This is a genomic window from Chloroflexus sp. (genome assembly GCF_056331925.1).
Map to the genome: position 1 here is coordinate 57672 of NZ_JBWGQH010000013.1, position 53056 is coordinate 110727.

General features: G+C 54.3%; 43 protein-coding genes and 1 tRNA gene (1 of these 44 running past the window's edge). 23 read left to right on the plus strand and 21 right to left on the minus strand.

The genetic code is table 11. The features are described 5' to 3' along the window. From AC01ZF_RS08535 to AC01ZF_RS08550, 4 genes are all read left to right on the plus strand, one after another. Positions 1 to 27, plus strand: the 3' portion of a protein-coding gene (locus AC01ZF_RS08535; RefSeq protein WP_428111333.1) for a formate--tetrahydrofolate ligase. Its footprint begins 1692 nt before the window's first position; only the last 27 of its 1719 coding nucleotides appear in the window; its start codon lies beyond the left edge, outside the window; it ends in the stop codon at positions 25 to 27. Between the two features lie 250 nt (positions 28 to 277). After that, a complete protein-coding gene (locus tag AC01ZF_RS08540) occupies positions 278 to 778 on the plus strand; it encodes a hypothetical protein (protein ID WP_424674682.1) in 501 nt (166 codons plus the stop codon). A 96-nt stretch (positions 779 to 874) separates the two neighbouring features. Next, a complete protein-coding gene (locus tag AC01ZF_RS08545; RefSeq protein WP_476575284.1) occupies positions 875 to 3907 on the plus strand; it encodes a S8 family serine peptidase in 3033 nt (1010 codons plus the stop codon). Positions 3908 to 4103: 196 nt separating this feature from the next. Beyond that, on the plus strand, positions 4104 to 4811 hold the full coding sequence (locus AC01ZF_RS08550; protein ID WP_424674680.1) for a hypothetical protein: 708 nt from the start codon (positions 4104 to 4106) through the stop codon (positions 4809 to 4811). A gap of 152 nt (positions 4812 to 4963) precedes the next feature. Here AC01ZF_RS08550 and AC01ZF_RS08555 read toward each other — a convergent pair whose 3' ends face one another. From AC01ZF_RS08555 to dnaN, 3 genes are all read right to left on the minus strand, one after another. Further along, on the minus strand, positions 4964 to 7018 hold the full coding sequence (locus AC01ZF_RS08555) for a TolB-like translocation protein (RefSeq protein WP_424674679.1): 2055 nt from the start codon (positions 7016 to 7018) through the stop codon (positions 4964 to 4966). Positions 7019 to 7077: 59 nt separating this feature from the next. Next, entirely contained in the window at positions 7078 to 7767 is a 690-nt protein-coding gene (locus AC01ZF_RS08560; protein ID WP_424674678.1) for a LuxR C-terminal-related transcriptional regulator, read from the minus strand. An 89-nt stretch (positions 7768 to 7856) separates the two neighbouring features. After that, complete coding sequence (dnaN, locus tag AC01ZF_RS08565) at positions 7857 to 8993, minus strand: DNA polymerase III subunit beta (protein ID WP_424674677.1); 1137 nt, start codon at positions 8991 to 8993, stop codon at positions 7857 to 7859. Between the two features lie 255 nt (positions 8994 to 9248). On the opposite strand from dnaN, the gene AC01ZF_RS08570 reads away from it, so the two are divergent. The 9 genes from AC01ZF_RS08570 to AC01ZF_RS08610 all read left to right on the plus strand — a co-directional run bounded on the left by AC01ZF_RS08570 (position 9249) and on the right by AC01ZF_RS08610 (position 26634). Next, positions 9249 to 10073 (plus strand): 6-carboxytetrahydropterin synthase, encoded by an 825-nt coding sequence (locus AC01ZF_RS08570; protein WP_424674676.1) that lies wholly within the window; start codon positions 9249 to 9251, stop codon positions 10071 to 10073. 67 nt (positions 10074 to 10140) lie between these two features. Continuing rightward, positions 10141 to 10821 (plus strand): GTP cyclohydrolase I FolE, encoded by a 681-nt coding sequence (folE, locus tag AC01ZF_RS08575; RefSeq protein ID WP_476575285.1) that lies wholly within the window; start codon positions 10141 to 10143, stop codon positions 10819 to 10821. A gap of 68 nt (positions 10822 to 10889) precedes the next feature. After that, on the plus strand, positions 10890 to 11585 hold the full coding sequence (locus tag AC01ZF_RS08580) for an SDR family NAD(P)-dependent oxidoreductase (protein ID WP_424674674.1): 696 nt from the start codon (positions 10890 to 10892) through the stop codon (positions 11583 to 11585). A gap of 106 nt (positions 11586 to 11691) precedes the next feature. Further along, a tRNA-Thr gene (locus AC01ZF_RS08585) sits at positions 11692 to 11767 on the plus strand. Positions 11768 to 11917: 150 nt separating this feature from the next. Beyond that, entirely contained in the window at positions 11918 to 14773 is a 2856-nt protein-coding gene (gene uvrA, locus AC01ZF_RS08590) for an excinuclease ABC subunit UvrA (protein WP_424674673.1), read from the plus strand. 113 nt (positions 14774 to 14886) lie between these two features. Continuing rightward, positions 14887 to 16383, plus strand: a complete 1497-nt coding sequence (locus AC01ZF_RS08595) for a multidrug transporter (protein WP_428131181.1) — start codon at positions 14887 to 14889, stop codon at positions 16381 to 16383. A gap of 26 nt (positions 16384 to 16409) precedes the next feature. Next, positions 16410 to 17354 carry a GGDEF domain-containing response regulator gene (locus AC01ZF_RS08600; RefSeq protein WP_428131179.1) on the plus strand — a complete coding sequence of 315 codons (945 nt, stop codon included), beginning with the start codon at positions 16410 to 16412 and terminating at the stop codon, positions 17352 to 17354. Between the two features lie 95 nt (positions 17355 to 17449). Further along, the gene (locus AC01ZF_RS08605) at positions 17450 to 25801 is read left to right on the plus strand and encodes a GAF domain-containing protein (RefSeq protein WP_476575286.1); all 8352 of its coding nucleotides are present in this window, start codon (positions 17450 to 17452) and stop codon (positions 25799 to 25801) included. Then, positions 25798 to 26634: an alpha/beta fold hydrolase gene (locus AC01ZF_RS08610; protein ID WP_428111316.1), complete on the plus strand. Its 837-nt coding sequence runs from the start codon at positions 25798 to 25800 to the stop codon at positions 26632 to 26634. The genes AC01ZF_RS08605 and AC01ZF_RS08610 overlap by 4 nt, the downstream gene beginning before the upstream one ends. A gap of 69 nt (positions 26635 to 26703) precedes the next feature. Here AC01ZF_RS08610 and AC01ZF_RS08615 read toward each other — a convergent pair whose 3' ends face one another. After that, on the minus strand, positions 26704 to 29472 hold the full coding sequence (locus tag AC01ZF_RS08615) for a valine--tRNA ligase (RefSeq protein ID WP_428131173.1): 2769 nt from the start codon (positions 29470 to 29472) through the stop codon (positions 26704 to 26706). A gap of 201 nt (positions 29473 to 29673) precedes the next feature. Between AC01ZF_RS08615 and AC01ZF_RS08620 the strand changes: the two genes are divergently transcribed. The 4 genes from AC01ZF_RS08620 (at position 29674) to AC01ZF_RS08635 (ending at position 31768) form a co-directional block, all read left to right on the plus strand. Then, positions 29674 to 30399, plus strand: a complete 726-nt coding sequence (locus AC01ZF_RS08620) for an ABC transporter ATP-binding protein (protein ID WP_424676863.1) — start codon at positions 29674 to 29676, stop codon at positions 30397 to 30399. A gap of 77 nt (positions 30400 to 30476) precedes the next feature. After that, on the plus strand, positions 30477 to 30794 hold the full coding sequence (locus AC01ZF_RS08625) for a hypothetical protein (RefSeq protein WP_424676862.1): 318 nt from the start codon (positions 30477 to 30479) through the stop codon (positions 30792 to 30794). 300 nt (positions 30795 to 31094) lie between these two features. Then, positions 31095 to 31352 (plus strand): hypothetical protein, encoded by a 258-nt coding sequence (locus tag AC01ZF_RS08630; protein WP_476575287.1) that lies wholly within the window; start codon positions 31095 to 31097, stop codon positions 31350 to 31352. 32 nt (positions 31353 to 31384) lie between these two features. Beyond that, positions 31385 to 31768 (plus strand): TIGR04086 family membrane protein, encoded by a 384-nt coding sequence (locus AC01ZF_RS08635; protein WP_428111311.1) that lies wholly within the window; start codon positions 31385 to 31387, stop codon positions 31766 to 31768. A 4-nt stretch (positions 31769 to 31772) separates the two neighbouring features. On the opposite strand, the gene AC01ZF_RS08640 is transcribed toward AC01ZF_RS08635, so the two are convergent. The 4 genes from AC01ZF_RS08640 to AC01ZF_RS08655 all read right to left on the minus strand — a co-directional run bounded on the left by AC01ZF_RS08640 (position 31773) and on the right by AC01ZF_RS08655 (position 35536). Next, a complete protein-coding gene (locus tag AC01ZF_RS08640) occupies positions 31773 to 32627 on the minus strand; it encodes a hypothetical protein (RefSeq protein ID WP_476575288.1) in 855 nt (284 codons plus the stop codon). Then, complete coding sequence (locus AC01ZF_RS08645) at positions 32578 to 33375, minus strand: hypothetical protein (RefSeq protein ID WP_476575289.1); 798 nt, start codon at positions 33373 to 33375, stop codon at positions 32578 to 32580. Before AC01ZF_RS08645 ends, AC01ZF_RS08640 begins: the two co-directional genes overlap by 50 nt. 93 nt (positions 33376 to 33468) lie before the next feature. After that, the gene (locus AC01ZF_RS08650; RefSeq protein ID WP_428111309.1) at positions 33469 to 34392 is read right to left on the minus strand and encodes an RluA family pseudouridine synthase; all 924 of its coding nucleotides are present in this window, start codon (positions 34390 to 34392) and stop codon (positions 33469 to 33471) included. A gap of 7 nt (positions 34393 to 34399) precedes the next feature. After that, entirely contained in the window at positions 34400 to 35536 is a 1137-nt protein-coding gene (locus AC01ZF_RS08655; RefSeq protein ID WP_424676857.1) for an aminotransferase-like domain-containing protein, read from the minus strand. A gap of 120 nt (positions 35537 to 35656) precedes the next feature. Here AC01ZF_RS08655 and AC01ZF_RS08660 point away from each other — a divergent pair, with 120 nt between their 5' ends. Then, the gene (locus tag AC01ZF_RS08660; RefSeq protein WP_476575290.1) at positions 35657 to 37048 is read left to right on the plus strand and encodes a S41 family peptidase; all 1392 of its coding nucleotides are present in this window, start codon (positions 35657 to 35659) and stop codon (positions 37046 to 37048) included. A 50-nt stretch (positions 37049 to 37098) separates the two neighbouring features. On the opposite strand, the gene dnaA is transcribed toward AC01ZF_RS08660, so the two are convergent. Together dnaA and scpB are read right to left on the minus strand one after the other, a co-directional pair. Next, a complete protein-coding gene (gene dnaA / locus AC01ZF_RS08665) occupies positions 37099 to 38535 on the minus strand; it encodes a chromosomal replication initiator protein DnaA (protein WP_424676855.1) in 1437 nt (478 codons plus the stop codon). Positions 38536 to 38984: 449 nt separating this feature from the next. After that, a complete protein-coding gene (scpB, locus tag AC01ZF_RS08670; RefSeq protein ID WP_424676854.1) occupies positions 38985 to 39554 on the minus strand; it encodes an SMC-Scp complex subunit ScpB in 570 nt (189 codons plus the stop codon). 90 nt (positions 39555 to 39644) lie between these two features. On the opposite strand from scpB, the gene AC01ZF_RS08675 reads away from it, so the two are divergent. After that, entirely contained in the window at positions 39645 to 40922 is a 1278-nt protein-coding gene (locus tag AC01ZF_RS08675; protein WP_428111306.1) for an ABC transporter permease, read from the plus strand. A gap of 219 nt (positions 40923 to 41141) precedes the next feature. On the opposite strand, the gene AC01ZF_RS08680 is transcribed toward AC01ZF_RS08675, so the two are convergent. Further along, a complete protein-coding gene (locus AC01ZF_RS08680; protein WP_015942526.1) occupies positions 41142 to 41396 on the minus strand; it encodes a UPF0158 family protein in 255 nt (84 codons plus the stop codon). Positions 41397 to 41539: 143 nt separating this feature from the next. Here AC01ZF_RS08680 and AC01ZF_RS08685 point away from each other — a divergent pair, with 143 nt between their 5' ends. Genes AC01ZF_RS08685 through AC01ZF_RS08695 form a run of 3 tightly spaced genes read left to right on the plus strand, consistent with a single transcriptional unit; the run spans position 41540 to position 43487 of the window. Further along, positions 41540 to 42097, plus strand: coding sequence for an RNA polymerase sigma factor (locus AC01ZF_RS08685; RefSeq protein ID WP_476575291.1), 558 nt, complete (start codon positions 41540 to 41542; stop codon positions 42095 to 42097). Beyond that, positions 42094 to 42540 (plus strand): hypothetical protein, encoded by a 447-nt coding sequence (locus AC01ZF_RS08690; RefSeq protein ID WP_424676851.1) that lies wholly within the window; start codon positions 42094 to 42096, stop codon positions 42538 to 42540. Before AC01ZF_RS08685 ends, AC01ZF_RS08690 begins: the two co-directional genes overlap by 4 nt. After that, positions 42540 to 43487 carry a bactofilin family protein gene (locus AC01ZF_RS08695; protein WP_424676850.1) on the plus strand — a complete coding sequence of 316 codons (948 nt, stop codon included), beginning with the start codon at positions 42540 to 42542 and terminating at the stop codon, positions 43485 to 43487. Before AC01ZF_RS08690 ends, AC01ZF_RS08695 begins: the two co-directional genes overlap by 1 nt. A gap of 48 nt (positions 43488 to 43535) precedes the next feature. On the opposite strand, the gene AC01ZF_RS08700 is transcribed toward AC01ZF_RS08695, so the two are convergent. The 10 genes from AC01ZF_RS08700 to puhE all read right to left on the minus strand — a co-directional run bounded on the left by AC01ZF_RS08700 (position 43536) and on the right by puhE (position 52635). Next, positions 43536 to 44276, minus strand: coding sequence for a Yip1 family protein (locus tag AC01ZF_RS08700; protein WP_424676849.1), 741 nt, complete (start codon positions 44274 to 44276; stop codon positions 43536 to 43538). Between the two features lies 1 nt (position 44277). After that, positions 44278 to 44979 carry a Yip1 family protein gene (locus AC01ZF_RS08705; protein WP_424676848.1) on the minus strand — a complete coding sequence of 234 codons (702 nt, stop codon included), beginning with the start codon at positions 44977 to 44979 and terminating at the stop codon, positions 44278 to 44280. Between the two features lie 16 nt (positions 44980 to 44995). Beyond that, a complete protein-coding gene (locus AC01ZF_RS08710; RefSeq protein ID WP_428131170.1) occupies positions 44996 to 45646 on the minus strand; it encodes a phosphoribosyltransferase family protein in 651 nt (216 codons plus the stop codon). Next, positions 45643 to 46383, minus strand: a complete 741-nt coding sequence (gene pyrF / locus AC01ZF_RS08715) for an orotidine-5'-phosphate decarboxylase (RefSeq protein WP_476575292.1) — start codon at positions 46381 to 46383, stop codon at positions 45643 to 45645. The genes AC01ZF_RS08710 and pyrF overlap by 4 nt, the downstream gene beginning before the upstream one ends. Before the next feature lie 176 nt (positions 46384 to 46559). Beyond that, positions 46560 to 46997 (minus strand): hypothetical protein, encoded by a 438-nt coding sequence (locus tag AC01ZF_RS08720; protein WP_424676845.1) that lies wholly within the window; start codon positions 46995 to 46997, stop codon positions 46560 to 46562. Then, positions 46994 to 48085: a quinone-dependent dihydroorotate dehydrogenase gene (locus tag AC01ZF_RS08725; protein WP_424676844.1), complete on the minus strand. Its 1092-nt coding sequence runs from the start codon at positions 48083 to 48085 to the stop codon at positions 46994 to 46996. Before AC01ZF_RS08725 ends, AC01ZF_RS08720 begins: the two co-directional genes overlap by 4 nt. Beyond that, positions 48072 to 48422, minus strand: a complete 351-nt coding sequence (locus tag AC01ZF_RS08730; RefSeq protein WP_424676843.1) for a hypothetical protein — start codon at positions 48420 to 48422, stop codon at positions 48072 to 48074. Before AC01ZF_RS08730 ends, AC01ZF_RS08725 begins: the two co-directional genes overlap by 14 nt. A gap of 8 nt (positions 48423 to 48430) precedes the next feature. Continuing rightward, positions 48431 to 49501: a phosphotransacetylase family protein gene (locus AC01ZF_RS08735; protein ID WP_428111296.1), complete on the minus strand. Its 1071-nt coding sequence runs from the start codon at positions 49499 to 49501 to the stop codon at positions 48431 to 48433. Between the two features lie 11 nt (positions 49502 to 49512). Further along, a complete protein-coding gene (gene acs / locus AC01ZF_RS08740; RefSeq protein ID WP_424676842.1) occupies positions 49513 to 51603 on the minus strand; it encodes an acetate--CoA ligase alpha subunit in 2091 nt (696 codons plus the stop codon). Positions 51604 to 51879: 276 nt separating this feature from the next. Beyond that, positions 51880 to 52635 carry a putative photosynthetic complex assembly protein PuhE gene (puhE, locus tag AC01ZF_RS08745; protein WP_424676841.1) on the minus strand — a complete coding sequence of 252 codons (756 nt, stop codon included), beginning with the start codon at positions 52633 to 52635 and terminating at the stop codon, positions 51880 to 51882. A gap of 302 nt (positions 52636 to 52937) precedes the next feature. On the opposite strand from puhE, the gene cmr1 reads away from it, so the two are divergent. Then, a partial coding sequence (cmr1, locus tag AC01ZF_RS08750) for a type III-B CRISPR module RAMP protein Cmr1 (RefSeq protein ID WP_476575293.1) occupies positions 52938 to 53056 on the plus strand: 119 nt, incomplete at its 3' end.

Below are 53056 nucleotides of genomic sequence, written 5' to 3' on the forward strand. Positions count from 1 at the left end.
GATGGTAACATCGTGGGCTTGTTTTGAGAGTGACATCTCTATCTTGCCCTCTTTTACGCTTGGGATATGGGTTAAAGGATCATAAGTGTCATCAAGCCTGGGCTGGGGCTGCCACGACCTCAGTAGGGCTTGCACCCGTATCTTGCTACCCCGCTCTTCCCACGCCAACTACACTTTAACTGTACTCGTGCTTAGTGTGTAATAATCAGGTGCTACCATTGTCATACCATATCAATGTCATACCATATCAATGAGTGGTTCAACAGCGGAGACTCACATGCTCAGCAATCTTCCTCCCACACTATCCGAACAAGAACGTCAAGCACTCGTCAAAGCGGCACTCCGTCGTTGTCACAATGGTATAGGCGCACTCACCGCCAGCCTCATCCTTATGATCGGTGCAATAGTCAGCTTTTGGATAATCGACAAGTTATTTGATCCAATGCCCTTCCATTTCATCATTCCACTGTTTTTTACCATCACTAGCATCAGCCTATTGATTGAAAGCTATCATCGTTTTCGCTTTCACCACCAACTACGCCAAGCAACCACTACTGTTGAAGCACCGATCATCGACATATGGATTGAATTCAATGCCGCGGAGGAACCAACAGTAATCGCCTGGGAACTCATCATTCCTGGCACGATTGGTCAGCGCCGTCTGCGCCAAGCACAAGTAATCGACTGTTCCCTCCGCTCCTACTATCAACAGCTCAAAACCGTCAAAGTACGCTACAATCCGACCGATCCGAGTATATCAGCATTGGTCATCGAATAAGCTGCTGGACATTATGATAAAACTGTAAAACAAAGTTTATGCTGGTTGTGTTAAGATACCGAGAGACGATGTTGCATCATCTTATATTTGACTGTGATGAAACGATCTAGTTCACTTATCCTCTTCATCATTGCTTGCTTGGTCAACATACTGGCATTCGTGCCGGGTACCTCAGTGCAGGCCGATCCGGCTACACTCTCCGCTACCCCAACCAGCCTTGCAGCCACTGTCGAACTTGGCAGTACAACCACCCTCAACCTCACTATCACCAATACCGGCAGTAATCCATTAACACCTCACCTCTATGTTGGCTATCCACCAACAGCCAGTCCGGCTCGCATGACGATTCCATCACTGCCGGTGCCACTCCCCCAACAAGCCGAGCGGATCGATCCTGACCTACAAGCCGAGTTGGTGCACGGACCAACTCGCTTCCTCGTCTTCTTCGCCGACCGACCCGATCTCGGTGCAGCATTCTTGATTCGCGATTGGGCGGCCCGCGGTGAGTACGTTTACCGTACTTTGACCGAACATGCCGAACGCAGCCAACGCGCCGTGCGCACGCTGCTCGATGCCGCCGGTGTGCGTTACACTCCGCTCTGGATCGTCAACGCCTTGCTGGTTGAAGGGGACGCAACCCTGGCCCAAGCCCTTGCTGCTCACACCGACGTTGCAATGCTGAGTGCCGACCACGAGCTGCAAGTAGCTCCGTCGGCTTCTTCGACAACAGCCGGTAGTTGCAATCCATCTGCCAATAACGTCTGCTGGAATATTGATCAAATCGGCGCTGACCGAGTCTGGCGCGAGTTCGGTGTCACCGGTGAGGGGATTACCGTCGCAAATATCGATAGTGGCGTTGCGTATACCCATCCGGCGCTCGTCGGCCAATACCGTGGTAACCTTGGCGGTGGTATGTTTGACCACAACTATAACTGGTTCGACCCAGTAGGTAACACCAACGAACCAACTGCCTCAGGTGATCACGGCACCCACGTGATGGGGACAATAGTTGCCGCCCTACCTACCCAACCGGCGATGGGTGTGGCACCGCGAGCACGCTGGATCGCAGCCCGAGCCTGTGATACGCTCAACTGTACCGATAGCAATATCATTGCCGCAGCCCAATGGATGTTGGCTCCAACCGATCTCAACGGTAACAATCCGCAACCGAGTCGTCGTCCGCATATCCTCAATAATTCATGGGCATTTAGCAGTGGTGGTAACCCGGTCTATACCGGTTATACGGCAGCGTGGCAAGCCGCCGGCATCTTCGTCGTCTTTGCTGCCGGTAACTCTGGCAATGCGACGTGTAGGACGATTACATCACCCGGTGATTATGCCGATGTGGTAGCAGTAGGGGCAACCGATCAAAATGATAAACTGACAAACTTTAGCGCTATCGGTCCAACAATTGATGATCGGATCAAACCTGATCTGGCCGCGCCGGGACTGAGTATCTATTCAACTTCATCTACGGGTGGCTACAAAACCCTCCCAGGTACTTCAATGGCAGCACCTCACGTGGCCGGTACGGTTGCCCTGCTCTGGTCGGCTAACCCACAGTTGATCGGTGATTATACTACCACCTACAACTACCTTACCCAGACCGCAAAACCGATTACTAATGACCCACGGTTTATGAGTGCACTCTATAACGACTGCCGTCCTGACACTGTTCCCAATAATATCTACGGTTATGGACGGCTCGATGCCTTTGCTGCGGTAGCCGCGGCTAAGGTTGATATTCCATGGCTGATTCTTTCCCCAACACCTACGGCAATCCTAATGAGTAGTAGCAGTACGACACTGTCTATTACACTTGACGCTCGTAAAGTGCCTGGACCGGGTATCTACTCGGCACGTCTTTTGATCTACGCCAACAATCTGACCGACCCACCGCTGGCTGTACCAATAACGATGACTGTACCACCGCGACCTACACACGCGACGATTACCGGTACAGTGACCGATAGTGAGACCGGTCGGCCATTACTGGCGACGATAATAACGACTGACGGTGTGCACCTGACGACCAGCATTATCGGAACTTATAGCTTGACAGTGCCCGGCAGTTCTACCCAACACGTGACCGCTGCTGCCGGTGGCTTTGTTGCAAAAACCCAAACAATCACACCAAGCAATGGGAGCACGACAACCCTTAACTTTGCTCTTGACCCGATTCGCCCCCGCTTGACCACATTACAAGATGTGATACCGGTTACCGTTGATTTTCAGCAAACCGTCACGCTCAATTTGTCGTTGCGTAATGATGGCAATGCCCCTCTCTCCTACACCGTCCAGATTGATAACGAGCCTTATGGCGTCTGGCGAAGTGACGAACCGGATGGGCCGGGCGGTGGTTGGATCGATCCACCAACCGGTAGACAGGTGCTCAACTTGTATGATGATGGGAGTAGTGGTGCCCTCGATCTCGGCTTTGATTTTCCATTTGGCAGCACGTCTTACCGCAAAGTCTACATTGGAGCAAATGGGATTATCGCCTTCGCTCCCTTTACTTCCAGTTCGAACTACTTCATTCCATCATGCTTTCCATTATCTGAAACTACCTCGGCGGCGATTAGCCCACTTCACGTCGATTTTAATAGTCTTGATGGCGGTGAAATCAGCTTTGCCCAGGTGAGCAGCGGCGCACTTATCACATGGGATGATGTGCCATTATACGGTACAACTCGCCGGCTCAGTGTGCAAGCCCTCTTACAACCCAATGGTGTCATTCGCTTCCATTACCGGAATGTAGCCAATTTGCAGCCCACCGATCAGGCTACAATTGGTCTCCAGTTTGACGATCAAAGCCAGAACGTGGCTTGTGATGTCGGGGATGAGCTACCACTCGATCTGAGCGATGGATTGGTCATCGAGCTACGACCTCAGATCAATCCATGGGCATGGCTCAGTATTGAGTCCGGTGACAGTGGCACGCTAGCCGCTTCCAATCAGACGAATATCCCGCTCACTGTGCAGTGGGTCGCCCCAATGTATACGACCTCACAGGCACGGATACGGATTTACAGCAATGATCCGCAGAAACCGGTTGCCACTGTACGTGTACAACTGAACGAAGGTACCCCTGCTCCCTATCAAGTGCTCATTTTGCTAATATTCCGGTAATCTGCAACATTGTGTCATCCAATAGCGTCATCATTTTATACGGTAAAGGGACTCGCAGCGGCTGATAGCACTGTTGAACAGCCGCTGCGCCTGATGAGTGTACCGTCTTGACGGGCATGGGTTGTCGTCACCTTTGTTGGGAAACGTGGCAGGGGTGACACTTCCTTCTATACTCCAAGCGGTAGTAACCAAACCAATGACGGAACAACACCATAATGATGTATTTGCACCGATCGACATCGATCATGTCATGGAACGTGTAGCCGGCGGTAACGAGACTGAAGTCTACTGCAGTGATGATCGTCGCTTCGTCGTCAAACTCAAGGGCGAATTAGCTAGCCGCGACGCTGCGGCAATGTTGGCTGACGCCCGCCGAATGCAACAGGCGGCCCAGCGTTTTGCCGCCTGTCTCGGATCACGCCACACAATTCCGACCTATTTTCTTCTTAGCCGCGATAGCGAAGGATTTGTGCATGCGTTGGCGATCCAGCCATATCTCGTCAATGCGCGTGTCTTAGCCGGCATTGACTGGCAATCGGTTGATACAGTTCGGCGCCGACAGATTGGGCGTGATCTGCGACACATGATCGCTCGCGCTGTAGGTTGTCTGTTCCGCACCGGTCATCTCCCCGATCTCTACGGCCGGGTTAGTGCTAACGCCGCCGAGCGCAGTCGTCGTAAGCAGTGGTGCTACCTTCCTGAACGTCTATGGAGCTTCTTGGTCGAGCGTACAATTTTACAATCACAGAATCTTATGCTTACCGACGAGCAACCACCACGCCTGATATTAATCGACTACGACGAGGTACGTCGCAACCGGCTTTACCGACTGATCTACTTTCTTGCCCGTCTCGTATTGTTTGGGCGCGATTTGTTCGTTATCTGGTGGAAGTTAGAACGCTAATTCACGATGCAGCGTTTGACACCAATCCATAACCCGATCACGGGCAGACAATATACGTCCTAAGAGACGATTATCATACCAAACACCCCACCGCTCCAATGGGTGGGGTGTCTGCTTCATGCCAATGTTGCCAAATGTAGAGGTAACACCGTTTACCGTACCATTCGCACTCCACGTACCAGCTCGATCAATGCAGCCCGGCCACCGCTCTCGAAATCCCACACCCAGAGTGTCGTTGGGTAGCGCTGACTCTGCGTCTGTGAACCGCGCGGTCCCTCATCACCACCATCAACTGTCGTGTAGAAGAGTTGACGACCGCGCACCGTCGCCGCGCCAAAACTACCCAAACTTTGTCCGGTTGCCAACAACTCACTCCGTTGCAAGCCGCGCCAGCGATAAAGCTGGTAATCTTGTACCAGATCACTGGCACAGAGCGTGGTAAGGTACAGCAACTGCCCATTACCATCCCAACCAAGTGGGCGTGTCCAGAATGGGCCTTCGCGCAACGGAAGCAACGGCAACGGTTCTGGCGTAGCACTTGGAATAACGGTTGGTGTCGCCGTTGATGTTACCGTTGCCGTCGGTACTACTGGCGTCGCGGTCGTCGTCCCATCGGGGGTTGGGATTAGGGTAGGTGTCGACGTAGGCGTCGCGGTGGCAGTTGCAGTTGGCGTGGCGGTAGGGAGTGGCAGAGTCACCCGTTGTTCGCCAATCCGCTCAACCAATTGACCGGCGCTGTTGAGTATCAACAAGTCAACACCGGGATCATCGGCACGGAGCGCTTCCACGGCTACATAATCACCGTTCGGACTAGCCACCAGCTCCCCAAAACCGCGATAACGAACGACAAGACGCGCATCGGTGAGGAGATCGGCACCCACATCAAGCACTTCACCGGTTGGTAAGTGCAAGAATAGCGAACTCCGTCCATCAGGGGATTCAACCCGATAGATCAAGCGGTCACCGCTCAACCATTGTGGCCTAAACCGACTCCACTCATCCAGGGTAGACTCAATCCGTATCGGCTCACCACCATCAACCGACACCGTATAAATCGCCCATTGCGTTGGGATTGCACCGGTCTCATCAACAGCAAAGGCAATGGTCGCACCATCGGGGCTAAACACCGGCTCAGCGCAACTCACACCAGGCTGGGCCAACGGACGCGCCTCACCACCGTTTACCGGCAATAGCCAAAGGGTTGAAGGTACCGCCAGAACCGCATCGGCCGGATCAAGCCCTGGTTCAGCTCGGCAGAAAGCAAGGTAATCACCGCGCGGACTGACAGCCAGATACGTTTCGGTTTCGGCAGAATTGGTCAGATTGACGGCACCGGCAGCTCGCCCTATCATCCCCGGTCCGGCGATTGTCGTCTGTGGTGTCACTTGCCAGACATCGCCATCGAACAGCATATAGAGTGGCTCCAACCGGTTTGGCGGTGAGCCGGCCGGTACTCGCAACGTATCACTTGCTGCACCCAACGTTGGCGAGCGCGCAACTGCTACCGACAATCGGTTCGGGGCAAGGGTCACGCGGAACGGTACCGGCTCGGTCAGCGGCAACAGAATCGTCGCACCGACATCAGCTTGTGGGTTAATCAGCATCAACGCCTGAGAGAGCGTGCGGGTACCGGTGAACGAAATCGTCGGGGTAATCGAATTCGTAAACCGATCATCGCGAATCCAGCCGGCCAACTCAATCCGCAGCGCATACGGGGCGTTCAGAGCAGCCGGTGCCGGTACAAGCAGCGCATCAGCAATGGCTAAACAACTCACGGTTGCGCTTAGCGGGGGAGAACCGGGACTCAGATCAAACAGCAGATCGAGCTGCTCGAATGCCGGGTTCCCACTCGTCTGCACCTCTTGCAATGCGGCTGAAAAGCGACCGATGGTAAAGCCAACCGTCTGCGAACAGTAGCCAAAACCGGCCAATGCCGGATTAGGTGTTGGTGTCGGCGGCAGTGGTGTCACGGTAGGCGTCGCCGTCGCCGTTGGTGTCGGTGAAGGCCCAAACGTCGGAGTAGCAGTTGGGGTCGCCGTGGCCGTCGCCGTCGCCGTCGCCGTCGATGTTGCCGATGGCGTACCGGCAATAATAGTCTCGATATTGGCGATCGGTTCTTCTGGGCCGGATGGGATAAGGTCACATCCAACCAACGCGACAGTCAGGAGCACAGTCAGGTAGCAGTAGACAGAACGGAAACGCCTCACAAACGTCTCCTCGTGTTGCCCCCGCAACCGGAAGCAACGCTGACAAAATCTCAGGCAACTTACAAACCGTCGGGTAGAACGACCTTAATCCAGCCACGTCGCATCGCATACACGACAGCCTGGGTACGGTCGTTGACGGCTAATTTACGCAAAATTGACGAAATGTGATTCTTCACCGTCTGGTTACTAATATCGAGCTGAGCCGCAATTTCGCGGTTCGTTCGCCCAGCAGCGACCAATTCCAGCACTTCTAACTCACGTGCCGAGAGCGGAGAAAAGACTGTCTGAATATCATCATCACCGACCATCTGACGAAAGGCTTCCAGTACGGTTGCGGCAACTTCTGGCGAAGTGAGCACGAGATCGTTAATCGGATACTCACCACGACGCACTTGGTGAAGCGTCGCGAGCAAATCGACAAATTCAATATTGGGTGGAACCATTGCCGACACACCGGCCCGGATCGCCTTGACGACCGTCGCACCATCATTGGTTGGCCCAAACAGGATGATACCAATATGCGGATGACTACGCTTGATCACACGTGCGACTTCTAACCCGTGGACACCGGGCAGATCAATGTCCATCACAACCAGATCGGAATCGGTTTGATCTACCAACTGGATCGCCTGCTGACCATTACTCGCCTCACCGATCACTCGATATTCCGGTGTTGACGACAAAGCATAGCGCAAACCGTCGCGAAAGAGCGAAACAGTATGCACGATAATCAGCGTTGTCACACTCACAGGTAACTCCTCCCCCAGCAGGTGATCTCACGTAAGACGGGTACGGACCTTGTGCCCACCCCACCGGCAAGCACAAGGCATGCCACTGCTTATCGCATACTCATCGGCATCACGATGTGAATATAGTCATCGTGCCCCACCGGCTTGAACACCGCAGGGCTTTGCGCACTCTGCATCTCAAACGCGATTTGGTTTGAGCCAACCGCAGCAATTGCATCGGCCAAAAACTTAACATTGAGTGCGATGACGCCACCCTCACCGATGACACTCCCATCAAGCTCACTCGTATTATCACCCAATTCGGCGGAATTGGCACTCAGTACAATCCTCCCCGGCCCCATCTCACCGGCCGGCTCGATCTTTAATTTGACCACGTTTTGGCTCGCGCTGGCGAAGAACGATGCAAGCTTCACTGCCTTTGCCAACTCAGTACTGTCGAGCACCGTTCGCGTCACGTATTGTTGCGGAATGATCCGCTCAAAATCAGGGAACCTTCCCTCGATTAAACGTGAGACAACCTCGGTATTTTCAGTGTGGAAGAGAACATGACTACCACCGGGTGTGTACACCATTGCCACATCACCCTCTATATCGCCGATAATGCGGGCCAACTCGGCGAGCGTGCGTGCCGGAATTAAGCAATCGACCGCGTGAGCAACCGTTTCGGCCAACGGTATTGTACGCATTGCCAACCGGAACCCATCGGCGGCCACGAGCGTCAGTTGTTGATCGCGCGTTCGGACCAACACACTGGTCAAAATCGGGCGCGACTCATCAGTCGCGGCGGCAAACGCTACCTGTTCAATAGCCTCACGCCAGAGCACCGCCGGCAACGATACAAGCGGCGCCCGCGTATTGACAGCCGGCAATGAAGGAAATTCGTCTGCATCAACGCCTTTGATATTGCTTACGAAACGGCCACATTCAACCCGCAACGTTTGGGTCTTGGGATCGAGAGTGAGGGTTACTTTATCGTTCGGTAGACCACCTACGACATCGGCCAACAGCTTGGCCGGAACAGCCACTGCACCTGCTTGCGCTATGTTCGCACCAATCCAACGGTTAATTCCGACCTCAAGATTGGTGGCTGTCAGTTTGAGCCGGCCATCATCAGTAGCAAGTAACACATTTGCCAATACCGGCAATGTTGCGCTTTTACCGGCAACGGCATGGCTTATCGCCGCCAGACCGCGCTTCAGATCATCTTGCATGCATGTAAGCTTCATCGTGGCTCCTTAAAGAGACAACCTTACAAGCAGCAGCAAATGCTGCTCACCATCCGGGTGTGGCGCATTATAGCATATTGGCATCATTGCCGGCAGCATGACTGGTGCGTATGCAAGATAACCGTGCAGAGAGTGTGCATTGTATGAACAGAGGTCTTGACTTTTTGCAGAGCCGTGGTACCGTTTTATAGGGAAGAAGATTTTAAATAGCGATGGTTGACTCGACGATGGTCAACAATCAGAAGGGATTTGAGCATGGTAGTCGCTACGCGCCGATTTGAATTCTCTGCTGCACACCGGTATTGGCGCGATGACTGGAGCGCCGCTGAAAACGAGCGAGTCTTTGGGCCATATACAAGCCCGTATGGACATGGGCACAACTATACCCTCGATGTGAGCATCACCGGTGAGCTAGATGAGCGTACCGGCATGGTTATGAATATGACCGAACTCAAGGCAATCGTCAATGAAGTGCTCGAAGAGTTCGATCACAAGCATCTCAACCTCGACACACCGTATTTCCGCGATCAGATCCCGACGACCGAAAACTTCGTTCGTGTGCTCTGGCGACTGATCGCAGCACGCTTACCGACTCATGCGCGGCTCGCTCATCTCCGGTTATACGAACAGCCTGACCTCTGGGTCGACTACGACGGTGTTGGCGAAACCCAGTTTGCCCGCTTATACACCTTTGCCGCTGCTCATCGATTGCATGCACCGGCGCTCAGCGACGAAGAAAATCTCGCGATTTACGGTAAGTGCAACAATCCAAATGGCCACGGTCATAACTACACGTTGGAAGTTACCGTCCAAGGTGAGATTGACCCCGCCACCGGTATGCTCGTCGATCTAGCTTGGCTCGACCAGACGGTACATTCGGTGATCGATCCGCTTCATCTCCACCACCTCGACCGGGAAATTCCGGTCTTCGCCGAGCGACCTTCGACCGCCGAAAATATTATCGTCTATCTGTGGAACGAGCTCGCTCCTAAGCTAGAGGGCCGGCTAGCCCTGCTGCGCCTATGGGAGACGCGCAAAAATATCTTTAGCTATGCCGGTCCGGCATCGATCCCCGCTTAGGATAGGTATCACGCCTTTTTGCAGTGCGACCGTCGCGCTATACGTTTTGCAACGGAGTATCAAAATTATGTCAACTAATGGTTATCATTTAACCCACAATCACGATTTCGATGAAGACCACTACGAACACCTGATCGTTCCTGGTCGCGGCAAACTCGAAGGGATGACATTTTCATCAGATCCACGGATCGAAGACGCTGTTCGTACAGTCCTCACTGCAATTGGTGAAATACCAGAGCGTGAGGGTTTGCAGAAGACACCATCACGGGTGGCAAAGATGTACGCCGAGCTGACCGCCGGTTATCATATCGATCCACAAGCCTTGATCAACGGCGCCATCTTTCATGTTGCCTACGACGAGATGGTGCTGGTGACCAATATCGATTACTACAGCTTGTGTGAGCACCATATGTTGCCGTTCTTTGGGCAAGTCCACGTCGCCTACATTCCCAACGGAAAAGTGGTTGGACTAAGTAAGATTCCTCGGATCGTCGAGATGTTTGCCCGTCGCCTCCAAGTACAAGAGCGGATGACCGTGCAAATTGCCGATTTCATCAACGAAACGCTTGAGCCGGCGGGAGTGGCCGTCGTGGCCGAGGGGACTCATATGTGTGGGGTGATGCGAGGGGTAAAAAAGGCCAATGCCCGTATGGTGACTTCGGCAATGCGCGGTGCCTTCCGTGAGGACCCGAAAACTCGTGCCGAGTTTATGGCCCATGTCAATCGGGCAAGTAGTCGCCAGGATTAGGTAAAGGACGTGTACACGACCGATCAGGTTGTGTCCACGTATCTTTCATAACTGCCAAGAGAACGCTTATGCAATCGATCCTCATTACCGGCGCTTCGCGTGGCATTGGCGCAGCAACCGCTTTGGCACTGGCTAAACCCGGTACCCGTCTCACCCTGGCAGCACGTAACCGATCGGCGCTGGAAACTGTAGCAGCACAGGTCACCGCTACCGGTGCTGAATGCATTGTTGCTCCGTGCGATGTCACCGATCCGGCACAAGTTCGTGAAATGGTGGCAATCGCTGCCGGCGCCGGCCGGCTTGATGTCGTGGTCCACAGTGTCGGCGGCGCGCTTGTGGCACCGCTCGAAGCACTGAGTCTTGCCGAATGGGAGGCGCATCTGCGAACCCAGCTCACCAGTCTCTTTCTAGTGGCACAGATGGCGGTTTCCCGCATGGATCGCGGTGGTTTATTGATCAATATTGCCTCGGTTGCTGCTCGCCAGGCATTTCCCGGCTGGTCGGCGTATGTCGCAGCCAAACACGGTGCGCTCGGTTTTGCCGCCGCCATTCGGGAAGAACTGCGCCCACGTGGCATCCGTGTCTGTTCAATTTTGCCCGCCGCTACCAACACTGCAATCTGGGACGCTATTCCCGGTGAGTGGGCGCGGGATAATATGTTACAACCGGCCGACGTCGCGGCGGCTGTTGCTGCTGTTGTTGCGCTACCGCCATACGTGACGGTGGAAGACCTCACCATTGGCCATGTCGTCGGACGGTTATAGTTCCCGTCCACCGAGTATCAAGGTGAGGCAACGCCTCACCTATCTCTTACACAACACCATCCTTGACAAACCGGTCTACTTCGGCTACAATCGTTGACGGTATCTTGCCAATGTAGCTCAGTCGGTAGAGCAGCTGTTTCGTAAACAGCCGGTCGCCGGTTCGAGTCCGGCCATTGGCTCCACCCGTTGCGCTATTGCATTGCAGAGGCCTACTTCGATGACAAGTCATCGAAGTAGGCCTCAGGCTTTTCAAACTGGTTATTAATGTGTGGTACCATGAAAGAACTGTCTAGATACTCTAGACTTCGTACCAATATAAGCAATGCAGCACCATGGAATGGATACGGATCCGCGGCGCACGCACTCACAATCTCAAACAGATTGATCTCGACATCCCACGCGGTACATTGGTCGTGATGACCGGCGTTTCGGGATCGGGGAAGAGTTCGCTCGCCTTCGATACCATCTTTGCCGAAGGGCAACGCCGCTATGTCGAGAGCTTATCGGTGTACGCTCGTCAATTGCTCGGTCAACTAGAAAAGCCCGATGTAGACCTGATCGAAGGGCTATCACCGGCGATTGCGATTGATCAAAAAGGCGGTGCCCGTAACCCCCGTTCCACCGTTGGTACTGTCACCGAAGTGTATGATTTCTTGCGCTTGCTCTTTGCCCGTATCGGTCAACCACACTGCCCACACTGCTATACACCGCTCCGTCGCTATACGCCGCAGCAGATGGTTGATGTTATCGTTGAACTGCCGGCTGACCGACGGGTACAGCTCCTTGCCCCGCTGACCGGTGATGCTGAAACAATACTGGCCGAGCTGCGGCGACACGGTTTCGTTCGTGCTCGGATCGACGGTGTGGTGCATGAACTTGATGAGCCGATCCGGTTGGATAAGTACCGAAAGCACACTGTCGAAGCCGTCGTTGACCGATTGATCATTCGTCGTACTGCCGAGGGAACACCGGCACTTGACCGTGTGCGGGTCACCGATTCGGTTGAGACGGCCCTGAAGTTGAGTGGTGGTCAACTGATGGTGCAGGTCATCGACGGCGATGAGTGGCTGCTCAGTGAACGGTATGTTTGTCCACAACACGGTTCGATAGACTTAGGTGAGCTTGAACCGCGCGATTTTTCGTTCAACAACCCGCACGGGGCTTGTCCAACCTGCGATGGCCTGGGTGTCGTACCCGAAATCGATCCTACCCTTGTCGTGCCTGACCGCCGCTTACCGCTCCTCGAAGCGATTGCGCCGTGGCGAGAAGGAGATAGTACCGCCCAGCGCTACTATCAAGACGTGCTGCGATCTTTTGCCGCTCACTTCGGCGTTGACCCACTTACACCGATCAATGCACTGTCGCCCGAAGTCTTAAGTACGTTACTGTACGGTACCGGTGGTGAACCGATCACTTTGCAGTACCACCATCAGGGGCGAGTCCACAGTGTTGAAACTGAATTTGAGGGTATCATACCCAACCTACGCCGCCGTCTCAACGAACAGCGAAACGGCAATGACCCATCGCCGCTTGAACAGTACACCTCACCACACCCCTGCCCTGATTGTGGTGGAACCCGCCTACGCCCCGCTGCTCGCGCCGTCACGGTAGCCGGTGCATCGATTGCCGATATTCACCGGATGACCGTCGCCGATGCGTTGGCGTGGGCCGGTGCTCTGCTCGAATACCACGAGTTGAGCGAACGGCAACGCACCATTGCGCGCCCAATCGTGCGTGAGATTACCCAGCGCTTACGATTTTTATGTGAAGTTGGACTGTCTTATCTCACGCTGGATCGCACAGCAATGACACTCAGTGGCGGTGAGATGCAGCGTGTGCGATTGGCGACGCAAGTAGGTGCCGGCTTATCCGGCATACTCTACGTGCTCGACGAACCGAGTAGCGGTTTACACCCACGTGATCATGACCGTCTGCTCACCACGTTGCTGGAATTACGCGATCTCGGTAACAGCGTGATTGTGGTCGAACACGACGAAGCAACTATCCGTGCTGCCGATTGGCTGGTTGATATCGGGCCGGGAGCTGGGCCGCACGGTGGTGAAGTATTGGCAAGTGGAACATTGAATGAAATCATTGCTTGCCCACGGTCGCTAACCGGGCAATATCTGAGTGGAAAGCGTCAGATACCGATTCCCGACCGGCGACGTCCGGCCAACGGGCCATGGCTCGAACTGCGCGGATGTCGAGCCAATAATCTCAAGAACATCGATGTGCGTATTCCCCTCGGCTGCTTTGTCGCGGTTAGTGGTGTCAGCGGTAGTGGCAAGAGTAGCCTCATTGGAGACACGCTTGCGCCGCGCTTAATGCAGTTGCTGCATGGCGGCAAAGTCCACGCTGGCGATCACGATGCCATTCTCGGTGTTGAACATCTTGAACGAGTGATCGTCGTCGATCAAAACCCGATCGGACGCACGCCACGCTCGAACCCGGCTACCTACTGTCGGATTTTCGATCCCATTCGCAACTTATTCGCTGCGACCAATGAAGCCAAAGCTCGCGGGTATGATGCCTCGCGCTTCAGCTTTAACATCAAGGGCGGTCGGTGCGAGCACTGCGCCGGTGAAGGGTTGATTCAGGTCGAAATGCAGTTTCTCCCCGATATGTTCGTACCATGTGATATTTGCGGCGGAACGCGGTATAATCGAGAGACGTTAGATATTCGTTACCGTGGTCTCAACATTGCCGAAGTGTTAGAATTAACGGTAGCAGAAGCGCTTGACTTCTTCGCGCGCGTACCGGCTATTGCCGAACGGTTGCAAGCACTTCACGATGTCGGCCTTGGCTATCTCAAACTCGGTCAGCCGGCACCGACCCTGAGCGGTGGCGAGGCACAGCGGATCAAACTGGCCGCCGAACTGAGCCGGCGGAGTAGCGGACGGACGCTCTACATTCTCGATGAGCCAACGACCGGCCTGCACTTCGCCGACATCGAACGATTGGTAACCGTCTTACAACGTCTCGTTGATGCGGGCAATACGGTACTCGTGGTTGAACATCACATTGATCTGATCGCTGCTGCCGATTGGGTGATCGAACTCGGCCCTGAAGGCGGCGACAACGGTGGGCACCTGATCGGTGCCGGCACACCCGAAACTATTGCTATGCTGGCCAAATCGGCAACCGGTCCGTATCTGAAAAATCGTCTATATCGTGCATTGACGCGATAAACGTGGTAATCCGAATGTAATCTGTACGCCTTGAGTCTCTAGGAGCTACAGCCTATAGTACCAGCAAATGATTGAACTATTCCGCGCCGACAACGGCAGAAAGGACTCGTTCGATGGAGCGGATCATTCTGCGCGACCCAAAACTCATCTCGCCCTTCGCTGAGCCTGCCCGTGAACTGCGCATCCTCAACAAGCCGCTCTGGCTTTTGCAGCGTGATCTATTGAAGGCGTACAGTAAAAGTGCAGTTGAAATCGACCAATTAGCCGAGGTCTCTGAGTTATCGGCTCACGACGAGCGCATCGTGTACCGTGATAATCTCTTCTTCAATGCTGAGCTGATCGACACCTTCATTCATGAAGCGCGTAAACGGGGGACAGCGGCACAGATTGCGTTCAAAGCCAGTAACCCGGCTACCGGTCAGAAGGGCGATCCGAGCATCGAGCGTCACGCAACGCAGCTCTCGCACCATATTCGGCGGGTCGGTGATTATTACGTTGCCGATCTCTACTATCTCCCCGCCGGTGTGAACGATCTGACCCAGGCACAGCCGCTCGTCATTGACACGCTCAGCCATGAGATGGGATATTACCGTATCCCTAGTTATATGGCGCATAAAGGGGATCTGACCTATCAGATTCCAATTCGGGCTTTTGTCTCGATTGAGAGCTGGCTCCACGTCTTAATGGCTAACGTGTTAATGGGGGTCTTCTCGTGGGCTGCCGCGCTTGACGTGCGGATGAGCAAGGCACGGTTGAAGAACCTTCCTAAGTGGACGGCGGAAGATTGGCGCTTATTTCCAGGCAAAATTGCCTTCGCACTTAAGGCATTTTGGGAGAAGATTAACCCACTTGAAGAGCAGTGGCGTAATCACTTTCTCGCCTCGCGTGCGCTGGTCAAAGTCGGGAAACGCTGCTCTATCGATCCGACAGCGATCATCCACGGGCCTACGGTAATCGGTGATGATGTCTATATCGGGCCGGGAGTAGTCATTGCCAATAGCTATATCGGCAACAACGTCAATATTATGCAAGGGTCACAAATTATGCTGAGTGTGGTAAGTGACCGCTGCTTTTTGCCGTTCAACGCCGGTCTATTTATGACGGTACTGATGGAAAATAGCATGGTGGCCCAGAATAGCACGCTCCAACTCTGTGTGGTTGGCCGCAATACCTTCATCGGTGCGAATAACGTCTTCACCGATTTCAACTTGCAAGGTGAGCCGATCAAGGTTATTCATGACGGTGTTCCGATGGAAGTTAATATGCCGGTGTTGGGTTCGGCGGTTGGTCACAACGTAAAACTCGGCAGTGGATTTGTGGTCTACCCCGGACGTATGATAGAATCAAATGCAGTGATCATCTTTGATAATGAGATGAATCTGATACGAAAGACGGTACCCGGACACGATCTGAACGACGTTGATGAAGCAACTGGTGAACCACGGCGCATTATCTACCACTGGCCGAACGTCTATTATGATCCGGCACACTCCAACCCTAGCTCGCCCGCTGATAGCGAGCCACCGGTTCAGATGAGCACATTTCGTCTAAGTCAACCTACCGGAAATGGTCGCCTGCCCGAGCACATTAGTGCGAGCCAGCGGTCATAGCCGCCGCATCGCAAGGAGAATCGACTGTGAGCAAGGAACGTATCCTCGTGGTTGAGGACCAGCCAGACATCTCAAGCCTGTTGAAGATCTATTTCACTGCCCAGGGATACGAGGTCTACACAGCCTTGCGCGGTCAACAGGCGCTAGAGATTTGCAGTAAGACACCGCCAAATCTGGCCCTGCTCGATGTGAACCTGCCCGATATGGAGGGGTACGATGTGGGACGAGCCTTGCGTGCAAGCCCGCGCACTCGTCATATCCCGATTATTTTTCTGACCGCACGCGGTGAACGGCGTGATCGTTTGATCGGGTTGGGAGAAGTTCAGGCGCAATACTACATCGTAAAACCGTTCGATATTGAAGAGGTTCACACAATCGTCAAGAATCAGCTTGAAGAAGCTCGCCGGCGCAACCAACTGCACCCCGTCACGAATTTGCCAACCGCCGAGTTACTGAATGATCAGCTACGGCAACTTCTTACTGCATCACATTGGGCGCTCATAAATGTGCATATTAACGGGTTTGAGACCTTTACCAATGTCTATGGTGCTGTTGTTGGCGAAGATGTGTTACGTTTTGTTGCTCTCATGCTCAATGAAGTGGTGAGTGAGCTGGGTGGCAATGAGGAGTTTGTCGGTCAACAATCGGTTGGGCAATCGTTCTTGATCACGACCCTTCCCGAACGCGCACAAGCCATCTGTGAACGGATTATTGCCCGATTTGATGACGAAATTGGCCTACACTACAACTACCGTCACCGGAAACAGGGTTACATCGAGTTTGTTGATGAAACCGGTGAACCACGGCAGGCTCCACTGATGTCGCTCTCTATCGGTGTACTAACTCACAATGATGGCCCTTTTGCTGATATTCGTGAGCTGAGTGAGGTGGCAGAGGAGGTACGTCAGCGTGCATTGGTACAGGCACGTGAACAAGGTAAGCGTAGTTTCGTAGTGTATGGCCGCTCTTAATATACGGTTTGGCATTCTGTAAAAACAGCGCCCTGTATTCGTTTAGGTATATGTAGCAGTCAATGCAGCCCCAACCGGTTAGCAAGAGCGAGGCCATGGATACGACGGTCACTGGAGCCCCAACCCAAGGTTGGGAACTCCTTACCCAATTGGCCCTACATAGTCAACAACCGCTTGGTGGTACCGAGCCGGAAGCGTTGTGCCGCCTGATCGGTGAGTTGCTCGAACGGCACCTTGGCGTCGGCGGGCGCTTGACGTTATTGGCCGGTGAGCGCGAGCTGGTCAGCGTGACATGGGGTGATGCGCCAACGAATGGCTATGCCCTCGACCTCCGCGATGCGAACCATCACTATGGCCGGCTTACCTTAGCGGCAACATTCGATCCGGCATTCACCAAAGCACTGACCGCTCAAATTACGACCCTCCTCAGCATCTGGCAACGATCCCAACTGGCCGAGCGCATCGAACGGTTGCGATCCCTCGGCTATGCAACCCTAGAGCAGGCCGGCCTTGGTGATATGACGGCTGCACTTGAGCAACTGTGTCGTGAAGCATGCAGCTTGTTGCCGGCGAAAGCACTCGCCCTGTACTGGATTAACTTCAATGAGCAGACCCTTTCACGAGCAGTAAGTAGTGCAGGCAGTACGGTGTTTCCATCGCGACTGGCGATTGGCGACAATGAGGCCATTGCCGAAGCGATCACGTTTCAGACCGGTCAGCATGGTACCTGGCAGTATCATTTGTCGCGTCGTGGCGTCCCAACTGAATGGCCGATGCTGGTCGAACCCCTCAGTGTTGGAGTTGAGTTAGTTGGATTACTGATCCTCATCGATCCCGGACCCGATGCGGAACTCACCATCTCATCGTTAGCCCGTCCGCTTGCGCTCTTGCTGCACACCACGTCGTTACAACAACACGAAAGTCGGCATGCTCGTGAACTGTTCGTATTGTACGAGAACAGTCTTGAGATCGGATCGGGGTTGGTCATCGAAGAGACCATTGCACGGGCAACCGAGAACATGGCATTAGCGCTCAACGCCGATTTCGGGGCGGTGTACTTGATCGATCCGAACCGTCAAAATCAAGCTCAGACGATTGCTGTGCACAGTGAACACCTCAGTGGTGTGCGCAGCTTTGATACCATTACCCTGACTCCGGCACTCACAGCGTTCATGGAGCGAAGCGAGCCGGTTCTGATAGCCAACACGCCGCTGATCGCGCAAGATAATCCGATAGCTGCTCATGCAACAATGTTTGGTTGCCAAAGTCTTTGGTTGACACCACTACGGAGCAAAGAGCAGGTTGTTGGATTTTTGGCGATGGGCTACGCCGCCTCGAGCTATATGCTCGATCAGATTGAGCGCAACCTATTACAGGTGCTGAGCGCGCAGATCGCGACCACCGTACAACACCGGCGGTTGTACGATGCAGCTCAACAACGTGCCGGTGAACTCGAACGGCTCCAGGAGATTAGTGAGTCGCTTGCTGCCGATCTCTCGCTCGATGAAACACTGGAGTCGACGATAGCCGGTGCTGCTAAGCTCGTCCGATTCAGTGGTGCCCGGATTACCCTGTACGACGAACGCTACCAGACGATGCGCATCGCTTTCCAGCATGGATTGCGGTGTCAGGTTGGTGGTGAGGGTGATGTCCTGAGTTTGTGGATCGCGCGCCATCAACGACCGCTGCGGATCGGAAATCTTTCCCAACCGCCGGTGTGGTTGGGGGCACTTGATAATGCCTGTATTCTGATCCTTGCTAACGATATGCCTGCCCAAAGCTATTTGGGCATGCCGTTGCGGAGTGGCAACACACTCTTGGGTGCGTTGGAGCTCATTTCGACGCAAGCGGGAGCCTTTAGCGCCGAAGATGAGCGGTTGTTGAGCATTATTGCTGGTCAATCGGCACGTGCCATCGCCAATGCTAGCCGATTTGCACAAGTTGATAGCAGCTTGCGCTTACGCATCGAACAACTGCGCGCGCTCCAACGGATCGGTAGTCAGTTAGCGATTACTCTCAACCAAAACGAGATTCTTGCCTTTGTACTTGAGCAAGCACTACGCGCTACCGGCGCCGGTCACGGTTTGATCGCATTACGAGTAAATTCCTCGGAGTCGACCAATGGTGGCCGCTCAATGACCGAATTGTTGCACCGATCACTGACCACCGACCTTGATAGTGAAGACGGTGCATTTGTGATTGTCGAAGTCATTGGCTACGCACCGCAACTACGTACCCGACTGCTCGGTAGCACGATTGAGCAAGATGTACATACTGCCCAAGAGTCAATCGTTCGTCGGGAGATTGCGATCGGCGACTACCTCAGTGAAGATGAGCGCAGTGCATTACTTTGCCCGAACGCTAGTTCAGCGCTGGCAGCACCCATCTTCTACCAGGGTAGTGTGTACGGAGTAGTGTTGTTGCTTGCGGAACAACCGCACTACTTCGACCACGACGCGGCTGAGTTTCTCCGTGCCCTCACCCACCAGGCGGCGATTGGGATCGGGAATGCCCAGCACTACTTCGAGCTGGAGCATATGGCCAAAATGCTCCAGCGGCGAGCCGATATTCTCAAAGACGTGTTGGAGATTGGGCAGGCCCTGCGCGCCGATCAGTCGCTGCCGAGTGTGCTTGAGCAGATCGGGTACAGCATCATTGAAGCGCTCGGTCTACGGACCGTCATGTTCTGTCTTGCGCGGCCCGATGATCCGAATCACCTCTATCTGGAGGCGGCTGCCGGTATTCCTTTATCGGAACAAGCGCGCTTGGTCGAACATCCATTGGCGTTAACACTGGCGACGCGCTATCTTGACCTACGCTTCCGGCTCGGACGAACATACTTTGTGCCGGCTACGGAGGCTCGCGTACTGGAAGCCGGGTTCGACACGAGTATATTTGACTATCACCCATTCAGCGATGAGCGGGCTGAGCACGAATGGCAATTGAACGACCGGCTGTGCGTACCACTTTATTCGACCAATGGGATGTTGTTGGGGATGATCTTCGCCAGTGATACCGAAGATCGGCAACGCCCAACAGCACGGATGGTCGAACCACTTGAGATTTTTGCCGATCAAGCTGCTATTGCGATTGAAAACCATCTGCTGTTACAGGAAGCTCGCGACCGGGCCGAGGAAATGGCGGCACTCTTCCACGTTGGCGCCGCAGCAACTTCGACAACCGACCTCGACATCTTACTTGAGCGTGTCTATGAAGAGATTGTAGCGTTCCTCGGCATACCGGATTTCTTCTACATCGCTAGCTACAATGCCGAGCAAGAAACGATACGCTTCGAGCTGTTTAAGCAACGTGGTGTGACAGTTCCTGAATACCATAAGCGTATCACACCAAAGCAAGGACTAACTGCTAAGATTATTGATGAGGGTAAGCCACTTCGGATCGATGACCTTTTGCAAGCAACCGATCTGCGCAGTCAGTCGCTCCTGTTAGTTGAAGAGGGTCGGCAGGTACGCTCATGGATCGGGGTGCCGCTGATCAGCCAAGGAGCGGTGATCGGCGTTCTATCGTTACAGAGTGAAACCGCCGCCGCCTTTTCTGAACGCACCTTACGCTTTTTAGCCGCACTGGCCAACCAACTCGCCATCGCGCTTGAAAATGCTCGTCTCTTCGCCGATCGTGAACAACGGATTCGCGAGCTGAACATTATTAACCGAATCGGGCAAATCATCGCGGCAACGCTCGATCAACGGCAAATGCTGCGCGATGTGTACGAGCAGTTACGCCACTTCCTTTCCCTCGACTCATTTGTCGCATTTTTGTACGAACCGGAAAGTGGCGAGATGACGTTGTGTTACGAAGTCAACGAAGGGGTTGAGTCATTTACCGAGCATCGCCAGCCACCTAAACCGGGGAGCCTGACCGAACGAATTATTCAGACCCGCCAGCCTTTACAATTTACCGATCTTAGTATTGAGGCTACCGAAGCCGGTTTTCAGCCGGTACGTTTTGGGAGTGAACGTCCCTCGGCAGCATGGCTCGGCGTGCCATTGCTGATCGGGGACCAGACGGTCGTTGGTGTGCTGGCGGTGATGAGCTACACTCCCGGTATCTACCACGAGCGGGAACGCGCTTTCCTGACGACGGTTGCCAGCCAATTAGCGCTCGGCGTTCAGAATGCTCGCCTCCTCGAGCGCGCGCAAACGCAAGTTGAGCAACTGGCATTGATCAACCGGGTTGCAGCCAAAACCAATGCACTGACCGATCTCAAAGCCATTTACCAAGAGATCGTAAATGCAATGGCGACCGCGACGGGGGTTGATCAGGCACGGATAGTGATCTACGACCGTGAAAGCGGCTATGCACCGGCCGTCGCCGAGTTTGTCGATAGTGGACTGCTCGATCAACTGCGCATCCAACTCTTCGACAATCCTTCGGTTGATTGGCTCGACCGCGAGAAACGACCGCTGGTTTCAGAAGATGCGCAAAACGATCCACTGTTCGCACCGTCGCATGCTATATTCCGTGCACTTGATATTCGTTCCATTGGTATCATACCGATCATCTTGGATGACGAAGTGATCGGTACAGTTGGGCTTGACTTTGTCGGACGAACGGGTACGTTCTCGCCGCAAGTCCTCGAGTTGTGCCAGACCCTGGCCAACCAGACGAGTACCGCCATTGCACGCGCCCGTGCAACTGCTGAAGCGCAGCGGAGTGCTGAGGCTACCCGGCAGAAGGTCAGCGAACTATCAACGCTGCTCGACGCTGCTCGGATCTTGTCGTCGCTGCTCCGCCCGCAAGAGGTGCTCAATAAACTGATGGAATTGGTCAGCCGTCAGTTTAATGTCACGACAGTAGCACTATGGACGATCAGCGAAGGCAATGTCCTCACACCGGCAGCCCTCGATGGTATTCCGTCTGAGCAGGGGCGTAGGATGCGCGTACCTATCGGTCAGGGCTTCACCGGACGGGTAGCCGAGACCGGTCAGCCCCTGATCATCGAAGATGTGAATGAAGAGGGCGGATCGCTCTACCCCAACTACCAGCAGCGCAATAATCTCATCTCATTTATGGGTGTACCGGTCATCTACCGCGAGCAAATTATCGGTGTGCTCAGTGTGATGACCAATTACCGACGTCGCTTTACGAACGATGAGATGTTATTGCTGGCCGGTCTGGCCAATCAGGCGGCAACAGCGTTGGAAAATGCGCGCCTGTTTGAGGAGCGTGAGCGACGTATCAATGAGCTGACAATTATTAACCGAATTAGTGCTGAAGTAAACGCTTCGCTTGATGTTATTGAACTGATCGAACGATTGCACGCCGGAATCGGTGAAATTATCGATGTGAGCACGTCGCTGATCGCCCTCTACGATGAAGCGACTAATACGATTAGCTATCCGATTGCCTACGACCGCGGTCAACGAATTACACTTGAGCCGCAACCACTTGGCTATGGAACAAATGGATGGGTCATCCGAAACCGTCGCCCGCTCTTACTTGGCACAGCATCTGCCGCCCGTGCGATGGGTCTGCTGATCGATGAAGGGCGAATCGGCGATACATCGGCCATCGAGGAGTCGTATCTGGTCGTTCCCATTATCTACAGCGATCAGGTACTAGGTGTGATTAATATCCAGAGCTATACGCAATATGCCTTTGACGAGAACGATCTGCGTTTCGTCACGACGGTAACGAATCAGGCGGCTGTTGCACTCAACAACGCCCGCCTGTTTGCCGAAACCCGCCAAAATGCGAGTGAAATGAGCACCCTGTTCGAGGTGTCGCAGAGCTTATCGGGCACACTCGAACCTGACACGATTCAGATGCTTATCGCCGATGCAGCAGTGCGCCTGCTGCGTGCCGAACTGGGAGCAGTGCTTCGAATCGACCGGCGTGGGAATATTGAGCGCCAGATCCTCATCGATGGCCTTGAATTCCGTGAAGACATTCACATTGATTTTCGGAGCGACGGTCTGACTGCCGCCTTGTTACGACGCGATCAACCGATTGCCATTAGCGATCTAGCTGAGTTCGATGACGGTGGGCACCATGCATTGAAGCTCGGTGTACGTAGCGCATTGGGCATTGCGGTTGGGCCAATCGAAGAACGCCTCGCTGTGATCTGGGTTGGCATGCGGAAACCTTTTGAATGGACCCAGCACCAAATTTCACTGCTCTCAATCTTGGCCAACCAAGCGGCACAGGCACTGAAGAGCGCGCAACTCTTCGCCGTCGAGCAAAAACGGCGACGACAGGCGGACATGTTGCGTGAAATAGCCCAGTCGTTTACGTCAACCCTTGCGTTACGCGAGATTCAGACACTCGTCCTCGAACAGTTGCAGCAGATCGTCCCCTACGATAGCGCAGCAGTGCTCCTGCGTGACGAGGGGTACGGTGATCTACGAGTAGTCGAGGTGCGTGGCACAACTTGTACCCTACCGGTTAATAGCACCTTGATCCTCGAAAATAGTAGTCTCTTCCAATCGATGGCGATTGAGCATCAGCCGATCCTGATCGCCGATACGTATCGCGATCCGCGCTTTCACGAATTACGCCGACTGGGCTGGTGTGATGGTGCATGGATCGGAGCGCCGCTGCTGGTTGATAATGAACTCGTGGGTGTATTGACGGTTCACGATCTTGAACCGGCTGCCTACGATGATGAGGCATTAGCGGTTGTATTTACCATCGCCAGCCAAGCAAGCCAAGCCATCCAGAATGCGCGTCTGTTCGATCAAATTAGCAACCTCGCGGCCGATCTCGATGCGCGTGTGCGTGAACGCACCGCCGAACTCGAACAAGCGACCCAGTTGCTGTCGGAAGAGAAGGAACGCCTCGAGGCAGTCAACCGAATTGCCCTAGAACTGACGACTCAACTCGATCTCGACTTGATCATTCAGCGGGCGCTTGCATTGATCTCCGACAGTCTACACGTGGATCGCGGGTCGCTCATGTTGCGTGATGTGGAAAGTGGAGCGTTAATCTGCCGCGCAGTGTTGCACGGTCGTGGGCAGGTGCAAGCAGCCAATGTTCCGCTACGATTCGCGAACAATACCGAGGGCTTGGCGGGCTGGATTATGCAGCACCAAGAACCGGTGAACATCCGTGACGTTACGCAGGATCCGCGTTGGGTTCAGGAAGGGGATCGCGCTAATACAGTCCGTTCGGTTGCCGGTGTCCCATTGCAGACAGGTGATACTACTATTGGTGTGATCATTCTGTCTAGCCCGCAACCTGATTACTTCAGCGATTCGCAAATGAATCTGCTCGGCACAATTGCGAGTGTGATCGCTGCTGCCGTCTATAATGCCCAGCTTTACGGTTTCGTGAACGATCTGGCGTTCCGCAATGCCGTGCTCCTCGAAGAGCAGCGTGCCGAGTCGTCGAAGAGTGCCGCTATCTTCCGCTCGATGACGGAAGGTGTTATTGTTCTCGATACGACGAATCAGATTACGCTGTTCAACCCAGCTGCGGAGCAGATGCTCGATATTGCAGCCGACCTTGTTCTCGGTCAACCCCTCGCTCATTTAGCCGAGGTTGGTAACGACGACATCAGCCGCCGACGTGGGCAGACGATTTACCAAGGCATTTTGCACGGCCTACGCCGGATGCGCGAGACCCAAGGTATCTTTAGCACGTCAATTGACTTAACCGATCCGACACAGGTGATCGCGGTGAACATCGCACCGGTACGTGGACTTGACACCGATTACGGCACCGTGGCCGTGTTACGCGACATTACCCGCGAAATTGAGGCAGACAAGGAGAAACGTCAGTTTATCTCGGACGTCAGCCACGAGCTACGTACACCGTTGACGGCGATCAAAGGGTATGTCGATGTCCTGCTGCTTACGGCCAGTCTGAACCTGACGTCAGATCAACTCAGTTATCTGAACATTATCAAAAATAACACCAACCGACTCCGCGCCCTCATCGAAGACATTCTCGAGTTCTCACGGCCCGACTCGAAGAAGAAGCTCACTTTCACGCAAGTTAATATTCCAACCGTAATCGAGGAAGTAGTCCAATCGCTACGATTGGAATACGAGCGCAAGAGCATGATAGTGCGGATCGATGCCTCGCCGGACCTACCACCGGTTATTGCCGACCAGAAGCGGGTCAGTCAAATTATCTTCAACCTCTTCTCGAACGCGGTGAAATACACCTATGAAGGTGGCTCGATTACCGTTCGAGCGTTCGTTAATCGAGCGAACATGATGCAAATTGAAGTGGAAGACACCGGTGTTGGAATGTCACCGGAGCAGGTGAAGAAGCTCTTCCGCCCCTTCTACCGCGCCGACAACCCACTGCGTGATATTGCCGGTGGTACCGGTTTGGGCCTGAGTATCGCCAAGCAACTGGTAGAGATGCATGGTGGCGAGATCTGGGTGACCAGCGAGCTAGGTAAAGGCAGTACGTTCTCGTTTGCCATCCCACTCCAGCAAACGATAACTACCGACAATCACGAGGAGGTGGAGATATGAGTGTTATCCACCTCGACAATCGGCTCGCCCACTACGAAGTATTCGGGCGCGGTCAGCCGATCATCTTCCTGCATAGCTGGATCGGCTCGTGGCGGTATTGGGTACCGATCATGGATCTTGCTTCCGAACGGTACCGCGCCTATGCGTTCGATTTCTGGGGTTTTGGCGAGAGCGACCGGCGCGGTGATCAGTTTTCGGTACCGACATATGTTGCGATGCTGATGCAGTTTATGGATCGGCTGGGGATTGCCCGAACGACGTTGGTTGGGCATGGGATGGGAGGGATGGTGGCGATTATCGCTGCTTACCAACATCCAGAGCGGTTCAACCGATTGCTGACCGTCGCTACTCCCCTCCACGGCCAAGTGTTGGCCCAACATATCAAGCCGGGGACGCTCTCTCGCTTGCTAGGCATGAACACCAACCAGAACGGTTGGGCGCGGATGGTACGCTCGTTACAGGTAGCGGACACCGAGATTCAGCAGGAGATTGAGGAAGACACGATCAGCCTGAGCGAACATGTGTTAAACCAGGTTCACGAGTCGTTGCTCGAGACAGACCTGCGTCCTCACATTATTTCGTTACAGACACCATTGCTGGCGGTATACGGTGGCAAAGATCCGATTGTCAATCCGGCGCACGCCGCATTTCTTAACGAGCTGGCCGAGCGCCCAATTCAGTTGCTGGTGTTACCGAAAGCTAGCCACTTCCCCTTCCTCGAGCAGGCCAATACGTTTGGCCGTATGTTACTCGATTTCTTGGTTTCACAGGGAACGGCGATTGAAATAAAAGAAGAGTGGCGGCGACGGGTGAATCAACGTGAATATCTGTAGCGGATGCGAAGAGGAGAACACTGTTGCAGCGACGTTGCCGGGCAACGTCGCTGCAATGTTGTACATGCACTACGCCTCAAGCTCGGCAATTCGCTCACGTAGACGGGCTACCGCTGCCTCTGCCGCTGCAAGCGCCTCGCGCTCCTTTTGGACAACGTGCGGTGGAGCTTTGCTGACAAAGCTCTCGTTGGCAAGCCGAGCGCTACGACGGGCAACGTCTGTCTCGGCTTGGGCCAGTTCTTTTTGGAGACGGTCGCGTTCTGCAGCAATATCGATGAGACCGGCCAGCGGTAGGAAACATTCGACGGTGCCGATCACAATTGACGCGGCTTGACGTGGACGTTCGACAAGATCGGTAACGATGGTGAGTTCGTCGGCAGCAACGCGGGCCAATCGGCTGATCAACGAAGTCTGAGCACGGAACAGCTCAGCGCGTTCGCCTGCGACAACTGTAGCTGCAATCCACTTTGCCGGTTCAACTTTGTACTCACTGCGTACATTCCGAATGGCCACAATCAGCTCTTGCACCAACGCCCAATCGTCCTCAACCGCCTCGTCGCGCATTCCTGCAAGCGGTGTTGGATAAGCTGCATAGCTCAGGGTACGCCGACCCAATTCGGCATAGGGCGTGGTGGGAGTAGGATCGGGCTGTTGGTAGGCTTCGGTGAGATATTGCCACACCTCTTCGGTCACGAAGGGCATAAAGGGATGGAGCAGTCGTAAGCTACCATCAAGCACGGTAAAGAGCACGCGCCGGGTGAGGTTAACCCGTTGGGCATCACCTTCAAGCTGCACCTTAGCAACCTCGACATACCAGTCGGCAAACTCACCCCACAGGAAGTCGTGAATTTGACGACCGGCTTCACCGAAGTTGTACCCTTCCATTAACCGATCCACCTCGGCTACCAGATAGGCATAGCGCGAGAGAATCCAGCGATCGGCAAGGGTAAACTCCTCGCGGTGCAGCATCTCTGGCGTAATCTTCACACTGTCGGTACGGGGCAGATCGCCCAATTTACCGATCACAAACCGCGTAATATTCCAAATCTTGTTAGCAAAATTACGCGCCGCTTCAATCCGCTGTGGGTTGAGATTAACATCTTGGCCAGGCGTACCACTCGTTACCAGGGTGTAGCGCAGCGCATCGGAGCCGTGCTGCTCGACGACCTCAAGCGGATTGATGACGTTCCCGAACGACTTCGACATCTTGCGTCCGTGTTCGTCACGCACGAGGCCGTGCAGATAGACGGTGTGGAATGGTGGTTGACCGGTAAGGTAGCAACCCATCATCATCATCCGCGCCACCCAGAAGAACAAGATATCATAGCCGGTCTCCATCACGCTGGTCGGATAGAACCGGCGGTAATCTTCGGTATCGTCAGGCCAACCGAGCGTACTAAACGGCCACAGACCGGAGCTGAACCATGTATCGAGCACATCGGGGTCTTGGACACCATCGGCAGGCGGTGGCTCATCGGGGCCGGGCACCACGATAGAGCTATCGGGGAGATACCAAACCGGAATCCGATGGCCCCACCAGAGCTGGCGCGAAATACACCAGTCTTCGATATGTTCGAGCCAGTGAAAATAGACCTTCTCGAATCGTTCAGGAACGATTCGCACACGACCATCCCGTACCGCAGCGATAGCCAACTCGGCGAGCGGCTTAGTCCGAACAAACCACTGCTCGGAGAGAAGCGGTTCGATGACTTCACCACCACGCTGACTAATCCCGATGTTCATCTTGTGTGGTTCGGTCTTAACCAGCAAACCTTCTCGCTCAAGATCGGCCAGAATCGCCTTACGACACGCAAAGCGATCGAGCCCGACGTAAGGACCACCCGCTTCGTTAATGGTCGCATCGGGGTTCATGATGTTAATCATCGGCAAATTATGGCGTTTGCCGACCTCATAATCATTCTTGTCGTGACCGGGCGTAATCTTGACCGCACCCGAACCGAACTCCGGATCGACATATTCATCGGTGATAATTGGAATAGGACGGCCCAAAGCCGGCAAGATCGCTTCTTTGCCGACAAGATGGGCGTAGCGTGCATCACCGGGTGAGACAGCCACCGCGGTATCGCCTAAAATCGTTTCAGGGCGAGTAGTGGCAACAGTAATAAACTCGGTAGCACCGGCAGCCCACTGACCCGACCCCCACGGCGCAGTTGGACCGGTCCACGTAGCGGTACGGATCGGGTAGCGCACATACCAAATTGAGACGTTACGTTCCTCGTATTCGACCTCAAGGTCGCTCACCGCCGTTTGCAGCTTTGGCGACCAATTAACGAGATACGTACCACGATAGATCAGGCCATCGTCATACAGGCGCTTAAAAGCGGTATGGACCGCACGCGAGAGGCCGGGGTCAAGAGTAAAGCGTTCGCGTGACCAATCACACGACGCCCCCAGCCGACGTAACTGACGAGTAATCTCGCCACCGTACTTCTCTTTCCACTGCCACGTGCGGCGTAGAAACTCTTCACGCCCTACTGCCTGCCGCGATGTACCTTCGCGTTCGAGCAGCTTTTCGACCTGCATCTGGGTCGCAATCCCGGCGTGGTCAGTACCAGGCACCCATAGCGTCTGATAGCCTTGCATACGACGCCAGCGGATCATGAGATCCTCAATCGCGACAAACATCGCGTGGCCAAGATGCAACTCACCGGTGACGTTGGGGGGTGGTATCGAGATAACAAACGGTGGTCGGGGAGCATCATCACGCGGCGCGAAAAGGCCACTACGTTCCCACCAATCGTAAAGCCGCTGCTCGACGAGGCGATGTTCATAGGCTTTGGCCATCTCAAGTGGGCGGGCAGCAGTCGGATCGGTCATAGATTCCTCAACAAAATCACACAAACGAACGTCATATCTGCACTATTATACCAGTCTTTTTGGTGCAATGATGGCGGAGTAAGCAGATGAATGTCAGGTACAATGATTATGAGGTATGTACAGTGATAGGGTAACCGAATCAACGTTGAGCAGGTTAGTATAAACGAGCAGCTTTGACCGTATAAAAGGAATAAACCGGCGATGACACCACCTCTGATTCAACTGAACAATATTACGAAAGTCTACGTCATGGGCGAGACGGAAGTACACGCTTTACGCGGCATATCGCTTACCATCAACCAAGGGGAGATGGTAGCGATCATGGGACCGTCGGGGAGCGGCAAGAGTACGTTGATGAACATCATCGGCTGTCTCGACCGGCCAACGTCAGGTGAATACTTACTGGAAGGGGTGAATGTTGGTGAACTGAGTGACGATGAGCTGGCGATCATCCGTAATGAGAAGATCGGCTTTGTGTTTCAGCAGTACATGCTGTTACAACGAACTACCGCTTTGCGGAATGTCGAGCTGCCGATGCTGTACGGACGGGGACGGCCAGATCGACAAAAGCGGGCACGGCGCGCTTTGGAAGCGGTGGGTATGGGAGACCGACTGCACCACCGGCCTAATGAGCTGTCGGGCGGGCAACAACAGCGCGTGGCGATTGCGCGAGCATTGGTCAATGAGCCGCGGATCATTATGGCCGATGAGCCGACCGGTGCGCTTGACTCACATACCGGTGCCGAGATCATGGGTATTTTTCAGCGGCTCAATGCTGAACAGGGCATCACCGTCATTCTCGTGACACACGAGCACGATGTAGCCCAACATGCCGAGCGGATTATTAGCGTGCGAGATGGTCTGATTGCCGACGACCGACCGGTAACGAACCGCACGATTGCGTGGCGTGAGCTGGCAACAGGATGAGTGTGAGCTGTGATCGCCTGGCGAGCTGAACATGGTATCATAGGTCCGTAGAACTGCTACGCGGGGGATTCTACGGTATGTTGCAATATTATCTGAGCCATGTTCTGCTCGTCAGCACTATCGCCGTGATGGTCTTCATCACACCAACCGGCGTAGTCAACGCCTGTGTATCATCTGTGCCACCTCATTACACGTCATGGACGATTACCGATACATCCTTGGCTCGCCTCGTTCAAGAACCGGCGCCGTCGCTAATGGGGCTGATCAGCGCGTTGCTGAGTCGCTATGCAACCTGGCTCATGCTGATAGTGTGCAGTTCAACGCTGGCCTTGCTCGGTGCAGCAGCGATTGCCGCGCAGATGCGACGAATCGCCGGCGACGATGATGATCGGTGAGGGACAGGTCGCGATGAGGTCGTCATGTAGACGACGTTAATTCATCGTGTTCATCTGCCGCAAACCCCGCCTTATCTGTCGGTCTCGCTCTAATATACGAGAATGCAACGAACGAGAGAAGTATCGCTGATTGGGAGATACTTCACTTCGTCGTTGGGAAATTTTTCATACTCCACCCTTGCGCTTTCGAGCAAACTCGGTGCATACTATAAAAGGGGTGATCATACTGTCACTCCGCGCCAGCGCCGGCGCTCATAAACCCATCTTCTCATCATCACATTCATCGAAGGAGCACGTTACATGGAGGTGCTACTGCAACTATTAGTTGCGGGAGCGTGGATGTTTACGCTCATCAACGGTTTTCGTCGTCTAATGCGCTTGGCACGGGTCTCTCATCTTCATCGGTGGGAGAGCAACATTCGAGTGCGTTCTGGCCTGAACCGGATTTGGTGGTGGCTTGGTCAAGAGGAGTTCTGGAACGCGGCGCGGTATGATGTGGCCCACGCATTACAAGTGTCACTGCTGGTCTTCCTCTTTGTGTGGCACATGGCCGGCTGAGAAACTGCACTCGATGTAGATAAGGTATCGGCGTGAACATTCGTTGGACGGCGGTTATTTCCGGGTTTATGGCCGATTTCGCGCTGACCATCATCTTACAGGTGATGATTATCGCTGCCGGCCAAAGTGCTGTATTTACCGAGCCATCGTGGCAAAATCCGATCCATGTGCTGCTAATCCTCTGTGGCGCTAGCCTTACCGGTCTAGGTGGCTTTGTCGCCGGTTGGCTGACCGACAATGCGTTCGCCATTCACGGGCTGCTGGTGGGGGTCGTCGGGATTTTGGTGGCTGCATTGGCCAATGTGGGCATTGAGGTACCACAATTGCTTCTGCTAGGACAGGTGCTTGGCTGCATCCTCGGTGCGTTAGGTGGGGCAATAGCGGGACGGATGCACAAGATATCAAAAATCGGTTAACGTATTATTCATCTGCGCCTGAACTATCGCGGAGTCGGCTACTCGCTTGTTCCCAGATTTGGTAGGCAACCTGACTCACACTGTAGCCGGCCGGTAGGCGGACCAGTGGTTTATTGTATCGATCACAAAAGTCTTTGACGGCACCTAACCCGTGACTGGCCCAGCGGATGGCAAGCAAAACCACGACAACTTCTGGCCGGGCAATGAATGGTTCGGTGAAGACATAACTGTGATGCGGTCGCGTATCACACCAGATCAGTTCACGTAGCTTGAACTCTTCCTCGATCATCTGTTTGATCTGCGGGCGCTCATCACCACCGATCAAGACCACACTTTTGTTCTGCAACAGCCCAGCCACCTGCTTCACCAATGGGTTATCACGCACCTCTTCGATAACTGATACCTCTTTACCATCAGGTAACGTCAGCGCGGCACGGTCTAACTCACGCACAACCCACGCCAACTGACGCGCCTCCTCGCTTACCGTGTGTAGTCGTTCACGAAACGGGAGGAGTAAGCGGCGCAGAGTACGATCACTCGGCGGTATGCCAAGATCGATCAAAGCGATAATTGTTTGGAGCGCCTTAGGCCACTGCTCATCGTCACCAAGTTGAACTTGATCGAGCTGATAACGCAATTTGTCTAGGAGTTTACGTTGCCGTCGACGGCGGTAGATCACTTGATCAAGAGCCGCACGCCATTCTTCCACCTGTGCTCGCCGTGTCTGCCATTGGCTCGGATCGGCCTGATCGGCACGCCGCATATAGCGAGCAAGGTAGATACCATCTTGCTTGGTACGCCGTTGCAACTTACCACAGTCTTTCGTCCAATGAAAGATGAAACGGAAGGTAGATACCATCTTGCTTGGTACGCCGTTGCAACCACTCAAAGAGCTGTAATTGCGTTGGATCGGGCGTCTTGCGCAACCGTTGAACTGCTCCAAAGAGCGCTGATTGAGCTTCAGCGGCAAGGGATAACCCTTCTTTCAACTCTTTTTTGAAGGATGGATTGTCAACGATTTCACTTAGAGTGTCGACAACGATGGCTGCCACTTCGCACGAACCGGCCAACACCTCCCAATCGTCGCGTTGTGTTGTAAGTGTTTGTGTAAGTTGATTGGCAATCCACTCCGTACACGGTTCAGTTTTGTCGGGTACCGATCCCGGTTCATCAAGCGCTTGCCTGATATAAGCTGCCTTGTTAAATAAACAGGTACTAAGGCTGGTGAGAAACTCTACTTCATTAACAACATTGGGTACCAACTTCGGGATTGGTGTAGGTGGAGATAAATACGTTTTCTTCCCGGAAAAGTGATCGATTAAGCGTAATACATCTGCTTCAGTAGCCCGTGGCAAGGTAGCCTGTGATAATGCAGATGCAGCGACGACCTCTTCCTCGCCGGCAACTGTCTCAGATGCAGATGGCTCGTCGTAGTCAGGCTGTACCGGCTCGGACACCGCTGTGGCCGACGCATCGTCGGCTATTGCCAGCAGTGCTTCACCGAGAACCCGCAGATGATGACGTAAGGAAGCATCGACCTGGGCCTGATTCTGCAACGCAGTTACGATGGCAGTAATAGCGGCGATTAGTTGGGAATCGTTGTGCATTTGCGTAGAACGTCACTCGCTTGAAGCATTCTTAACAATTATACCATGATAAGCAGACTTCAACCTTACGTTCGGCTTTTGTAATGCAGAATACTAGACAAAACACTTCAGTACAATGGTAAATATTGATGGTGGAGGACAGAAGATGTTAAGTAACCGACCACTGCGTGGATGAGGAAGGGTCAACTCGGCGGCGTGGAGGAGCGGATGCGGTATCTTCATACCGGCGACTGTTGTTGGTCCACCATAACGTTCATCGCCAAGCAATGGGCAGCCGAGGGCGGCGAGGTGCAAACGAATTTGATGGGTGCGACCGGTAAGTGGCCTAGCCCATACCAGAGCAATATCGCCATACTGACGGCGTAACTCGATCTGGGTATGAGCGCGTTTGACCCGCTGACCGTTGGGTAACACCTTTCCGATCTCAGTCTGATCGTACAGTCGCCAGCGCCCGGCGGCAGCACGGCCATGACCGGTAATCAGCTCAGTTACCGTCGGCGGATGCCCGGCACAGAGGGCAAGGTAACGTTTGGCTACTTGTCCGTTATTGAAAGCGGCTTGCAGAGGTGCGTTTGCGCGTGGATGTTTACTGATGACCAATATCCCTGAGGTACCGGCATCGAGTTGGTGAGCGAGATGCAACGTAGGCACCAGACCATCACGCTCGGCAAGCAGACGCCTTGCCACGGCCAATACACTGCCTTGCGTATCCCACGGTGTGTCGCCAGTGTAACAGGCAGGTGGTTTATTGATCACGAGCAAATCATCGTCTTCGTAGATGATATGGTTCAAGGTGAGGGGAGCATCGCGGTAGCCACCGGCCGGCGGCAAACGCACCAAGAGGGTCTCACCGGCACGTGCTGGCGTGTCGGCAGTTACGCGGCGGCCATGTTGCCATAACCCACCACGGATTGCTGCCTGACGACCACGTTCACCGAGCCGATTGGCGACAATGGCGCCAAGTGATTGGCCGGCCTCGTATTCAGTGATGACAAGTGAGATAATCGCTGATGACACGAACGTATTACCCAATCACCTGCTTTACCACCCGACCCAATCGGCGCGCGCCTTCGATCAGTTCAGCCTCGGGTAAGAGCGAGAACGCCAAGCGCAACTCATTTCGACCACCGCCATTGGCGTAGAACCGTGCACCGGGAATAAACGAGACACCGGCAGCTTCGGCTTGGGCGAGCAAAGCCGTAGTATCGACATCGGGTGGAGTACGGAGCCAGACAAAAAAACCACCGAGCGGTGGCCGCCACGTCACCCCTGCCGGCATCGCCCGTGCTAACGCCGACAGTAGCGTATCGCGTCGCTCACGCAATGCCGCACGGAGACGAAGCAGGTGTGGTTCAAAATCACCGGCCTGTAACAGAGCCAACACGACATGAGCGGTGAAATGATTGACGCCGCCACCGCTATCGAGCATACCGGTTTGCGTACAACGTTGCACAATGGCAGCCGGCGCTTGCATCCATCCTATACGCAGACCGGGGGCTAATACCTTAGAAAAACTTCCCAAGCGGATGAGCGGACCACCGGGGGCAAAACTGGTAATCGGTGGTGGAGGCGGCGCATCGTACCACAACTCAGCATAAGCTTCATCTTCAATCACAGTTAGCTCGAGGGCTGTTGCCAATCGTGCTAATTCGGCCCGACGCTCGGCATGTAAGGTGACTCCATTTGGATTGTTGTAGGTAGGAACGAGATAGAGAAAGGCAATCCGCTCCCCCCGATTACGTAGCAACTTAACTAACGTTGCTACCGCCGTGACGTGCAATCCCTGCTGATCACTTGGCACCGTGACAAAGCGTAAGCCGTAATCACGAAAGATCCGGAGTGCCAAATGGTACGTAGGCGCTTCAACGAGTACGACATCACCCGGCTTGGTCAACAACTTACACAGCATATCGAGTGCTTGCGAGGTGCCACCGGTAATCATTATCTCGGCCTCTGAAACAGATAGCCGGGTAGCGAGTAGGTGCAGCAACCGCCCCGGCCCTTGTGCAAAGCCGTAGGTCAATGCCGCCGGTGCATCATGCACTAACGTATGCGTTACAGCCCGCAACAGCTCATCACTTGGCAGAAGATCGGCTGCTAGATGGCCCCAACCGAATTCGATCATGCCCGGTCGTTGGAAAAATTGGATGTCCGGTAGCATATGGTCTGCTCTTTGATGGAAAGGTGTCAATTCCTCAGCAAGCTCTCACCGTGGTAAGACTGTGCTAATGGTATCATACAGTTAAACAGTAGCCGACATACCGAACATATCAGACAAACTATGCGCCATCGATATATTCTTCTCATACTGCTGGCCGCGATCATTATGAGCGGCTGTACCTTTGGGCAGCACACCGCAGACCCTACCTTCACCGGTGCTCGACCGGCAGCACCGGCAACCCGGATTCCTTTACCAAGCACCACGCCAGCTCCTACCGGTGAATCAGATCTCGCGCGAACACCAACACCAACCCCTACCGAACCGATTGCAACGATTGCCCCTACTCCAACACTAGCTCCACTCAGTCGTGACCAACGTCTGCAGATCTTTCAGCAAGTCTGGGAAACGGTACGTGACAAGTATGTATACCCTGACTACAACGGATTAGACTGGCAGGCAATTCGGGAAGAACTACAACCAAAAGTTGAAGCTGCCACTACACCGGAAGCATTCTATGGGATTGTGCGCGACATGATCAATCGCTTAGGTGACGACCACTCACGCTTCGAGTCTCCGCAAGAAGTTGCTGCCCAGCTTGCTGAGGCTAGTGGTCAACTACAATACGGCGGCATTGGTGTGAGTGTGCGAACCATTGATGAAGGCGGCCTCATCACCCGCGTGGTGCCCGGTGGACCGGCAGACCAAGCCGGTATTCTTGCGCGCGATATTATTGTGGCCGTTAATGGGATTCCGTTCAACGATCCCGACGCATTCGGCCCAGATGGTGCAATTGGGGCAGTTCGTGGCATTCCCGGTACGAGTGTCCGGCTGACAATAAAGCGCGGCAACGAGCCGTTACGAGAGGTTGAAGTTGTCCGAGCGGTGATCGACATTGCCGTGTTCAATCGAGTTACTGCCGAACGGCTCGCCGGTGACGTTGGCTTGCTCACCATCCCGAGCTTCTACGTCGACAATGCCGACAGCCAAGCGCGCGACGCCCTGACTAATCTGTTAGCAGAGGGGCCGGTCCACGGGATGATTATTGATGTCCGTGATAACAGTGGCGGCTATATTCATATCATGCGCAACATTATCGCCCTCTTTCACGACGGAGGCAGTATTGGCGCGTCGGTAGGTCGTAACGAGCGTGAAGAACAGCGCATTCCACGTGGACAAACTATCGCCGGTCTGACCGACATCCCGATTGTGGTACTTATCAGTGAGGAGACGGCAAGCGCCGCCGAGATGTTTGCCGCGGGGATGCGGGTTTTGCGTCAAGCGATGATTGTTGGTGTGCCCTCGGCGGGGAATACCGAAAACCTGTACGGCTACAACTTCGATGATGGCTCACGGCTTCTCCTGGCTGAAGTCGCCTACCAGCTCCCCGACGGTACTCTGATCGAGGGAACCGGTGTTGTCCCTGATGTCTTGATCGCAGTAGATTGGTGGCGCTTCCCGCGTGAACAAGACCCACAACTGCAAGCCGCACTAGCCCGCATTCGACCATCGTAGACCTGCATTGTTGTGGGGACCGCACGGCGTGTGCCGCGCGCCGTGCGGCGTTACAGGCCACGCATCATTTGGATGCGTTCACGGATGGTCATTACCTCGCTGCGCAAATGACTATCGGTATTGATTTCCTCGGCGATCTTCTCGCAGCCGTACATAACGGTGGTATGGTCGCGTCCACCAAGCAGGTTGCCGATGTCGACCAACGAACTTTCGGTCTCTTCACGCAACAGATACATCGCCACCTGGCGTGGTACGACTACGTGACGTGAACGGTTACGGGCGCGCAATTGTTCCACCTCAATCCCGTAATGTTCACTTACGATCTGTAAAATCGCTTCAGCGCTAATCCGCCGGCGTCGCTGATTACCGAGCAGATCGGCGAGTGCCGCCGTCGCGGTATCAATCGTTATCGGCAACCGATTGAGTTCGGCGTAGGCAGCCACTCGATTAAGACTACCCTCAAGCTCACGGATATTGCTCTGAATCTTGTGCGCCAGAAAATCGATCACTTCGTCAGGCACATTCACGCTCATCTGCTCGGCTTTAGCGCGCAAAATAGCAGTGCGCGTTTCGAGATCGGGTGGCTGGACATCAACAATCAACCCCCATTCAAATCGTGAGCGTAACCGTTCTTCGAGGGTCAAAATAGCCTTCGGTGGACGATCGGAACTTATCACAATATGTTTAGCTGCGGAATGAAGCGTATTAAACGTGTGAAAAAACTCTTCCTGCGTTGCATCTTTGCCGGCGATAAATTGAATATCATCGATCAGCAGCACATCGATATTCCGGTAACGCATCCGAAACTCTTCGGTCTGCTGGCGACGGATCGCATTAATCAAATCGTTGGTAAACTTTTCTGACGAGACATACAGCACATTAATTTCGGGATCGCGATCGAGCACGCGATTACCGATCGCGTGCAGCAAGTGGGTTTTACCCAAACCAACACCGCCATAAAGGAAGAGCGGATTGTAAGCCTGACCGGGGTTATCGGCAACAGCAAGACAAGCGGCGTGAGCGAGCCGGTTGCTCGAACCGACAATAAAGCTGGCAAAGGTATAGCGCGGGTTAAGCATGCCTGAACGCATTGCACTGGCGAGATCGAGCTGTACCGCACGTTCACTGTTGCCATTAACGGATGTGAAGGCTGACGTCGGTGACGCGGTCACCAATGGTTCTGGCTCCAATGCTACATGCGTACCGTTGCGGGGCGCCGCTGTCATTTCGGGTCGCAACGCTTGATTAGCGATCAGTACCTGTACTTGCACCGGATAGCCAACCACACGGGTTAGTGCATTGCGCAGCGGCATCAATAATCGATTCTCCAACACCTCCTTCTGGCTTGGTGAGGAGACCCCAATCCGAGCTATGCCGTTGTCGAGCGACAACAACATTGCCGGTCGCAATAATGCCTCGTAGTCGTGACGAGAGGTTTGCGATTGTAGAGCGGAAAGTGTTGTTTTCCAAACTTGAGTTAGGTTCACGCTGCGCCTCCTTGCAAGCCACGCCAACCTCTCCGCACACAATGAACGACCCGCGCCAAAACGCGGGATCGGTTGCCATACCTGAGTCTGCGCGGTGCGCTTGTGGTCAGCGCGGGCAGCAAGTTTTCAATTGATGTAGCGCCATCATACTCGATCTGTTCTCATATTTCAAGCAACATAACGCGGGTAATCTATAAACGTTTCTTATAGTGATAAGTTATGGTCGTGGAGAGTTTCTTGCGAACGTAATCTAGCACAGAACGTATTATGTTGAGAGTGAACTGTGGAAAAATGTGGATAACATGACAGTTCACTTCTTAAGACAACAGCGTTTGATCGCATCAGAGTGCGCCTATTACCGCTACGCACGCTCGCTGAATTGTCACCCCTCGCTTGTGGATAACGGGTGGACAGATAGGGAGAAGATGGTGGATAGACATACCAGGCAATTACGATTCTGGGAGATCAACCGGTGGCAGATCGGCCAAACTGGTTAAACCGAATTGTTGGAGGAACGTCGGAGTAGTAGCATAGAGGATAGGGCGACCCAACGTCTCCAGACGACCGACCTCACAGATAAGATCGCGTGCGAGCAACGCACGGAGAGCAGCGCTACTATCAACACCACGAATGGATTCAATCTGAGCGCGCGTGATCGGTTGTCGGTACGCGATAATTGCTAAGGTTTCGAGTGCTGCATGGGAAAGACGCTGGCCGTTTTGACTACCAAGAAACCGACGAATCACCGAGGCTGCCTCTGGGGCACTCACCAACATCAACTGATCGCCATGGCGTTGGAGGCGAATACCGCGCTGCGCATAGCTCGCACTCAATTCCTCAATAGCGGCTTCAATCTGCTCTGGTGAAACTTCAAGTACGCGAGCCAACTGCTCAAGTGTAACCGGCTCACCGGCTACGAACAGTACAGCTTCGATAAGTTGCAGTAATGAGGGTGTGGGTAAAGGTGGAAACAGAGGTGGTTGATCAGAAACAGATGAAAGCTGTTCCGAATCGCTCATTGTTAGTCATTCCCCCATAGGATCTATTCAGAAGCTTGCTGCTTATGGTATCATATCGGCTGCAAGTGTGAACAGGAAAGGACGTTGTCAATGAGCAAAAGCCGTCGTGGCATTACTCGCCAGCACATTATCGCTGGCTTTTTTACCTTATTAGGCTTGTTGATGTTGTTTAACTATCTTCCGCCGGCACTGGCAGGTGATGACGTAGTGAGTCGCATTGCCTTGGCCGTGCCACAGCCGATTATCAATTTTCCAACGGCGTGGAGCTTAAGCGTGATCGGTCTCATTGCAACGGTAGCCGGGGTACTTGGGCTGAGCAATCTCGTCTCGCGTTGGACTGATAGCTTGCTTTGGATCGGTGCCGTGCTCCTGTTCCCGGCGATTTTAATCTGGGCCGCTGCCGGTAAGCAAACTAACGCGACCGTCATGCTAAGTGAGTCGTTGCGCCTGGGCACACCGTTGGCACTTGGTGCATTAGCTGGCATCTGGGCCGAACGTTCGGGGGTCATTAACATCGCCATTGAAGGGATGATGTTAATGGGTGCGGCCTTCGGCTTTGCCATTTTCATCTTTACCGGTAATATCTGGCTTGGTGTGGTTGGCGCCGTCATTATCGGCGGGATGATGGCATTACTGCACGGCGTACTCTCAATCTCGTTTCGCACCGACCAGATCATTAGCGGTACGGTCGTTAATATCTTAGCCATTGGCATTACCGGCTATCTCCGCCGTCAGTACATCGTCGTTGAAGGTGGTGGACGGGTAACATTACCTTCGCTTTCGGCAATGATCGCCAATGCCGGGTTTCCCGATCTGGCCCGCTCGCTGGATTCGATCCCCATCATTGGCCCCTTAGTCTTTGGTGGCAAACCGATCTTTTTTGCAATGCTTCTGCTGGTGGTCATCACCCATATCATCCTCTTTCAGACCCGCTGGGGCTTACGGACACGAGCCGTCGGCGAGAATCCGAAAGCGGCAGATACGGTAGGCATCGCCGTCAATCGGATGCGCTACATCAATGTATTCATTAGCGGATGTATTGCCGGGTTGGGAGGTGCGTGGTTTTCAATCGAGACCGTTGGTCAATTTGACGATGGGATGACAGCCGGTAAGGGCTTTATCGCGCTAGCGGCAATGATCTTCGGAAAATGGATGCCATTTGGCGCATTTGGTGGTGCGATGCTGTTCGGGTTCGCCGAGGCGTTAGGAACACGCTTCCAAATCTTGCAGTTACAAGTTTTGGGTGGACCGGTACCGGTGCAGTTCTTGCAAGTGATCCCCTATGTGGTCACGATGATCGTGCTAGCCGGACTGATCGGGCGAGCCGTTGGACCGGCGGCAGTGGGTAAGCCTTACGAAAAACAATAATTCACGCATCATCGCCGGAAAGTTCCTTAGCTCTACCTACTGTATACGTAAACGTTCTGTGAACAGACGAAGTGGTTCGGTTCCGTTGAATATCGTTCAAAGCAAGCGTACAAGCAATAGCGGGCGGAAACCAATGTCCGCCCATCCAGATGGAATAGGGGATGAAGTACGACGTATCCCAGGAGCAGTACGATCCTTCACTTTGCCGGTATCCGGCGTTTAGGCTAATCCCTCTGCCTCGAGCCAGAGCTGCACATCGCTATCGGTCGGGTTGGTTTTTCCGCCCGGAATGTAGCGGTATCGATCCCCATACCCTTCCATCACCTGATTGCGCAGCGCTTCAGCTTCGGCACTCGGATCGGTGTCGGGGACGCGCAACACCTCACCGGAATTCAAATCAAGGTAAAAGCTAACAGCCGGATCGGTTTCAGCCAGTGCGGCGCGAATTTGTTCACGATTAATATGAGCAGCCACAACTTCCTCCAGTGGATCGACAACGGTTGACGGCAGACCGCCGCATCACGAAGATGGTACACGAACCTGCGTTGTCTTGCAAGTTCGTGCTGACGGTAACCTTTCGTAAACTAATACGTACATGATTGCGATGAGGAGCGCGTGTGAGCGATCCACAATGTGATGAAGTTGACCTCGTTAACCGAGCATGCGCCGGCGATCAATCGGCTTGCGCGCTGATTGTACAGCGTTACACCGGAGTTTTGTATAATCAAGCGTATCGTATGCTCGGTGACGCATTCGAGGCGGAAGATGCAGTACAGGAGATATTCCTGCGCGCGTTTCGTAATCTGAAGAGTTATGATCCGTCACGCCGGTTGGTGACTTGGCTCCTTGCCATCGGCTCAAACTACTGTATCGACCGCCTACGAAGACGACGGTTTCACTGGATCACACTCGATGACGTCGCCTTTTGGTTGCCAAGCACGCAGCTAGGACCAGAACGGAGCGCGCTACAGCAGTCTAGTCGGGAAATTATTCAGCGCGCTTTGCAGCGTTTGCCCGAAATGTACCGGAGTGTTACCGTCTTGCGCTACTGGCACGATTTATCGTATGAAGAAATCGGTACCATCCTCGGTCTTACCGAAGCGACCGTCAAAACACGGCTACACCGAGCACGTAAAATGTTGCAAGAGGCCCTCGCGATGGAGGAGGAGCTATGAGAGGGTCTGATGAGTTCACCGACGAAGAGATGGCTCAAATTGAAGCCGAAACCCGCGCGTTACTAGCCCGCTGGGGTGAGCCACAGATGGCTCCACCGCCACCCGATCTGTCGGCACGGGTAGTACGACAGCTTTTTGGCGTAACGCCGACGCCGACATACCGTCGACCATGGTGGCAACTTTGGCCGGTATTACCACTCGTATTACTGGCAATTGGCGCGTGGGGCCTATGGATTGATAGTACCGGCCCGGCTCTGCTCGTCGGTGGTCTGGAGACGGACACCGGACGGTTGCTTGTCACGCTAACGTTGATCGCTAAACCGATCTGGAATCTGTGGTTTACAACAGCCTGGTGGCTCATTCCAAGTCTCTTCCTCTTGATCGGCGGTGGTTGGCTTTGGCGTACATTGATCATTGACGCGCCATTAGCTGAGGTTGAGTGATGAAACGACGTCGGCTTGTTCTTTTTATCATCATCTTGACGTGGGTTGCCGTGCCAACATCGGCTGCTGCCCAAGAGCCAGCACCGTTGGTAATTGCCGTCGATGAGCTGTATCACGGTGATATTGCTACCTTCGATCAACCGGTGCTCGTGCTCGGCGAGGTTGATGGCGATATAACGAGCTGGTTTGGTTCGATCACGGTACGAGGTGTCGTTCGGGGTGATATTGTCAGTTATACCGGTTCAATTGAGCTAGACAGCGGTGCAGTGGTGGAAGGGAATGTTCTCTCTCTCACCGGTGGTGTGCAGATGAAGAGTGGAGCTGAAGCCAACGGTGCTGTGATCGGGATCGAACCGCTTGCCGGTTCAACGGTTACGACTGCATTGATCAATGCACTGCGTGGTCAACCGCAAAGTCGCCGCTTTCTCCCCACAGGAATAAGCGGTATTATCGGTGCAACTATCACTATCCTGCTTACGGTAGGTTTGACGCTGATCTGGCCACGGCGGACCGCAGGCATTGGTCGCGCATTGCGTGCCGCACCACTGCGCAGTGCGCTGGTCGGTTTTCTCTCGACCGTGCTCATACTCGCGGCATTACCGTTTGTCGTTGGCCTCCTGACGCTAACCCTGATCGGGCCAATCCTCTTTCTCCCACTTAGCCTCCTTCTGCACGTCCCATATGCGATTGGCTTTACCGGTGTTGCCCGCGCACTTACGGCTGCTTGGCCGCCGACATGGGCACTCAGACCACCACTGGCTGCCGCAGTTGGTACACTCATCATTATCACACCGCTCGTTGTCGTAAGTACGGTTGCACCTACCGTTGCACTAGCGATAGGCTATGCGGTGGCAAGTTGGGGGCTAGGGGCAGCGCTGATCAGTCGTGGTGGGGCATTGCCGATTTGGCAAGATCGCCTCGTATATGAGTACGGGCGTAGTGATTAGGCATAATCAACAGAGGTGGGACGAGGCGCCCACCTCTCTTCGCTTACGCTATACCGTCGCTACCAACGTCGTCAGCAGGACGATGAGCAAACAACTGAATAGAATGCCGAGTACGATCAACAAACTTGGATAAAGAAGCACGGCCAACGTTGCTCTACCGGTATCAAACCGATGCACCACCGCCGTACCGTTGATTAAGATAATCAATCCCCATCCCCAAGCAATCACTCCTAAGGGAAAACTGAGAATAGGGATGAAGGTCAGTGCATCGAGCGCGTGCGGTGCTACCGACAATGAACCAACGGCAACCATAGCGCGAATACCGCCTTGACCACCCAACTGACGCGCTGCAACATGCGTCAATACCACTGCCAACAGCATGTCACCCAGATAGCTTAGCGGCGCTGAGACGGTTTGACCAAGGACTTGCAAGAGCAATGCAACCGGTCGCGGTAACGCTGACGGCAAGCTTAGGAGATCGCGCACGAGATCGGCAATGAACGTTTCGCTCTCTTCGAGTATCCTGATGGCTTCGTGCTGTTCAGGTGTTGTAGCAGCCGCGCGTTGCTGTTCAATCGTTTGGCGATAGCTTGTTAAGATATCTTGTACAACCCGTTCGGGATTCATAGATGCGATGAGTCCATTAATGCTCTGGATTGCACCTACGAGCAAGCCGACCATTAAAATCAGCAGTAGCCCGCGCTGGACGCCATCACGAGCATCGCGCATTTCGATAAAGACACTCTGGTTGAGCATCAAGGTTTTGTTGAACGTATCAATCACCGACATGTTAGCGCCCCCCTTGACCGACCGCGATCAACACTGCCAACGCTGCACAGCCGAGTACGATCAGCAACAGACCGAGGAAGATCGGCCCGATGAGCGTTGCCCAAAACGCTCGCCACGCCGGCAGATGATGCGCTGCCCGCAAACCAAGATAACACCCGATTAAGCCAAGCAGCGTCGTACCGGCGACTTGCGCGAATGGCACAATCTGCACCACCGCCAACCAATTGGCGCCACTGGCAAGCGCAGTGCAACCCAAGGTCTGTGCAAATGACCCTTCACCACCCAACATACGTGCTGCCACATGGGCAACAGCACCATAGACGAGCCAACTGATGAGATAGACAACCGGCGTCATCACAGCACCGATCAGACCACTCCAGCGTAAGATATCAACGAGACTTGTCAGTTGGTCAAAAACCGGATCAAGACTGAAACCCGGATTCCCGCGCTGCAATTCGGTCACAAATGCTGCACGTTCGAGATGACTCTTGATCACATCGAGAAACGCCTGCGGATCAGGCATTGCCAGCATACTCAGCAGATTACCAATGATACTAGCAACTCCGACCAGCACACCGATGAGCAGAACCACGACAAAGCCATCGCGTAGCGTACTCGGATTATCACGCTGCATCCGAAAGCTCTCGACATCGAGCAACAGTCCGGCAGTACTTAATCGCAAGAAATAGTTCAGTGACTCCATCGCGTTTCCCAACCATTTACAACTGATCTGCGTGTTGACGCAAGTAAGCCGCCCCCTTGCCTAAGCGAGAATTGATCGGAATACCGGCGGCACAGAGTGGGCATGCATCGGCAGGATAACTTTCGAGCGGTAGTTCGGTCAGAGCAACAAGAATCGGCACCTTCAGGTCAACAGCAGTAATTCCACCACGATTACAGAGCGCACCTACCCCAACAACGGTTCCACTTGCTGCACGGACAGCCTCAACGACCAAGCGGGCTGAACCACCGGTTGTCATGACATCTTCTACCACCAGCACGCGCTTGCCTGCAAGTAAGGCATCATAGCCGCGCCGGAATACGCGCTGTTTGCCGGCGTCGGTATGTTCTTCTTCGGCGTACACTGCCAACACCTCTCGCCCACAAAGCTGCGAAAGATGGTAGGCCGTCCACTGGGCCATAATCACACCACCAACCGTCGGACCGGCTACCGTCTCCACATCGAGTTCGGCGAAATGGCGCGCTAACGCCGCACCGACCGTACTTGCTGCCGTCGTGTGTGGGTAGAGTGCGTCCTTATTGACGTAGCTGCTACCGTGTCGGCCTGAGGTATAGACTATGTGATCGTTCGTCACAATAGCACCCAATTGGTGTAGCATGGTCAAGAGATCGGGTTCGTGACTATTCATTGCATTGTACTCGCTGGTTCAATCTCAGCTAAGAGCCGGTCAACTGCCACCACCGAATCACCGATTGTCGGTGGCGGGTTTGTAATCGGGCGGCCAATAACCAGATAATCAGCCCCGGCACGTAGCGCATCAGCCGGCGTCATGATCCGTCGTTGATCGCCCTCAGTAGCCCACTGCGGCCGGATACCCGGCGTAACAATGAGTATATCAGGGCAAGCAGCTCGGATCGCGCCTACCTCGTGTGGTGAAGCAACAACTCCATCGAGACCACAAGTCTGCGCCATCCGGGCTAAATGTACCACATACTCGGTCACTGAGGGTACAACTCGTAATTCGCCGGACAACGCCTCTGCATCGAGGCTGGTCAGTACCGTAACGCCGAGTAACAACGGGCGCTGTGGCATCGATTGAGCAGCGGCAACTGCGGCACGCAACATTGCGCTGCCACCGGTGCAGTGAAGGGTGAGCATACGCACCGCAGGCCCCAATGCACAAACTGCCCGCACAGCACCGGCTACCGTATTGGGAATATCGTGCAATTTAAGATCGAGAAACACGCTTCCGCCAACATCGGCCAACGCCTGTACTACCTGTGGAGCACCTACTGCTGTACAAATCTCCAACCCCACTTTGAAACCGCCAACCAACCCGCGTAGCCGGGAGGCCAGGGCTATTGCCTTGGCTACATCAGGGGTATCGAGTGCTACGAAGATTCGTTCACGAGCCGAGATAGACATAGGCTTGATGATCACAAACCGGTGTTACATCTTACCGACTTGGACAAGTTTCGTGAGAAGAGCCGTTGCGATGCAACGGCCCTTTTCATTCCACAAACCAACGATAGCGAGAGATTGCACCGAATATTATTCTACTCACAATACTCCCCAATTCTACCACATCGTTGTCAGCCAGCTTAGGTATGGATCAACCAATATACCACCACACCAACAATAGTAGCGACCAGATATAATGCAAACGCCAGCCGCATAAATGGCTTGTAGTTGTTAAAGCGCCAGCGGACCGGTAGCCACCTATTCCCGACCAACACCACATACACCCCAAACAGCATCGCCACCGTACCGACGACTTCGTGAGCGGGCATCGCCACAAACGCGGCTGTCGGCAAGTTCAGATTTTCATCGGGCGTTACTGACAGTAACGATGGGATCATGACGCCAAACACCAGTATCAGATTCGCTGCGACAGCACCGGTTTGCACCCAGCGATGGGCAGTATAGTAGCCCCGTACCACAAGATACGCACCGATCGTCATAGCAATCGCAACAACAATGCTGCCTACTAACGAGACATCTTGAGCAAAGGTAGCTTTTGTGCCAAGAAAACCGGTCATGAAGCTCTCTTACGATACGACAGCAGAGCTTGGTTGATCCGCCGCGGCAGTAGCGGCCCGTGATATACCAACCCGGTGTAGAGTTGGATCAACGTCGCTCCGGCCTCGAACATACGCAGTGCATCGTCCGGTGAATGAATGCCACCGACCCCGATAATCGGCAACCGACCACCGGTTGCACGGGCAATATACTGTACTACCTGCCGGGCACGTAACGTCAGTGGTCGCCCACTGAGGCCACCGGTCTCGACAACCAACACCGGGTCAGCACCGGCCAAACCGTGACGACTAATCGTCGTATTGGTCGCAATAATCCCAGCAACGGCATGGTCGGCACAAACAGTCAAGAGTTCATCCAACGCCGGTTCACTGAGATCGGGCGCAATCTTTACCAATAACGGGCGCGGCCCGCGCAGATGGGTACGCCCCAACTCGGTGTTGATATCTTGCAGAGCTGACAACAATGCGCGCAAATGATCGGCATCTTGCAATTGGCGGAGACCGGGCGTATTCGGCGAGCTTACGTTAATCGCCACATATGCGGCATAGGGAAACAACACGCGAAACGAAGCGCAATAATCATCAATGGCGTGTTCGAGTGGTATCACTTTCGACTTACCAATCGAGACACCAACCGGGACAGGCGCCGGCTGCAAAGATGCCAACCGATGGGCAAGGGCGGCTGCACCGGCATTATTGAACCCCATACGGTTGATCAATGCCTCGTGGGTCGGTAACCGAAACAGACGAGGGCGGGGGTTACCGGGCTGCGGATGGTGCGTCACAGTCCCCACCTCGACAAAGCCAAAGCCAAGCGCTGCCCATACCGGCAACGCCACACCATCCTTATCCATACCAGCAGCTAAACCGACCGGATTGGGAAACTGAACTCCGAAGACGGTACGTGACAGTCGTTGATCTCGAATGGTCGTCAGTAGCTCCAGCGTGCGGCACAACGGACGTAAACGGCTCAGCAACGCCAACAGATGCAAGGTACGTTCGTGCGCCGTCTCGGCATCACCTCCACCCAACCGAAACAAGATCGGGCGCAACAACACGCGGTAGATCGTCAGCTCAGAACGGTTCAACGCCCACCTCAGACAATTCATCAGCAAAACGTTCGATATCGCGGGTGGTACGGAGTCGCGGAATCCGGCTCAACAACCGCTTCCGGTCGGCACTCCCCTCGATCACTGCCCGTTCCAGATACTGGGTCAGATAAATCTTGATTACCTCTAACTCATCCGCCGTCAGTGGTTCACCCTGCATGTAATGCTCAACGGCAGCAGCTAATCGCCCGGTTGTCTCCTCCATCCAAAACCGCGGGGGACGGGGGACCGGAAAGGGATAAGGGTAATCGGGATTGGGAACAAACACCAACGGCCCAATCACTTCAGCCTGTTCGGGCAACGGATCGGTCGACATAGCCTTTCCTAATGAATCTTTAGTCCTAAGAGGCGATACAAACGATCAAAATCAAAGTGTGTATCAAGTAACTCGGTGAAACGGCGCAACTTGGCTTCTTGATGAAACCGAACCCGACCAAACAGTTTCTCTGCTCGATCAACGGTGCTGAGCGTATCATCGGCGACGAGAATAATCGGCACATCCAATTCGGCAGCACGATCCATCACCTGCATCGTTGGTCGGATATTGCCGGTAAGTACCAGCGCATTCGTGCTCGTTTGCAGGGCAATCAACTGCAAATCGCTCCGGTCGCCACCGGTAATCACCGCCTTATTCGCGCGCCGGCGAAAGAATGAGAGACTAGCTTCGGCACCCATTGCACCGATCATCAGGGAATCGAGCATCTTCTCACCCCACTCAGGGCGACCGATTATTTGTCCGCCGAGATGCTGAGCCAGTTCGTTGACCGTCACTCCTGACAGCAAACGATCGCGGGGAAGAACACCTAACACCGGAATGCCACGTCCCTCGAGGAACGGAGTCACGCGATTCCGGACAAACTCACGGTGCGGCTCTTCTACCTGATTAATCAACACCCCCAACAAACGATCCCCGACGTACCGTTGGACACTGAGAATGGTATCAACCGACAGTGTCGAAGTGTAGCGACACACGAGCAAGCCGGGCGCTTGCAACATATCGGTCACTTGATCGGCCGTCAGATCGACCAGCGCGCCCTCGGCCCACGTATTGGTTCCCTCTAACACCATCACATCTTTCTGGCGTGATACGGCCAGATAGGCATCGCGCAAGGTCTTCGCAAATGAATGGGGTTGCCCGCGCAAGATCGACTCGATAACGCCCGGTGTAATGAGCACCGGCGCAACCTGCTCCATCGGTGCGTCAAGACCAATGGTCTGGCGGATAAAAGCGGCATCCTCATCAAGCACCGCATCGGGTGTGTGGGTGACCGAAACGCTTACCGGTTTCATATAACCGACACGGTAGCCGTCTTGTTGCATTCGGCGCAACAAACCCACGCACACGGCACTCTTACCAACATAGGTCTCAGTTGAGGCGACATACAGTGTTGCCATCATTGCCTCCACTAGTTGAGGATGATCCGGGCATCGAGGACAACAGCGCCCTCGCCCTCATAATGGACAACGAGCGGATTAATATCCATCTCGACAATTTCTGGAAAGTCGGTGACCAGTTGGCTTACCCGCAGCACTGTCTCTTCGAGGGCGGCAATATCGGCCGGCGGTTCACCGCGAACACCACGCAACAGAGGGTAGGCGCGGATCGACCGAATCTGCTCTTGTACCTCCTCGACACTCAGTGGTGCGAGCCGGAAAGCAACATCCTTCAACACTTCGACATAAATGCCTCCCATACCAACGGCGATTAGCGGCCCAAATTGTGGATCGCGGCTGACACCGACTAACACCTCACGCCCTTTGCGCACCATTTCTTGCACGAGTATACCCCAAATGCGTGCCGCAGGCACATACTTTCGCGCACGGTATTCGATCAGTTCAAATGCATCACGAACAGCGGCTGCATCTGACAACCCAACGCGCACACCGCCGATATCGCTCTTGTGCAGAATATCAGGACTAGAAATCTTCATCACCACCGGATAGCCAAACTCATTGGCAATCGCAACCGCTTCTTCCGGGGTATGAGCCAGGCGGCTCTTGGGCAACCGCATTCCGTAGGCTTCCATCACCTGTCGGGCTTCGACCTCACCCAACTCCACGCGACCGGCAGCACGCACATCGGCAAACAATTGGGCCACACGCGCGCGATCCACTTCAAAATAGCGGTAGGTCGGAGCCGGACGCTGCTGCCAGAGCGATTGACGATACATTGCAGCCAAAGACTGAACGGCCCGTTCGGGAAAGAGATAATTGGGAATGCGGGCTTCGTTCAGCACACGCACCGCTTCACTAATACTCGACCCACCCATAAAACTCGTAACAACCGGCTTGGTGGATTGCTTGGTCAGATCGACGATCAAGCGTGCCGTTACTACCGGATCAGAGACGGCTTGAGGCGTAAAAAGGACGATCAAGCCATCGACATTCGGATCGGCCAGTGCCGCTTTCATCGCCCAAGCGTAGCGATCCGGTGTCGCATCACCAATAACATCAATTGGGTTAAAAAAATTCGCATTAGGCGGCAACTTCTCTTGCAAGCAGCGGATGGTTTCGGGGGTAAACTCGGCCATTGCCAAGCCGCTGCGTTCAACGGCATCGGTAGCGATGATACCGGGACCGCCGGCGTTTGTCACGATTGCTACCCGATTCCCCCGGATCATCGGTTGGTAGGCAAAGACAAGGGCTAGATCGAACAACTCATTCATCGTGCGGGCACGCAAAATTCCACTCTGGGCAAAAGCGGCCTCATACGCCGTTTCAGAACCGGCCAGCGAACCGGTATGGGACGAGGCAGCACGGATGCCGGCGACAGTAGTACCGCTCTTAATCGCCACCACCGGCGTACACTTGGTCACCTCGCGCGCAACGCGAATGAAGCCGGGACCGTCATCAATTGCTTCCAAATAGGCCAAAATTACCTTGCTATGCTCGTCACGATTCCACACTTCAAGCAGCACCACCTCATCAACATCGGCCTTATTGCCGAGACTGACGAAACGCGAAAAGCCGATCCCTTGCTGATAGCTCCAATCGAGAATAGCCGTACAGATCGCACCTGATTGCGACATGAGCGCAATATTGCCGGGCAACGGCATCGCATTGGCGAACGAGGCATTGAGCTGGCTGATCGTATCGATAATGCCGAGTGAATTAGGGCCGATCATACGCATGCCATAACGACGCACGATTGCCAACAACTCGCGCTCAAGCTCACGCCCAGCACCGCCTACCTCTTTAAAACCGGCGGTAATCACGACCAAGCCACGAATCCCTTTGCGACCGCACTCATCAACCGCAGCGTTGACGTGTTGGGGTGGAATAACGATCACCGCCAAGTCGATCGGATCAGGCACATCAAGCACCGAGCGATAGGCGCGCAAGCCAAGCACTTCGGTGGCGCGCGGATGGATCGGGTAGATACGACCCTGATAGCCGTGATCGATAATATTTTTCAGAACACGATGACCGAGACGCGCCGGTTCAGGCGACGCGCCAAGCACAGCTACCGACTGAGGGTCAAAAATGGCCTCTAACATAGCGCGGATGCTCCTTTTCCGCACACCTTGCTCATTCATCATAACCGATACGCGATATTGCGACAAGCGATGTTTCGTGCAACTACCGCAATGATGCAAGGGTGCGCAAATATGACGATCGTGAATTGCTGTAGTGCAGACGAGTATGCGACCGGCATGCGGGGAAGGTTGCAGGATTGCCGGCAATTCCAGCGTATCGCACACACGACCAAGGAGCATGCAGCTCCCTGCATGCAGAGTAGCACGCAAGGTTACAAGCGCGGCTACACGGCGCGGTTAATCGGTGGCCGGGGCGGTGGTGGGAGCAAGAGCAGGGAGCAGCAGAAGCCAGTGTTCGAGCGCACCAAGGGTAAACAGACTAGCGAGCAGGGCCAAGCGAATGGCCGCCGGATCGCCAAGATGCGCCCCAATGCTAAACCAAAGCATAATCGCGAGCAACGTAGCGACGGAAACACTAGGGCGAAAAAACGCGCTCGGCGGGCCGGGTCGCCAGTAGCTGGCGAGAAAGGCAAGGTGTGCCGGGAAGAGTTCGACTTGCAGCGCCCGCACTCCGTAGAGCACATTGAGCTTGGCGCTCTGCTGCAAGGCCCAGCTTAGCCCAAAGGTGAGCGGGCCAAGCCAATGGCTGGCGTCTTGCAACAGCCAGATCAGCAAACCCATCTCAAGCAAGAAGGCGAGCTGGTGGTAGAAGTGAGTGCCGAGGGCGTAGAAGAAGCGCTGCACCCCACGTGCGTCTGGTGGGCAAGGTTTCCGGCGCGGCCCGGCCAGTAACCCGCTGTAGAAGGCCAGTTCGTGCCACGCCCACACCACGAGACCGGCGGTAAACGCCCGGTACGCACCGAGAGCACTGAGATCGTGGCGGGTCACCAGCAATTCGCTGTGCGCAACGATAAGCAGCGGCAAACTGAGGAACACCGCCCACCCTGCCACCCATTGCCCGCGTCGGTTGAGCCAGATCAGACCGAAAGTGAGGCCAAGCCACAACGTGACGACGGTGAAAAGTGGCAACAGGTAGTACAGGGTAATTTCCATGAAGTTCATAGCCGGTGCTTTCGATGTTGTTACACTAATGTCATAATTGTACACGAAATGCAGGAATCCGTGAAGAGTGGGCACACCTCCCCGTTGCGCTCTTCGCGCTCTTTGCGCCTTTGCGCCTTTGCGCCTTTGCGCCTTTGCGTTCCTGTGAGGTCGGTACACGTTGTCATACTGCAGGCAGATATGGCACAATGTCAGTACATCGTCCGATTGTGAACCGTGATATTATCAACGTACCTCGCAGGCAACACCTGAAGATCGACCGCGTCGAACCGATAGAAACTAGCACAAAACGTATGGAACTAACCATCAGCACCCTCACCCCACTATGGACCGGCGGCATAGAAACGGGAAAGGTTGACCGCATCCACGAAACCGGCATACTCGGCTCACTGCGCTGGTGGTACGAAGCCAT

Coding starts and splice junctions, on each gene's coding strand:
- AC01ZF_RS08540 (WP_424674682.1), top strand. CDS start 278: ATGCTCAGCAATCTTCCTCCCACACTATCCGAACAAGAACGTCAAGCA.
- AC01ZF_RS08545 (WP_476575284.1), top strand. CDS start 875: ATGAAACGATCTAGTTCACTTATCCTCTTCATCATTGCTTGCTTGGTC.
- AC01ZF_RS08550 (WP_424674680.1), top strand. CDS start 4,104: ATGACGGAACAACACCATAATGATGTATTTGCACCGATCGACATCGAT.
- dnaN (WP_424674677.1), bottom strand. CDS start 8,993: ATGAAGCTTACATGCATGCAAGATGATCTGAAGCGCGGTCTGGCGGCG.
- AC01ZF_RS08570 (WP_424674676.1), top strand. CDS start 9,249: ATGGTAGTCGCTACGCGCCGATTTGAATTCTCTGCTGCACACCGGTAT.
- folE (WP_476575285.1), top strand. CDS start 10,141: ATGTCAACTAATGGTTATCATTTAACCCACAATCACGATTTCGATGAA.
- AC01ZF_RS08580 (WP_424674674.1), top strand. CDS start 10,890: ATGCAATCGATCCTCATTACCGGCGCTTCGCGTGGCATTGGCGCAGCA.
- uvrA (WP_424674673.1), top strand. CDS start 11,918: ATGGAATGGATACGGATCCGCGGCGCACGCACTCACAATCTCAAACAG.
- AC01ZF_RS08595 (WP_428131181.1), top strand. CDS start 14,887: ATGGAGCGGATCATTCTGCGCGACCCAAAACTCATCTCGCCCTTCGCT.
- AC01ZF_RS08605 (WP_476575286.1), top strand. CDS start 17,450: ATGGATACGACGGTCACTGGAGCCCCAACCCAAGGTTGGGAACTCCTT.
- AC01ZF_RS08610 (WP_428111316.1), top strand. CDS start 25,798: ATGAGTGTTATCCACCTCGACAATCGGCTCGCCCACTACGAAGTATTC.
- AC01ZF_RS08615 (WP_428131173.1), bottom strand. CDS start 29,472: ATGACCGATCCGACTGCTGCCCGCCCACTTGAGATGGCCAAAGCCTAT.
- AC01ZF_RS08620 (WP_424676863.1), top strand. CDS start 29,674: ATGACACCACCTCTGATTCAACTGAACAATATTACGAAAGTCTACGTC.
- AC01ZF_RS08625 (WP_424676862.1), top strand. CDS start 30,477: ATGTTGCAATATTATCTGAGCCATGTTCTGCTCGTCAGCACTATCGCC.
- AC01ZF_RS08630 (WP_476575287.1), top strand. CDS start 31,095: ATGGAGGTGCTACTGCAACTATTAGTTGCGGGAGCGTGGATGTTTACG.
- AC01ZF_RS08640 (WP_476575288.1), bottom strand. CDS start 32,627: ATGGTATCTACCTTCCGTTTCATCTTTCATTGGACGAAAGACTGTGGT.
- AC01ZF_RS08645 (WP_476575289.1), bottom strand. CDS start 33,375: ATGCACAACGATTCCCAACTAATCGCCGCTATTACTGCCATCGTAACT.
- AC01ZF_RS08655 (WP_424676857.1), bottom strand. CDS start 35,536: ATGCTACCGGACATCCAATTTTTCCAACGACCGGGCATGATCGAATTC.
- AC01ZF_RS08660 (WP_476575290.1), top strand. CDS start 35,657: ATGCGCCATCGATATATTCTTCTCATACTGCTGGCCGCGATCATTATG.
- scpB (WP_424676854.1), bottom strand. CDS start 39,554: ATGAGCGATTCGGAACAGCTTTCATCTGTTTCTGATCAACCACCTCTG.
- AC01ZF_RS08675 (WP_428111306.1), top strand. CDS start 39,645: ATGAGCAAAAGCCGTCGTGGCATTACTCGCCAGCACATTATCGCTGGC.
- AC01ZF_RS08690 (WP_424676851.1), top strand. CDS start 42,094: ATGAGAGGGTCTGATGAGTTCACCGACGAAGAGATGGCTCAAATTGAA.
- AC01ZF_RS08695 (WP_424676850.1), top strand. CDS start 42,540: ATGAAACGACGTCGGCTTGTTCTTTTTATCATCATCTTGACGTGGGTT.
- AC01ZF_RS08700 (WP_424676849.1), bottom strand. CDS start 44,276: ATGTCGGTGATTGATACGTTCAACAAAACCTTGATGCTCAACCAGAGT.
- AC01ZF_RS08705 (WP_424676848.1), bottom strand. CDS start 44,979: ATGGAGTCACTGAACTATTTCTTGCGATTAAGTACTGCCGGACTGTTG.
- AC01ZF_RS08710 (WP_428131170.1), bottom strand. CDS start 45,646: ATGAATAGTCACGAACCCGATCTCTTGACCATGCTACACCAATTGGGT.
- pyrF (WP_476575292.1), bottom strand. CDS start 46,383: ATGTCTATCTCGGCTCGTGAACGAATCTTCGTAGCACTCGATACCCCT.
- AC01ZF_RS08720 (WP_424676845.1), bottom strand. CDS start 46,997: ATGACCGGTTTTCTTGGCACAAAAGCTACCTTTGCTCAAGATGTCTCG.
- AC01ZF_RS08730 (WP_424676843.1), bottom strand. CDS start 48,422: ATGTCGACCGATCCGTTGCCCGAACAGGCTGAAGTGATTGGGCCGTTG.
- AC01ZF_RS08735 (WP_428111296.1), bottom strand. CDS start 49,501: ATGGCAACACTGTATGTCGCCTCAACTGAGACCTATGTTGGTAAGAGT.
- acs (WP_424676842.1), bottom strand. CDS start 51,603: ATGTTAGAGGCCATTTTTGACCCTCAGTCGGTAGCTGTGCTTGGCGCG.
- puhE (WP_424676841.1), bottom strand. CDS start 52,635: ATGGAAATTACCCTGTACTACCTGTTGCCACTTTTCACCGTCGTCACG.